Below are 56,233 nucleotides of genomic sequence, written 5' to 3'. Positions count from 1 at the left end.
TTCTGCGGTTGTCCTGATCGCGGATCAGATATTGTCGATATCCGCGCGGCACAGGCCGATGTCGTCCAGCTGTGCGTCGCTCAACTCGGCCAACAGCGCGCGTGTCTTGCGGGCTTCGTTCCATTCGGCTGCTTTTTCAAAAGCTGCGGTGAACGCGTCCACTACATGCAGGATGGTAGCTGCTCCGAGCGGCGCATGGATATTTGCGGTGGTTGCCATTTGCGCATTCCTTAAAACTGAAACAGCCGACCCTTCGTCGGTTGTGAGCTTCATTTAGGACCGCGGGCTGAGTCTCACAATTGCTAGTCCGGTAACCCCGATTTGCGTTCTGTGCATATCATTTAGGCAGTTTGTGAACTGTTGCGCTGCGGGCGGGTCCGGCCCATATAGGATGCCAGCGAAGAACGGAGGCCCTGATGGCAGACAGCGATTTTCCCGGTTGGCATGGCACAACGATCATTGGCGTCAAGAAGGGCGGCCATGTGGTGATCGCCGGCGACGGACAGGTCAGCCTGGGCCAGACCGTGATCAAGGGCACCGCCCGCAAGGTGCGCCGCCTGTCGCCGGGCGGGTTCGAGGTTGTGGCCGGGTTCGCCGGGTCGACAGCCGACGCGTTCACCCTGCTGGAACGGCTGGAGGCCAAGCTTGAGGCCACGCCCGGACAACTGGCCCGCGCCTCGGTCGAGCTGGCCAAGGACTGGCGCACCGACAAATACCTGCAAAAGCTTGAGGCGATGTTGATCGTCACCGATGGCAAGGATCTGCTGGTGATCACCGGAGCAGGCGACGTGCTTGAGCCGGAACACAACGTGGCAGCCATCGGATCGGGGGGCAACTTCGCGCTGGCCGCGGCCCGTGCGATGATGGATGGGGACAAACCGGCGGAACAGGTCGCGCGTGAGGCGATGGCGATTGCCGCCGATATCTGCGTCTATACCAACGGCAATCTGACGGTTGAGACCATTTCAAGCTAACAGCGCCTTGATCTCTTTGCCCTTCCAGCGCAGGTGCATCCCGATCAGGCCCATCAGGGCCGTCGCGATGACGATGTAGTAGGGCAGGCGGATATCAAAGCTCATCAATCCACCGCCGATCAGGGACATGACCCCGCCCGCAAGGCAGAAGACGGCCGTGGTCACCCCCATGACCCAGCCCTGATCGGTTTCGCTGACAGCCGAAGAGAACAGCCCCAGCAGGGTCGGGTATGAGACGCCAAAGAAGAAATAGAAGAAAAAGACCGGCACGTAGCTGAGCACGCCGCTGGGGCTGAACGCAAAGCCAAAGCCACAGATCACCATCACCACCAGCGAGGTATAGATGATCTGGTGCTTGCTGAACCTCTCCTGCGCCGGTTTCACCAGGAATGTGCTGGAAAAGGCCAGCGCAAAGCCGATCACCACCATCGCCATGCTGCCACCGATCACACCGTATCCCCAGGCGCTGGTCAGGAAATTGTCTACGAATACATAGAAGGTCACGTTGGCGATCATGAACAGCGCATAGACCGGCAGGATTTTCAGAACCATCGGATGTTCGCGCACGGCGATCAGGCTGTCGGTCACGTCGCGCGGGCGAAAGACAAAGGCCGTCCGCTCGGTCCGCATGTCCCTGAAGAAAAACAATACAAGGAAAATCGCGATCAGCACCAGAACAAAGGCACCGTAAAAGGGGGTTTTCAGCGTCGCGAAACTGCCCAGCAACGTTGCATCGGACAATACAGCGCCAATGATAGGCCCGCCGACAAGGCCAAAGCTGACGCCGGTGATGATATAGCCCATATTGCGGTCCCGGTCGGCGGCATCGGTGCTGCCGTCAATCATCGCCGCCTGTGCGATGGGTTGGTTCCCGGCGGTGAATCCGGTGATCGAACGCCCGACAATCAGCAGCAGCAGGCTGTTCAGATAAAGCGCCGCAATCGTCAGCGCATACCCGGCGAGCGCGCCGCTCAGACAGACCAGCAGCGCGTTCTTGCGGCCGATCGAATCCGACACTTTCGAGACGTAGACCACGCCCAGAAACCAGGACAGAAAGAAACATCCGATCACCAGGCCATAGTAAAGATGCCGCGTGCCCATGGCCGTGCTTTCGGGCAGGAAACCGGATTTTGTCTCCATGATCAGCGAGTTGATGATCGGGAAAACCAGCCCCTGTCCGATCAGGTCGACAAACACCACAAACAGCAAGGTGATCTTGGCAATTTTCGTCATGTCCGCGCTCCTGACCCTCAAAGCCTTGAAATCATTGTATCAGAGCGGGCACGTTTCACCTATGGAAAGCATTTGCAAACCGGGTGGGGCATTGCTAACCAACGCTGCCAATGAAAAAGGCTTGGTTGTTTTCGCCTCAACGGTGATTACCTAAGCCCAAGTTTTGCTATGCCGACCGAAAGGATTGCGCCTTGACCGACCTGACCCCGCGCGAGATTGTCTCGGAACTGGACCGTTTCATCATCGGCCAGAAGGATGCCAAGCGGGCCGTGGCCGTGGCGCTGCGCAACCGCTGGCGGCGCAAGCAACTGTCCGATGACATCCGCGATGAGGTTTATCCCAAGAACATCCTGATGATCGGCCCCACTGGTGTAGGTAAAACCGAGATCAGCCGCCGTCTGGCCAAACTGGCCCGCGCGCCCTTCATCAAGGTCGAGGCCACCAAGTTCACCGAGGTCGGTTACGTGGGACGGGACGTGGAACAGATCGTGCGCGATCTGGCAGATGCGGCGATCATCCAGACCCGCGAATACATGCGCGAGGATGTGAAGGCGCGCGCCTATCAGGCTGCCGAGGATCGCGTGATCGAAGCCATCGCCGGTGAGGACGCCCGCGAGGCCACGCGCGAGATGTTCCGCAAAAAGCTGAAAGCCGGGGAACTGGATGACACGGTGATCGAGCTGGAGCTTTCCGACAGCTCGAACCCGATGCCGATGTTCGACATTCCCGGCCAGCCCGGCAGCCAGATGGGGATGATGAACCTGGGCGATATCTTCGGCAAAGCCTTCGGCGGGCGCACCGTCAAGAAACGCATGACCGTCGCCGAAAGCTATGATGCGCTGATCGGGGAAGAGGCCGACAAGCTGCTGGATGATGAAACTGTCAACCGGGTGGCGTTGGAGTCGGTCGAACAGAACGGCATCGTGTTCCTGGACGAGATCGACAAGGTCTGCGCCCGCTCTGATGCACGCGGTGGCGATGTCAGCCGCGAAGGGGTGCAGCGCGACCTGCTGCCCTTGATCGAGGGCACCACCGTCAGCACCAAGCATGGCCCGGTGAAAACCGACCATATCCTGTTCATCGCGTCCGGAGCGTTCCACATCGCCAAACCCTCGGACCTGTTGCCGGAATTGCAGGGTCGCCTGCCGATCCGTGTCGAGCTGCGCGCGCTGACCGAGGAGGATTTCGTGCGCATCCTGACCGAAACCGACAACGCGCTGACCCTTCAGTACACCGCCCTAATGGGCACCGAAGAGGTCACCGTCAGCTTTACCGAAGACGGCATCGCAGCACTGGCCCGCATCGCCGCAGATGTGAACCAGACCATCGAAAACATCGGCGCGCGGCGGCTTTATACCGTGATGGAACGGGTGTTCGAAGAGTTGTCCTTTACTGCCCCCGATCAGGCCGGGGCCGAGATCACCGTGAACGCGCAGTTCGTGGACGACAATCTGGGCGAGCTGACCAAGTCCACCGACCTCAGCCGTTACGTTCTGTAACACCGCCAGCCGGTTTTCGCCGCCCCCTTGCCCCATGTCGCTGGACGTGGGGCGAGAAATCGATAGCTTGGCGCAAAAGGTTCCGAGGTCTGCCCCGTGCTGCGCTATTTTATCATTCTGATTGCTTCCCTGTCCCTGACTGCCTGCGTTGACCGGACGATCACGGAAACCGTGCCTTCGGCCGTGAACGTGGGAACGCCGTTGACCGTGTTTGCCAGCACCACCCGCGCCCGCGAGGCGGATGGATCATACGGTTTCCAGCGAGGCGAAACGCTGCAATTCCTGGAAACCAAGGTTTCGATCCCACCGAACCACACGCCGGGGACGTTGAAGTTTTCTTATGCCAACCCGAATCCGCAAAAGGAATTTGTTCTGGCAGGCATGACTGAACTGGACGGCCCGCAAGGCTTGCGGGAACATCTGCGCGGTCAGGATGACGTTACCATCTTTGTGCACGGCTACAACTCGACCCAGACGGAAACCATCTTCCGCGCCGCTCAGCTGTCCCATGACATCGGGCTGCCCGGACAGATTCTTGTCTATTCCTGGCCCAGCCGCGCGACTGGGTACGGGTATGCCTACGATCTGGACAGTATGCTTTTCGCCCGCGACGGGTTGGAACAGACCATTCGCGAACTGAAATCCATGGGCGTCAAGCGCGTCATTCTGGTGGCGCATTCGATGGGCAGCGCCCTGTCGATGGAGATGATGCGACAGGCCGAGTTGCAGGAACCCGGCTGGTCCAACAGGAACCTCGAAGGGATTATCCTGATTTCGCCCGATCTGGACGTGGACCTGTTCCGCTCGCAGATGGAGCGGATCGACACGCCGCCCGATCCGTTTGTGGTCATGGTTTCGCAGAAGGACAAGATCCTGAACATCTCGGCCCGTCTGCGGGGAACGGCCAGGGGCGAACGGCTGGGCAATATCAGCTCGATCGACGATCTGGCCGAGTTTCCGATCAACGTGATCGACACCACCGCGTTCAACAGCGATGCGCAGTCGTCGCATTTCGTGGCCGCCACCTCTCCGGCGCTGTTGGCAATCCTCAGCTCGGTGCGGCGGGTCAGCAGCACCTTCGGCCCCGATGAGCGGCCCGGTATCGACGTTCTGGTGCCGCGCAGCCAACGCAACCCCGATGGCGCGACCGAGATTGTGCTGACGGAAACCGGGCAGGCGCAGGTGACCACTCCGTGACGCCGTTCAGCCTGCGTCGGTACCTGACCGAAAACGCGAACTGGCTGAGCGCGGGTGTTCTTCTGACCTTCATGTCCAGCTTTGGGCAGACCTTCTTCATCTCGATCTTCTCGGGCCATATTCGCACCGAGTTCGGTCTGAGCCACGGGTCCTGGGGCGCGATCTACTCGCTGGGTACCACGGTATCGGCCATTGTGATGATCTGGGCCGGGGGGCTGACGGACATCATCCGCGTTCGGGTGCTGGGGCCGGTGGTTCTGTCCGGTCTGGCGCTTGCGGCTCTGGCGATGGCAACGAACAGCGCGCTATTCCTGCTGCCCCTCGTGATCTTTCTGCTGCGCCTGTTCGGGCAGGGGATGAGCATCCATCTGGCGCAGGTCGCGATGGCGCGCTGGTTCACCCTGACACGGGGCAAGGCGCTGTCCATCGCCTCGCTGGGCTATGCGATCGGGGAATCCCTGCTGCCGCTGATCTTCGTGGCTGCAATGGGTTTTCTGGACTGGCGCTGGTTATGGGTGGTGGCCGCAGGCGCGACAATTCTGGGCATCCCGGTCCTGATGCGTTTGCTGCGGCAGGAACGCACGCCGCAAAGCCTGGCGGGCGATCACACTGCCACTGGAATGCAGCACCGGCACTGGACCCGGCGCGCGGCGCTGCTCCATCCGCTGTTCTGGTTCATGGCACCCGCGATCCTTGGGCCATCGGCCTTCATCACCGCCTTCTTCTTTCATCAGGTCCATCTGGCCGAGGTCAAAGACTGGCCGCATATACAGCTGGTGGCCCTGTTCCCGGTGTTCACCGGGGTTTCGATCCTGTCGATGTTTGCAGCGGGTTGGGCGTTGGATAAATGGGGCACCGCGCGGATCATGCCGTTCTACCAACTGCCCATGGCGGTCGGCTTTGCCATCCTCTCGGTCACGGACACGATTGGCGGAGCATTGGTCGGCCTGATTTTTCTGGCCCTGACCGTCGGCGCCAACAACACCTTGCCCAGCGCCTTTTGGGCCGAATTCTACGGCACCCGGCATATCGGCGCGATCAAGGCGCTGGCCACAGCTGTTATGGTGTTGGGCTCAGCCATCGGCCCGGCGCTGACCGGCGTGTTGATCGACCGGGGCATCTCGCTGGGCACTCAGTTCCTGTGGATTGCCATCTTCTTTGTGCTGGTCTGCGTGTTGGCCTGGACCGGTATCCGCCGTGCCCAATCCCGGTCCTAGCGGGTGCGCCGCAGATACACGTAATAAGCCCCATCCCCGCCATGGCTGATATGCGCCGGGGTCACCTGAAGCACCGCCTGCGCCAGCGGCGGGATCGACAGCCAGTGCGGCACCTGATTGCGCAACACGCCGCGCGGGGTCGGGATCGGGCCGGGCTCATCCCGATCCTTGCCCTTGCCGGTCACCACCAGAACCAGCCGTTTGCCTTGCGCTTGTGATGTCAGGACAAAACGGATCAGCGCCGGGTGTGCCGTGTCGACCCGCATTCCGTGCAGGTCCAGCTTGCCTTCGGGTTTGAGCTTGCCGCGTTTCATCCGCCCAAAGGCCTTGGTGTCCATCTGCACCGGGCTGGCCCGCAGGCTGTCGGTCACCGACGGCTTTAGCGCATGACGTACCGGCTTGACCCGCGCGGTCTGTCCGACTTCAAACCCCTCCAGCCGCATCTTTGGCGATTTCGACGGTTTTGGCTTGGGCAGGGTGGTCGGATGCACCGATTGCGGCAACTCGGGGTGCAGGCGTTCGGCCTGTTTGGTGACCTTGCGCCACAGCTCGATCTCTTCAGAGGTCAATTTGCGGCGCGGCATCAGAATTCATCCGGGATCAGGGCATAGGCGCGCTGGATCGGCAGCAGCAGGATCATCCGGCCCGGGTCTTTCAGACGTCCGGCAGCCTGTCCGGCCTCATCCCCGGTGCCAAAGAAGATATCCGCCCGCTGTGCACCCTTGATGGCCGCACCCGTATCCTGCGCGATCATCAGCCGGCGCAGCGGCTCTTTCCCGTCCTTTTCCACCCAGACTGGGGCACCAAGCGGCGTAAAGGCCGGATCGGCGGCAATGCTGCGCAGGGTGGTGACGGATCGGTTCATCGCACCCAGCGGCCCGAATTCCGGCGCGACGCGGGTGACCTCGCGAAAGAACACGTATGAGGGGTTGTGAAACAGCAATTCCGCCCCGGCCTCGGGGTTCTTGCGCACCCAGGCCTTGATCATCTGGGCACTGACCTGATGCGCCCCCAACGCACCCTGGCGGATCAATTCCGAACCGATCGAGCGATAAGGATGCCCGTTGGCTCCGCCATAGCCGACCCGCAAAGCCCCGCCATCGGCCAGACGAATACGGCCCGAGCCCTGTATTTGCAGAAAGAACAACTCGACCGGGTCATCGACCCAGGCAATCTCAAGGCCCCGGTCGGTCATGACGTCCCCGGTCAGGATGTCCCGGCGGCTGAGCCACGGCCCTTCGGCCCGCGCCTCGGGGGGCATTTTGTAGATCGGGTATTTGAAGCGATCCGTCCGGGTGCGCGACCCGTCCAGTTCCGGTTCGAAATACCCAGTGAACAGCGCATCCTGGCCGTCTTCGACCAGAACCGGCCGGAAGAACAGCTCAAAGAACGAGCGCGCGGCATCGGCCTCATAGGTCTGTGCCACACCACACAGCGCACGCCAGTCCGGATCATCCAGATCACCGCAGGTATTCAGAAATACCGAAAGGGCCGCGCCGTGATCATCGGCGGCCCAGCCCTCAAGATCACCAAAAGACAGGATCGAGCGCGTCGCCTCGGCTCCGGCGGCGCTTGCGGTGGTCATTGCGCCCACCAGTAAGAGCGACCGGAATGCGGCAATCATGCGTCCGTGGCAACAAGCAGCCAGTTCGGATCGTCCGAGCCCATGACACGGGCAAAGGTCCAGCTGTCCTTTTGGCGTTTGACGGTGTTCGGGCTGCCTTCGATGATGTCGCCGCCGCGATCCCGCACGACCGAGGTCAGTTCACCCACGAATTTCATGGTGATCTCGGCCTGATTGGTATCCTTGTCGAATTTCGCATCGGCCAGCGAGGTTTCGCGGACACCGATGAACTCGGCTTCGATGGTCAGCCCCTGATCTTCGCGGGCGGCCACGACGGAAACGAAGGTGTCAAACACCTCTTCGGACAGGAAAGGCTGGATTTCGTCCAGATTTCCTTTTTCGAACCCCATGACGATCATTTCATAGGCGCCGCGCGCGCCCTGCACAAATTCACTGACCGAGAAGCTGGGCTCAACCCGCTTCATCGCGGCCAGGGTTTGTGCCTGCTCGCTGTCTTCGGCGACGTGGTCTGTGATGTCGTGATCCGGGCCGCCGTCGATCACCTCGAACCCGCGGCGGGCGTTCTGTGTATCGGGCTGCTGCTGCACGGGTGGTTTTTCAAAACCTTCACGCGTGCCCAGCACGCTTTTCAGGCGCAGGATCAGGAAAACGGCAATTCCGGCCAGGACCAGCAACTGGATCATCGGTTCGTTCATTTCATCCTCTTTTCAGACTGCGGCTTTGTATACGCAGCCTCATGCCACTATGTAGGTGACAGTTCGTGGCAAGTCCACCGCCCGGCCTTAGGTAAAGGATAACGCAAATGTACCTGTTCTTGGCATTTTTATTGGTTCCGATCATCGAGATCGCCCTGTTCATTCAGGTTGGCGGTCTGATCGGCCTGTGGCCAACGCTTGCGATCGTGGTTCTGACCGCAATTCTGGGTACCGCTTTGGTCAGGACACAAGGTCGCATGGCACTGGCCAACCTGCAGCGATCCTTCGCCGAACTGGACGACCCGACCGAACCTCTGGCCCATGGTGCAATGATCCTGCTGTCCGGTGTTCTGCTGCTGACGCCGGGATTTTTCACCGATGCGGTCGGCTTTGCGCTGCTTGTACCGGGCATTCGGGTGGCCGTTTTCCGTTATCTCAAGTCGAAAGTCACGATCACGCAATTCCAGATGGGCAGCGGTGCGCAGTTCCGGTCCGGGCCGGCGCCGACCGATGATGATGTGATCGACGGCGAATTTACCGAAGTCCGGCCCCGTCAGGACCCCTCAAAGCCGTCCAAATGGGTCGAAGGCCCGTGACCCGCATTGAGGTGCCGCGCCCAACTTGCTAAGCAGTAGCGAATTTCATTTTCGGAGTAGATCCATGGCTGACGAAAGCCCTGCAGAAAACACCGCGGCACAGGCCGCCCCGCAAATTCAGATGCGCGTTCTGGGACAGTTCATTCGCGATATGTCCTTTGAAAACGTGATGGCGCAAAAAGGCGTGTCCGGCGACGTTCAGCCCGAGATCGCGGTTCAGGTGAACCTGGATGCGAAAAAGCGTTCGGTCGAGCATCAGTACGAGGTGGCGATCAAGCTGAACCTCAAGTCGAAAGCCAAGGGCATGGAGGACGTTCTGTTCCTGTGCGAGATCGACTATTGCGGCCTGTTCCACATCGAAGGCGTGGCCGAGGATCAGCTGCATCCGTTCCTGATGATCGAATGCCCGCGGATGCTGTTCCCGTTCCTGCGCCGCATCGTCAGCGACATTACCCGCGACGGTGGCTATCCGCCGGTGAACCTGGACAATATCGATTTCGTCTCGCTGTATCGCAACGAATTGATGCGTCGCCAGGCCGAAGCCCAAAAAGCCGAAGCTTGATCGGTTTGACCCGCGCCGGGATTGGTCTCAGGCGCGGGTCCACAGGGCGTTTTCGCCCAGTTTCCCGACAAATTCCTCATGCGCCGCGCGTTCTGCGTCGGTGATCTTCGACGCCAGCGGGGTCGGGCGCGCCGTCGGGCGCCAATCGTCCTGTCCTCCGGCACCCGAAGCAGCTGAGGTGGACAGTCCGAAATCCGGCTGCCGCCCGCCAATCAGTTCCAGATAGACCTCGGCCAGAATTTCCGAGTCGAGCAACGCCCCGTGCAGCGTCCGGTTCGAGTTGTCGATATTGAACCGCCGGCACAAAGCATCCAACGAGGCGGGCGAGCCCGGAAAGCGTTTGCGCGCAATCGCCAGCGTATCCAGCGCCTGATCCATCGGGATCTGCGGCAGACCCAACCATCTGAGTTCTGCGTTCAGGAACTTCATGTCGAAGGATGCGTTATGGATCACCAGCTTGGAATCCTGGATGAAATCAAGAAAGCCCTGACCCACCTTGGCAAAGACCGGCTTGTCCTTCAGCGTCACCTCACCCTTTTCCGGCGGGCGCGGGTTCTCCAGCAGGTCGGGACCGATCCCGTGTACGCCAAACGCCTCTTCGGGCATCGAGCGTTCGGGGTTGATATAGACGTGATAGGTCTCACCGGTGGCCACGTGGTTCCACAGCTCGACCGCGCCGATTTCAACGATCCGGTCGCCGCTTTCGGGATCAAACCCGGTGGTTTCTGTATCGAGTACAATCTCACGCATCTGCCAGCCCCGCCCGTATCTGCCTGACCACATCCTGCACCTGCGCGCGGGCGTGGTCCAGCGTATCTGTCACGATAACATAATCCGACCGCGCGCATTTTTCGTCATTCGGCATCTGCTTGGCGCGAATCTGTTCGAACTGTGCCTCGGTCATGGTGCCGCGCTCCATCACGCGCCGCTTTTGTTCGTCGGCGGGGATCGACACACAGGCAACCGCATCCATCGCCGCATCGCCACCGGTTTCGAACAGCAGGGGGATATCGAATACCAGAATATCCGCCTTGGTCTGTTCCCGGAACGCAGCACGATCCGCAGCCACCAGCGGATGCACGATGGCCTCGATCTGTTTCAACGCAGACGGGTCCTGCGCGATGATCTGTTTCAGCGCCTCTCGGCTGACTGCATCCTCGACAATGGCACCGGGAAAGGCTGCGTGCATCGGCTCGACAACCGCTCCACCCCTTGAATAGAGTCTATGTACGGCCGCATCCGCATCCCAAAGCGCACAGCCTTCGTCCACGAACATCTGCGCCGTGGTGCTCTTGCCCATCCCGATCGAGCCCGTCAGGCCAAGCGCGAAGCTCATCCCAAAACCGCCGCGCGCAGATCATCTGTCACCTCGGGGCGGGTGCCGAACCAGCGTTCAAACCCGGGCACCGCCTGATGCAGCAACATGCCCAACCCGTCGACGGTGGTGCAGCCGACCTGTTCCGCCGATTGCAGCAGGTGGGTTTTCAGCGGGGCATAGACCAGATCGGTGACAACGGCACCCGGCTGCAGCCCATCCAGCGGAACGCGTAATTCCGGCTGCCCCTGCATCCCCAAAGAGGTCGTATTGACCACCAGTTCTGCGTTTTCGATGACATTTCCCGCCTGCAGCCAATCCACCACGGAAACACGGTCGCCGAATTCCTCCTGCAGTTGGTCTGCACGTTCGCGGGTGCGGTTGGTCAGCATGATCTGGGGCACACCGGCCTCCAGCAAGCTCTGCAGCACAGCCCGCGCCGCGCCGCCTGCGCCAAACACCACGGCCGAGCCGCCCGAGGGCGTCCAGTCCGGCGCGCCGCTGCGCAGGTTCTCAAGAAACCCATAGCCGTCGGTGTTGTCCGCGTGGATCGAACCATCCTCCTGAAACACAAGCGTATTCGCCGCGCCTATCAGCGATGCGCGTTCCGTCACATGGTCGGCCAAGCGCAACACTGCTTCTTTATGAGGAACCGTGACATTGGTCCCGACAAACCCGGCTTTGGGCAGAGTACGCAGCACCGTCTCCAGATCTTCGGGAGCCACATCCATCGGAACGTAATGCCCGGCCAGACCATATTTCTTCAGCCAATGTCCGTGCAGTTGCGGCGACCTGGAATGCGCAATCGGATGCCCGATCACCCCGGCCAATGGAATACGGTTATGCGTCATTGATCGATCACCCCTTTGACGGCCAGAAAATCAAGCAGTTCCAACAGGGGCATACCCAAGACATTAAAATAGTCGCCGTCAATGGTGGCGAATAAGCGGACGCCTTCCTCTTCCAGCTTATAGGCGCCCACCGCGTGGCGGATACTGTCCCAGTTGCGGTCGATATAGTCACGCAGATAAGCGTCCGAACTCATCCGCATCCGCAGACGCACCTGGCCGACATGGCGCCAGACCGGTTCGCCATCCCGATAGATCACCGCCGCCGACAACAGCATATGCCGCTTGCCCCGCATCATCTTGAGCTGCGCCAGCGCGTCCTCGGGGGTTTCGGGCTTGGACAGCAGCTGCCCGTCGAAATCCAGCACCTGATCACAGCCCAGAACCATCGCGCCGGGGGTTTTGTCGCTAACCTTACGGGCCTTCATCTCGGCCAGCGCATCAGCGATGTCGCGGGGCGGGGCACCCTCGGCCAGCAGCGCGCGTTTCATAGTATCCTCGTCAACACGCGCGATCTGAACGGAAAATGGCACGCCTGCGTTTTCCAGCAACTGCGCGCGAATGGATGAGCCTGAGGCCAGGATGATGGGGACAGACATGTGGACAACCCCGTGTGCAAATCGTTGAGCGTTCCTGAACGGTTTGTATGGTTTTCCGATTGACACGCAACCCCGGGAATTTCGTCAAAAACTTCCCTGAGTCGCTCGAACGCTGTCCATCCGGGACAAGGATAAGTCGGACGGGTGGGATAAGCGGGAACTCCACAGATACCCCGCATTTTATCCCCAGACAGATCATGGAGTGTAATTGTTAAATATATGAAATCAAATGATTATTTATATCATTCACAGAATCACTCTGCTGAACCGGATAACTTTCCACCTGGGGAAAACACATGTGTAAAAAAGTAATCCACGGATTTTGTTCACCCTACAAAACCATCATCCTTTTTCTTTTCTTATTTTTTTATTAGGGAGAGTTCCGAGCAATGCCCGGAGCCAGAATGACCGATCTTCTTTTCACGATTTACCCGTGGGTGAAGTCTTTACACATCATGGCCGTGATCTCATGGATGGCGGGGCTGTTCTATTTGCCCAGACTGTTCGTCTATCACGTGGAAAAGGCCCAGAGCGTCGACGGGGCAGAGACCATTTTCTTTGAAATGGAAGACAAACTGCTGCGCGTGATCATGCGGCCTGCGATGTACGTGGCATGGGTGTGCGGGCTGATCATGGTGTTCACGCCGGGCATTGTCGGCTGGGACTGGTCCTGGCCTTGGGTCAAGGGCGCAGCGGTGCTTGGGATGACATGGTTCCATCACTGGCTCATGGCGCGGCGCAAGGACTTCGTAGAGGGCCGAAACAAGCTCACTGGGCGGCAGTATCGCATGATGAACGAGGTTCCCACCATTCTGATGGTTGCCATCGTTCTGGCGGTCATTCTGAAGTTCTGAGAGCTTATTTGACTCTTCATCAGTAAGCGCATACTTATCACGTAACACGCCCGTCCGGGCGGCGTATCTTCCGTACTGAAATTCCACTTCGTGCCGCGCTGTCAGCGGTGAAGGTATATATCATGACAACTGATGCCCTGAATCTGGCCGACCTGAAGGCCAAAAGCCCCAAAGACCTTCTGGCGATGGCCGAAGAGCTGGAGATCGAAAACGCCTCGACCATGCGGAAAGGCGAGATGATGTTCCAGATCCTGCGCGAACGCGCGGATGAGGGCTGGACCGTCGGCGGCGATGGTGTGCTGGAAGTGCTGCAGGACGGTTTCGGCTTTCTGCGCTCGCCCGAGGCGAACTATCTGCCGGGTCCCGATGACATCTATGTTTCGCCCGACATGATCCGTCAGCATTCGCTGCGCACCGGCGACACGGTTGAAGGTGAGATCAAGGCACCAGACGAGAACGAGCGGTATTTTGCGCTGACCAAGGTCACCAAGATCAACTTTGAAAATCCTGAAAAGGCCAAGCACAAGATTCTGTTCGATAACCTGACGCCTCTGTACCCGGATGAGCGTCTGAAGATGGAGATCGAAGATCCTACCATCAAGGACAAGTCGGCCCGTGTGATCGACCTGGTCTCGCCCATCGGTAAAGGCCAGCGTTCGCTGATCGTGGCACCGCCACGGACCGGTAAGACCGTGATTCTGCAGAATATTGCGCATTCGATCGAGCAAAATCACCCCGAGTGCTATCTGATCGTCTTGCTGATCGACGAACGCCCGGAAGAGGTGACCGACATGCAGCGCTCGGTGAAGGGGGAGGTTGTGTCATCGACCTTCGACGAACCGGCGACGCGCCACGTGGCTGTGTCTGAGATGGTTATCGAAAAAGCCAAGCGTCTGGTCGAACATAAACGAGATGTTGTTATTCTTCTCGATTCTATCACAAGACTTGGTAGGGCGTTTAACACTGTGGTGCCATCCTCGGGTAAAGTTCTGACCGGTGGTGTGGACGCAAATGCTCTGCAACGGCCGAAGCGGTTCTTTGGCGCGGCGCGGAACATTGAAGAGGGCGGTTCGCTGACCATCATCGCCACCGCGCTGATCGATACCGGCAGCCGGATGGACGAGGTTATCTTTGAAGAATTCAAAGGTACAGGTAACTCGGAGATTGTTCTGGATCGCAAGATTGCAGACAAGCGCGTGTTCCCGGCCATCGACATCCTCAAGTCCGGCACAAGGAAAGAGGACCTGCTGGTCGATAAGGGCGATCTGGCCAAGACCTTCGTCCTGCGCCGCATTCTCAACCCGATGGGCACCACCGACGCGATCGAATTCCTGTTGTCGAAGTTGAAGCAAACCAAGACAAACGGCGAGTTCTTCGATTCAATGAACACCTGACACAGGTCTTAACTGACGCGAGGCCTTCGAATGGATACGATATTCGCCTTGGCCAGCGCACAGGGCAAAGCAGGGGTGGCGGTCATCCGCCTCTCTGGCCCTTTGGCGCATTCTGCTGCGGCCGGGCTGACCGGCAGCCCGTTGCCGCCCCGCGGTATGCGGGTACGCGCGTTGCATGCCGCTGATGGATCGCGTTTGGACGACGGATTGGTTCTGACCTTTCAGGCCCCGGCCAGTTTCACCGGTGAGGACGTGGCCGAGCTGCAAATTCACGGCAGTACTGCCTCGGTCAATGCAGTGATGCGCTGCCTGTCGGACACGGATGGGCTGCGGCTGGCGGAACCCGGAGAGTTCACCCGCCGTGCGTTGGAAAACGGCAAGATGGATTTGACCCAGGTCGAAGGGCTTGCCGACCTGATCGATGCCGAAACCGAAGCGCAGCGGAAACAGGCGCAGACCATTCTGGCCGGGGAACTGGGCGGATTGGCCGAGCGCTGGCGCCGTGATCTGATCCGGGCGGCCTCCTTGCTGGAAGCTGTCATTGATTTTGCCGACGAAGAGGTGCCCACCGACGTTACGCCGGAAGTGCGCGCATTGGTGACCGGCGTGATGCAGGACTTGCAGCGCGAAGCGGATGGCGTGAAGATCGCTGAACGCATCCGGACCGGGTTCGAGGTGGCTATCGTTGGCCTGCCAAATGCGGGCAAATCGACCTTGCTGAACGCCCTGGCTGGGCGCGAGGCGGCAATCACGTCGGAATATGCTGGGACGACTCGCGATGTTATCGAGGTTCGGATGGATCTTGGTGGATTGCCTGTGACGCTGCTGGATACGGCTGGATTGCGCGAAACCGAGGATCACGTCGAAAACCTTGGGATCGAACTGGCCCGCAAACGCGCCGATGCGGCCGATTTGCGGGTGTTTTTAACCGAAGATACCTCGGAGCTTGGCGTTCAGATGTTGGAGGGCGACATTCAGATGTTGCCGAAATCTGATCTCCGTGAGGATGGCAATGGCGGGATTTCCGGTAAAACGGGGCAGGGGATTGACCAGCTAATATCCCATATATCGTGTGTATTAGGTGAGCGATCTACTAGCCATGGTATTGCGACCCGTGAACGGCATCGCGTCGCGCTGATTGATGCCAGTGCAGCATTGGGTGAGGCGATGGCGGTTCTGGAATCGGGCCCGGACTTGTATGATATCGCTGCCGAAGAACTGCGCACGGCGATCCGTGCTTTGGAAACACTGGTTGGCAGGATTGGGGTCGAAGACCTGCTGGATGAGATATTTTCCAGTTTCTGCCTGGGTAAGTAGGGAGTGTTTCACGTGAAACATTCGAAGTTCGATGTTGTTGTAGTTGGCGCCGGTCATGCCGGTACCGAAGCCGCACATGCCGCCGCACGGATGGGGGCCGAGACGGCTTTGGTAACTCTGTCCGCATCAGATATCGGCGTGATGTCCTGTAACCCTGCCATCGGAGGTTTGGGGAAAGGGCATCTGGTACGCGAGATTGATGCGCTGGACGGTGTCATGGGCCGGGTTGCGGATCAGGCAGGTATTCAGTTCCGCCTGCTAAACCGTCGCAAGGGCCCAGCGGTGCAGGGTCCTAGAACCCAGGCGGACCGTGCATTGTATCGGGCTGCCATGCAAAAAGAGACGCAGGCGCAGGATCGGTTGACGGTCGTAGTGGGCGAGGTGGTCGACTTTCTGATGGACGGGCTCAGGGTGGCTGGAATCAGGCTGGCGGACGATTCCGAAATCCACGCCGGCGCCGTTGTCCTGACCTCGGGTACCTTCCTGCGCGGCATTATCCATATCGGCGATGTTTCCCGGCCGGGCGGGCGGATGGGGGATCGGCCCTCAGTCAAGCTGGCGGAACGCTTGGACAGTCTTGATTTGCGGATGGGGCGTTTGAAAACAGGGACGCCGCCAAGGCTGGACGGTCGGACAATTGATTGGTCCGATCTCGAACGTCAGGACGGTGACGACGATCCCACGCTGTTTTCATTTCTCTCCACCTCGGTTGTTGCGCCGCAGATTTCCTGCGGTATCACGCATACAAACGCACGCACCCATGAGATCATCGAAAAGAACCTGTCCCGTTCTGCCATGTATGGGGGGCATATAGAAGGGGTGGGGCCCAGATATTGTCCTTCGATCGAGGATAAGATCGTTCGATTTGCGGAAAAGGACTCGCACCAGATTTTTCTGGAACCTGAAGGGGTTGATGACCACACGATCTATCCGAACGGAATTTCAACCTCCTTGCCTCAGGATGTGCAGCAGGACTATGTGCGCTCTATCAAGGGATTGGAGAAGGCCGAAATCCTGCAACCGGGCTACGCGATTGAATATGACTATGTCGATCCCCGCGTTCTGACATCGTCGCTGTCCTTGCCAGATGCACCTGGTCTATATCTTGCGGGCCAGATCAACGGCACCACAGGATATGAGGAAGCCGCAGCGCAAGGTCTGGTTGCCGGACTGAACGCCGCCCTGTCCGTTTTGGGTCGTGATCCGGTTCATTTCACCCGGGCCGACAGCTATATCGGCGTGATGATCGACGATCTGACCACGCGTGGTGTGGCGGAACCGTACCGTATGTTCACGTCAAGGGCAGAATTCCGACTGTCTTTGCGCGCGGATAATGCGGATCAGCGGCTGACACCCTTGGGCACCGATCTCGGATGTGTCGGAGGGGAACGCCAAGTTCGGTTCGGCGAAAAGATGGAAAAACTCTCCGCCGCCAAAACCATGCTGACCGATCGCACATATACGCCGAAAGAGGTGCGTGCCGTTGGAATCAACGTCAATCAGGATGGAAACCGCCGGGATGGGATGGCGCTGTTGGCGTTTCCCGACGTTTCCTTTGATGATCTGGTTCCCCTTATGCCGGAATTGGAAGAGGTTGAAACGGATATCCGCCTTCAAGTTGAACGGGACGCGCTTTATGCGAACTACATTGCGCGTCAGCAAAAAGATGTCGAAGCGATGAAACGCGATGAATCCTATGAAATACCGCGGGACTTCGACTATTCTGCGCTGGACGGCCTGTCAGCCGAGATGAAGCAGAAACTGTCGCAGGCGCGCCCGATCAACATCGCTCAGGCCGGGCGGGTCGAAGGGGTGACACCAGCTGCACTTACATTGCTATTGGCCAAATTGAGGCGTGAACAAAAGGTACGCAAGGCATGAGCCATGAGATCTTTGATGGTTCGAGTGTTTCACGTGAAACAATTGAACGGCTCGAAACCTATGTAGATCTGGTGCATCGCTGGAATCCCAGGATTAATCTGGTATCCCGCAACAGCTTAAAGGATATCTGGACGCGGCATATTCTGGATTCCGTACAGGTTTACCAGTGTGCAGGTGCATTCAAAACCTGGGTGGATTTGGGCAGTGGTGGCGGGTTTCCCGGCATGGTCTGTGCGATCATGGCCATAGATACAGCGCCAGACGCCAAATTCACCCTGGTGGAAAGCGATCAGCGCAAATCGGCCTTCCTACGCAGTGTGGCACGGGAATGCCGTGCCAATTGTACCGTCATTTCAAAGCGAATCGAAAACGTGGAACCCCTGCAGGCAGATGTCTTGTCTGCGCGGGCGCTTGCCGATCTTAAGGTATTATTGTCATTTTGTGACAGACATTTAGGAAAAACCGGTATTGCTTTGTTGCCGAAAGGTGCAAGCTGGAAAAAAGAGCTGGAAGCCGCACGCGAGGAATGGAATTTCGAGTGCGAGCCGATTACAAGTTTAACTGAACCCCAAGCTGTTATCCTAAGGATCAAAGGAGTATCGCGTGGTTGATCTGTCTCGTCCCTCAGGGCCCCGGATAATTGCGGTTGCCAATCAAAAGGGTGGGGTGGGAAAGACGACGACGGCGATCAATCTGGCTGCAGGTCTGGTCGAAGCCGGGTGCAGGGTGTTGGTTGTCGACCTCGATCCGCAGGGCAATGCATCAACCGGTCTGGGTGTCGAGGACCGGGATTGGACGACCTATGATCTGATTCTTGACGATGCCCCGCTAGAGGCAGTGGTACAAGAGACTGAAATCGAAGGTCTTTTTGTCATCCCCGCGACCGTCGATCTGAGTTCAGCAGATATCGAGCTGATTTCCAACGAAAAGCGCAGCTATTTATTGCATGATGCGCTGCGGCAGACGCCAATCGACAAGTTCGAACTGGATTTTGTGCTCATCGACTGCCCACCATCGTTAAATCTGCTGACCGTAAACGCCATGGTCGCGGCTCATTCCGTTCTGGTACCGTTGCAAAGCGAGTTCTTTGCGCTGGAAGGCCTGTCCCAGTTGATGCTGACGATACGAGAGGTCCGCCAAACAGCGAATCCGGGCCTGAGAATCGAAGGTGTTGTGTTGACCATGTATGACAACCGCAACAACTTGTCCCGTCAGGTCGAAAAAGACGCGCGTGACAATCTGGGTGAGATGGTATTTAAAACCAAGATACCCAGAAATGTGCGGGTCAGCGAGGCGCCGTCTTACGCTTTGCCGGTTCTGCAGTATGACTCGGGGTCGTTGGGAGCCATGGCGTATCGGCATCTGGCGCGCGAAGTCATTCATAAGAATAAGAAAGCCGCCGCCTGAGCGGCAGTGAGGAGGGCTCAGTGGCCGTCAAGAAATCAAAACCCCGAGGTTTGGGCCGCGGATTGTCGGCCCTGATGGCAGATGTGACGCAGGAAGCTGAAGGTCTGGTTCCGGCAGAACCTCGTCGGCCGGACATGAAAGTCCCGATTGAAAAGCTGCGCGCCAATCCGAACCAGCCGCGCCGGACGTTTTCGCCGGATCAACTGGACGAGCTTGCTGCCTCGGTCAAAGAAAAGGGCATCATTCAACCGTTGATCGTGCGCGAAATCAACGGCAGCGAATATGAAATCGTCGCAGGTGAGCGCCGTTGGCGGGCTGCCCAAATGGCGCAGCTGCACGATATTCCGGTCATCGTCCGCGAATTTGACGATACCGAAGTGCTGGAAGTCGCGATTATCGAGAACATTCAGCGCGCAGACCTGAATGCCGTCGAAGAGGCGGCGGGTTACAAGCAACTGATGGACCGGTTCGGGCACACGCAGGAAAAACTCGCCGAAGCGCTGGGTAAAAGCCGCAGTCATATCGCAAACCTGCTGCGTTTGTTGTCTCTACCGCTGGACGTGCAAACGCTGGTGATTGAAGGAAAGCTGTCTGCGGGCCACGCGCGGGCGCTGATAACGGCGGAAAACCCGTCTGAACTGGCGAAAATCGTGGTGCGGGATGGGCTTTCGGTGCGCGCGACCGAGGCGCTGGTGAAAAAACAGCAGGGTGATCCGGCCAAGTCTGCGCCACGGTCCAGAAACCTGGATGCGGGCAAGGATGCGGACACGCGGGCGTTGGAAAAGGACCTTTCCGCGATCCTGGCGATGAAGGTTGTGATCAACCACAAGGCCGGAACCGAAACCGGCCAGGTGGTGCTGACTTATGAAAACCTGGATCAGCTGGACGATCTTTGCGCCAAACTCAGCCGTTAGGACGGGTCCAGATAAAGATCATCACCCCGCTCAGCACCACGGCCTGAATGATCAGGACATGGGAGGGCAGGGCCAGCAGGACAGACAGCCCGAACACGGCGGCGATCGAAAGGGTCGCCGCCTTTTTTGCGCCCGGACGAATGGCGCCAGAGCTTTGCCAATCCACAATCAACGGTCCGAACGAGCGGTGCGTGATCAACCAATTGTGCAGGCGCGAGGAGGAGCGGGCGAAGAAGAACGCTGCCAAAAGCAAAAACGGCACCGTCGGTAACAGGGGCAGAACGATGCCCACCATCGCAAGCCCGACGCAGATCAACCCCAGAATGGCCCAGATATATTGCATTATCTATCCCAACAATTCCCGGATCACTGCGTTCAGAACCGCTCGTCCGTCTTTGGTGGCAATCAGCCGTCCGTTTTTCTGTTCAATCATGCCAAGTTCGGCCAGATCAGAAAGCGTGCACCGTGGCAGAGCTTGGTCCGACAATGCGTTGAATCTATCAATATCTAGTCCTTCAGCAACCCTTAAACCCATCATAAGGTATTCATTCGCCTGATCTTGCGATGAAAGCGCGGTACGTTGTTTTTCTCCGGACCCGTTTTCAACCGCTTTCAACCACGCGTTTGGAGACAGATAGGTTTCGGTTGCCAGTTTACGACCGTTCAGTGTGATGCGCCCATGCGCCCCGGGTCCGATACCGACATAATCGCCATAGCGCCAATATATCAGGTTGTGCTGAGATTCCGCGCCGGGACGGGCGTGGTTGGAAACCTCATAGGCGGGTAGGCCGTGCGCCTCGCAGATCTCTTGCGTGGCCAGATACATGTCGGCGGCGCTGTCATCCTCGGGCAGGCCGCGCAGTTTTCCGATGGCATAGCGTTCGCCGAATGCGGTGCCGTCCTCGATGGTCAGCTGGTACAGCGACATGTGGTCGATGGCCATCGACAGCGCCTCGGTCAGCTCCGCGCGCCAGGTGTCCAGGGTTTGATGCTGACGGGCGTAGATCAGGTCAAAGCTGACGCGATCAAAACAATTGCGGGCGATGTCAAAGGCGTCGCGGGCCTCGGCCACGGTGTGAATGCGGCCCAGGCGGCGCAGGTCTTCGTCGTTCAGGGCCTGCACACCCATTGAGATACGGTTGACGCCAGCGTTTCGATAAGCAGCAAAGCGGCCAGCCTCGACCGAGCCGGGATTGGCTTCGAGCGTGATTTCCATGTTATTGGCCGGGCGCCAGAGGGCGCGGGCTTCATCAATTACCGCAGCAACGGTGTCAGGCTCCATCAAGGACGGGGTGCCGCCGCCAAAGAAGATCGTATTCAACACTCGGTCGGGTGTTTCGGCGGCCGAACGGCGAAGTTCACTTAGATAAGCGTTAAGCCATTGTTTTTGATCAATATTTCTTGAAACATGGCTGTTGAAATCGCAATAGGGGCATTTGGCCTCGCAAAAAGGCCAATGCACGTACAGGCCAAAGCCCCCGTTGCGCCAATCATCCGCCAAAGCAGCCTTTCACGAACATATCCACCGCGCGGCCGCGATGGCTGATCTTGTTCTTTTCCCAGCGATCCATTTCCGCGAAGGTAACGTCGTACCCGTCCGGGACAAACATCGGATCGTAGCCAAAACCGCCTTCGCCGCGGATCGGCCAGACCAGATGGCCGGGGGCGATGCCTTCGAACACCTCGTCATGCCCGTCGGGCCAGGCTAGAACCAGCGTGCTGCGAAACTGCGCGGTGCGAGGGTGCGGAGCGTCTTTTGCCTCCAGTTCCGTATGCGCGCGGGTCATTGCCATCAGGAAATCACGGCCATTGTCGGTTTCGGCCCAATCGGCGGTGTAAACGCCGGGTGCACCGTCCAGCGCGTCGATGGTGATGCCGGAATCGTCCGACAGGGCAGGCAGGCCGGTCGCCTTGGCCGCGGCATGAGCCTTGATCCGGGCGTTGCCGACAAAGGTATCCTCGGTCTCTTCCGGTTCGGGCAGGTTCATCTCTGCCGCGCCAACAACGGTCACGCCAAAGGGTTCGAGGAGATGCGCCATCTCCTCGAGCTTGCCTTTGTTATGCGTGGCCACTAGCAGCCTGTCGCCGTCGAACTTGCGGGTCATGCGGTGGCGGCTTTCTGTGCGGCGGCCAGTTCAGATACGCCTTTTTCCGCCAGGTCCATCAGCTGATCCATCTGCGAACGGCTGAAGACCGAGCCTTCGGCGCTCATCTGCACTTCGATCAGCTTGCCGGACCCGGTCATGATGAAGTTGCCGTCGACACCGGCCTCACTGTCCTCGGGGTAGTCCAGATCCAGCACCGGCTGACCTGCGTAGATGCCGCAAGACACAGCGGCGACCGGATCAACCAGCGGGTCGGAAATCACGTCACCTGCCTTCATCAGCTTGTTCACCGCCAGGCGCAGGGCCACCCAACCACCGGTGATCGAGGCGCAGCGGGTGCCGCCATCGGCCTGGATTACGTCGCAGTCGACGGTGATCTGACGCTCACCCAGTGCAACCCGATCCACGCCGGCACGCAGGGCGCGGCCGATCAGGCGCTGGATTTCCACGGTACGGCCGCCTTGCTTGCCGCTTGCGGCCTCACGCCGCATCCGCGTGTTGGTGGCGCGGGGCAGCATGCCGTATTCGGCGGTGACCCAGCCCAGGCCCGAGCCCTTGATGAACGGCGGCACGCGATCCTCGATCGTGGCGGTGCACAGCACATGGGTGTCGCCCATCTTGATCAGGCAAGACCCTTCGGCATGTTTTGTAAAGTCCGTTTCGATTGAAACGGTGCGCATTTCGTTTAGATCACGTCCTGAGGGTCGCATGGGAATTCCTTTATCTGTTGGGTTTGGGATACCGCCCCGCGGCGTTACGATGCAACCCCGATTGACCTTTCATCTGCCTGCGATTTAATGACGACCCAGCAGGGGACCGCCGATGAGCGAAGCGAGCAAAATTCTGAACGAGATGAATGACCGGTCGCGTGAAGTGTTCCGGCTGATCGTCGAAAGCTATCTGGACAGCGGTGAGCCTGTTGGCAGCCGCACCCTGACCCGTACTTTGTCGGAAAAGGTCAGCGCCGCAACCGTGCGCAACGTGATGCAGGATCTGGAGTTTCTGGGCCTTTTGGACAGCCCTCATGTCAGCGCGGGGCGAATTCCGACGCAGCAAGGGTTGCGCATGTTCGTCGACGGGCTGCTTGAGGTTGGTGATCTGGGCGCGGATGATCGGCAGAAACTGGACGAAACATTAGGCTCTAACGCAGGCGATGTGGGCGGAATGCTGGACCGGGTGGGGTCAGCCTTGTCACACGTGACACATGGGGCCTCACTGGTTTTGACGCCCAAGCACGAATCCGAGATCAAACATATCGAGTTTGTCTCGCTGGCGCATGACCGCGCGCTGGTGGTTCTGGTGTTTGCGGACGGTCATGTGGAAAATCGCCTGTTTGCGCCCCCACCCGGGCAGACGCCCAGTTCAATGCGTGAAGCGGCGAATTTTTTGAATGCCCTGATCGAAGGGCGCACGCTGGGTGAAGTGCGCCGTCAGATGCAGACACAGATTGATGCCCGCAAGCAAGAGATCGACGTGCTGGCGCGTGAAATGGTCGAAAGTGGCATGGCCGCCTGGGACGGGGATGGCGGCGACTCGGCCCGTCTGATCGTGCGCGGACGGGCGAATCTGTTGAATGAACCGGGCCAGACCGAGGAACTGGACCGTATCCGAACCCTGTTTGACGATCTGGAACGCAAGCGCGACATCGCGGAATTCCTTGAATTGACCGAAGAAGGCGAGGGTGTGCGCATTTTTATCGGCTCTGAGAACAAACTTTTCTCACTTTCGGGTTCCTCTTTGGTGGTGTCTCCATATATGAACGCTGATCGAAAGATAATTGGTGCGGTCGGGGTCATCGGACCCACGCGTCTGAATTATGGACGGATCGTGCCGATCGTGGATTATACGGCGCAACTGGTCGGTAAGCTGATATCCGACCGGAGCTAGAGGGTAAGAGATGGCAGAGCCCAAGAACGAAGAATTTCTGGACGATATCGCAACCGCCGAGGCGGAACAGCTGGCCGAAGAAATCGCGGAATTCAGCGATGAAGCGTTGGAGCTGGATGAGCTGCGCGCCGAGCGCGACGATTACAAAGACAAGTTCATGCGCGCGCTGGCCGATGCCGAGAATGCGCGCAAACGCGGCGACAAGGCGCGCCGCGATGCGGAACAATATGGCGGGTCGAAACTGGCGCGTGACATGCTGCCGGTCTATGACAACATGAAACGCGCGCTTGAGGCCGCAACCGATGAGCAGAAAGAAGTTGCCGCCGGTCTGTTGGAAGGGGTCGAGCTGACCATGCGCGCGTTGAAGGACGTGTTCCAGAAGCACGGGATCGAGGTGATCACGCCCGAAGTTGGCGACCGCTTTGATCCGAATGTGCATGAGGCGATGTTCGAAGCCCCTGTCCCGGGCACCCGTGCTGGTGACATCATTCAGGTTTCAGCCGAAGGCTTCATGCTGCATGACCGCTTGCTGCGCCCGGCGCAGGTGGGTGTGTCTTCGACGCCGGCTAGCTGATTGGCTTCAAAGAAGCCAAGCCTTCGGCGAGAGTATTTTTGAAAAAGTGAAGAGGCGGTCAGGATCTGGCCGCCTCTTTCAGTTTGTAGATCAGGTCCAGCGCCTCGCGCGGGGTCAGTTCATCCGGCAGAATCTCGTCCAGCATATCGGTGACCGGTGAGGCCTTGGGTGCGGGGGGCGGAGGTGGCGGGGCCGCCGAGAACAGGGGCAGGTCGTCGATCAGGGCCTTTTGCTTGCCCCCCTCACGCTCGGTTTTTTCCAGCTGGTCCAGAACCACGCGGGCGCGGTCGACGACCGAAGCGGGCAGGCCCGCCAGCTGTGCGACCTGCACCCCATAAGACCGGTCGGCGGCGCCTTTGTGAACCTCGTGCAGGAAGATCACCTCGCCTTCCCATTCCTTGACGGCGACTGTGGCGTTGTCGACGCCCTCAAGATTACCGGCCAACGCGGTCAGTTCGTGGTAATGCGTGGCGAACAGCGCGCGGCATTTGTTGGCGGCGTGCAGATGTTCCAGCGTGGCCCAGGCGATCGACAGACCGTCATAGGTGGCTGTGCCCCGACCGATTTCGTCCAGAATGACCAGCGCGCGGTCGTCGGCCTGATTGAGGATCGCGGCGGTTTCGACCATTTCGACCATGAAGGTCGAGCGGCCACGGGCCAGATCGTCCGAGGCTCCGACCCGGCTGAACAGCTGGCTGACCACGCCGATATGGGCCTGTTCGGCAGGCACATAGCTGCCCATTTGGGCCAGCAGGGCGATCAGGGCGTTCTGGCGCAGGAAGGTCGATTTACCGGCCATGTTGGGACCGGTCAGAAGCCAGATTGCCGCGCCCTGATTGGCGCTGAGGTCGCAATCATTGGCAATGAATGCATCCCCGCTTTGCTGGCGCAACGCGTGTTCGACGACCGGGTGGCGGCCACCCTGAACATTGAAGGCGCGGGATGCGTCCACTTGCGGGCGGCACCAGTTTTCTCCGCGTGCCAAATCCGCCAGTGCGGTGGTCAGATCCAGTTCGGCCAGCCCCCTGGCGGCTTGGTTGAGGCGGGCAGCGAGGGTCAGAATTTCGTCAGAAAGCCTTTGATAGAGCCGCTTTTCGAGCTCGAGCGCCAGATTCCCGGCGTTCAGGATGCGGGTTTCGATTTCCGAAAGCTCTACGGTGGTGAACCGCACCTGATTGGCCGTGGTCTGGCGGTGGATATAGGTTTCGGAAAACGGCGGGTTCAGCATCTTCTCGGCATGGGTGGCCGTGGTCTCGATGAAATAGCCCAGCACGTTGTTGTGCTTGATCTTCAACGAGGTGATGCCGGTATGTTCCGCGTATTTCTGCTGAAACCCGGCGATGACCGAGCGGCCTTCGTCGCGCAGAGTGCGGGCTTCATCCAGTTCGGCGTCGAAACCGGGGGCGATAAAGCCGCCGTCACGGGCCAAAAGGGGCGGTTCGGCAACCAGGGCCTCGTCCAGCAAGTTCAGCAGATCGTCGAAACCGACGAGGTTTTGCAGGGCGGTTGCCAGCAGAACCGGCAGGTCCTGACCTTCGCAAATTCCGGCGATCGCGGCGGCCTGGGTCAACGCGTTGCGGATGGCGGCTAGATCGCGGGGGCCGCCGCGGTCCAGCGACAGGCGCGACAGGGCGCGGTCCAGATCGGGGGTTTTGCGCAGCGCTTCGCGCAGGTCCGAGGCGGTCAGGCTGTCTTCGACGGCAAAGCTCACCGCGTCGAGCCGGGCATGGATCACATCCAGATTGCGCGAGGGGCTGGACAGGCGTTGTTCCAGCAGGCGCGCGCCGCCCGGCGTCACGGTGCGGTCGACCACGGACAGCAATGATCCGGCGCGGCCTCCGGACAGGGACCGGGTCAGTTCCAGGTTGCGGCGCGTGGCGGCGTCGATCTGCACCACACGGTCTTCGGATTCCTTCAGCGGCGTCTGCAACAGGGGCAGTTTGCCTTTTTGGGTGATCTCCAGATAGTCGATCAGCGCGCCCATCGCTGACACCTCGGCGCGACCAAACGACCCAAACGCATCCAGCGCACCCACGTGAAACAAGCCGCAGATGCGTTTTTCTGCCGCCGTGCTGTCGAAACTGGCGCGTCCGATGGGGGTCAGCGAGATGCCCAGATCGCGGGTGGGTTCGTGCAGCGCGGCCTCAGACCCGTCGGCCACGATCAACTCGGACGGGGCCAGCCGCGCCAGTTCGGGGCTGAGGCGGACAGAGGTCAGAGGCATCACGTGAAACGCGCCGGTCGAGATATCGGCCCAGGCCAACGCGGCCTCATCCCGAACCTCGGCATAGGTGGCCAGAAAGTTGTGTCGGCGGGCTTCCAACAGTGCGTCTTCGGTCAGCGTGCCGGGTGTCACCAGACGCACGACATCCCGCCGAACCACCGATTTAGAGCCTCTTTTCTTCGCCTCGGCCGGGCTTTCCATCTGTTCGCAGACGGCCACGCGAAAGCCTTTACGGATGAGGGTCAGCAGATAACCCTCGGCGGAATGGACTGGCACTCCGCACATCGGGATATCGTCCCCATTGTGCTTGCCGCGTTTGGTCAGGGCGATATCCAGCGCCTCGGCGGCGTTGACGGCGTCCTCGAAGAACATCTCGTAGAAATCGCCCATGCGGTAGAACAGCAGGGCGTCCGCGTGGGCCTCTTTGATCTCGAGATACTGCGCCATCATCGGCGTGACTGTGGACAAAAGCGGCCCCCTTCTGGCGTATTCCGGGCGCGACCTTACAAACCCGGCCCCTGCTGTGAAAGCTGAAAACGCATTGTCGTTGAGGCGCGCCCCGGCCTGCGCTATGACGCATCAGCCCCGAAGTCATGGAAACGACCGAAAAGATGCCCAAAACGAAGATCACCAAAGAAGAGGCGCTGGCCTTTCACCTGGACCCGACCCCCGGCAAGTGGGAGGTGCAGGCCACCGTTCCCATGACCACCCAGCGCGATCTGTCGCTGGCCTACAGCCCCGGCGTCGCCGTTCCCTGCGAAGCCATCGCCGAGGCGCCTGAGACAGCGTATGACTATACCAACAAGGGTAATCTGGTGGCCGTGATCTCGAACGGGACGGCGGTCCTGGGCCTTGGTAACCTTGGCGCGCTGGGCTCGAAACCGGTGATGGAGGGGAAATCCGTCCTGTTCAAACGGTTCGCCGACGTGAACTCGATCGATATCGAGCTGGACACCGAAGACCCGGATGAATTCTGCCGCGCGGTGCGCCTGATGGGTCCGACCTTTGGCGGCATCAATCTGGAAGACATCAAGGCGCCCGAATGTTTCATCATCGAACAGCGCCTGAAGGAAGAGATGGATATCCCCGTCTTCCACGATGACCAGCATGGCACGGCGGTGATCTGCGCGGCAGGTCTGCTGAACGCGCTGCATATCTCGGGCAAAAAGATCGAGGATGTGAAAATCGTTCTGAACGGCGCGGGTGCGGCAGGGATTGCCTGTATCGAACTGCTCAAGTCGATGGGCGCGCGGCATGAGAACTGCATCGTCTGTGACACCAAGGGCGTGATCTATCAGGGCCGGACCGAGGGGATGAACCAGTGGAAATCGGCCCACGCGATCACCACCGACCTGCGGACGCTGGAAGAGGCCATGAAAGGCGCGGATGTGTTTCTGGGTGTGTCGGTCAAAGGTGCCGTGACGCAGGATATGGTTGCCAGCATGGCCGACAATCCGGTTATTTTCGCCATGGCGAATCCGGACCCGGAAATCACGCCGGAAGAGGCGCATGAGGTTCGCGTAGATGCCATCGTGGCCACCGGGCGCAGCGACTATCCGAACCAGGTGAACAACGTTCTGGGCTTCCCTTACCTGTTCCGTGGCGCGCTGGACATTCACGCCCGCGCCATCAATGACGAGATGAAAATCGCCTGTGCCCACGCACTTGCCAATCTGGCGCGCGAGGATGTGCCGGACGAGGTTGCGATGGCCTATGGCAAGTCGCTGACCTTTGGCCGCGACTACATCATTCCCACTCCGTTCGATCCGCGCCTGATCCACCGCATTCCGCCCGCCGTTGCCAAGGCCGGGATGCAAACCGGCGCGGCGCGCCGTCCGATCATCGACATGGACGCCTATGAACTGAGCCTCAAATCCCGCATGGACCCGACCGCCAGCATTCTGCGCGGTCTGAACGCGCGGGCGCGTCAGGCGCAAAGCCGGATGATCTTTGCTGAGGGCGACGATCCCCGCGTGCTGCGCGCGGCGGTGACTTATCAGCGGTCCGGTTTCGGCAAGGCGCTGGTTGTGGGTCGTCCCGAGGACGTGAGACAAAAGCTGGAAGAGGCCGGTCTGGGTGACGCGGTGCGCGAACTGGAGGTGGTGAATGCTGCCAATACCGCGCATCTCGATACCTATAACGACTTTCTCTACAAGCGGCTGCAGCGTAAGGGGTTTGATCGCAAGGACATTCACCGGCTGGCGGCGCGCGACCGGCATGTGTTCTCTTCGCTGATGCTGGCGCATGGGCATGGTGACGGTCTGGTGACCGGGGCCACCCGCAAATCGGCGCATGTGCTGGACCGGATCAATCACGTTTTCGACGCCGACGCGACGCATGGTGCCGCTGGGGTGACCGCGCTGCTGCACAAGGGGCGGATTGTCCTGATCGGCGATACGCTGGTGCATGAATGGCCCGATCAAAACGATCTGGCCAATATCGCCGAGCGTTCCGCCGCCGTGGCCCGCCACATGGGGCTTGAGCCGCGGGTGGCCTTCGTCAGCTTCTCGACCTTCGGTTATCCGGTGTCGGAACGGGCCGAGAAAATGCACCGCGCGCCCGCCGTACTGGACCAACGCGGCGTCGATTTCGAATACGAAGGCGAGATGACCGTGGATGTGGCCCTGAACGTGGATCAGCAGGCAAGCTATCCGTTCCAGCGTCTGACCGGACCGGCGAATATCCTGATCGTTCCGGCGCGGCACTCGGCGTCGATTTCGACCAAGCTGATGCAGGAAATGGGCGGCGCGACTGTCATTGGCCCGATCCTGTCGGGTGTCGACAAGCCGATCCAGATCTGTTCGACCGTGTCGACGGCGAATGACATCCTGAACATGGCCATCCTGGCCTCGTGCGATATCTCGGGCAAACCATGACGATCTGGAATCTCGGCTCGATCAACGCGGACATGATCTATGACGTGCCGCACCTGCCCGGGCCGGGCGAAACCCTTTCGGCCAATCGACTGGATCGGTTTCTGGGCGGCAAGGGCGCGAATATGTCCGTGGCCGCCGCCCGGGCCGGGGCGCAGGTGGCGCATATCGGAGCCGTGGGGCCAGATGGAGGCTGGGCACGGGATCGGCTGACCGAATATGGCGTGGACACGCGCCATATCGCCGGGGTCGAAGTGCCCACCGGTCACGCCATCATCGCGGTGGATGCGCAGGGTGAAAACAACATCATCCTGTTTCCCGGCTCGAACCACGCAATCACGCCGGACCAGCTGGGGCAGGCGCTGTCCTCCGCATCGCAGGGCGACCTGCTGGTGACGCAGAACGAAACCACCCTGCAGGTCGAGGCCGCAAAGATGGCCCGCGCGCTGGGCCTGACAGTCTGTTACGCCGCAGCCCCCTTTCAGGCTAAGGCAGTACAGGCCGTGCTGCCCTATCTGGATTCCCTGATCCTGAATGAGGTCGAGGCCGAGCAGTTGCGCGATGCCACCGGACAATCGGTGACCGACCTGAAGATCGAACACGTGATCGTCACGCTGGGCTCAAAAGGCGCGCGGTATTACCATCGCGGCGAGGCCTCGGATTTTCCCGCCCATAAGGTACGGGCGGTGGATACCACGGGTGCCGGCGATACGTTCACCGGCTATGTTCTGGCCGGAATGGATCGGGGCATGCCGATGGCGCAGGCGATCGCTCAGGCAAATCGTGCCGCGGCCCTGATGGTCACGCGGCACGGAACGGCGGATGTGATCCCCGACCTCAAAGAGGTGCACGAGGCCCGGTTCGATTAAGACCCGGCAAACGGTGCCGCGCTGCCCCAGAGTTGCTTGACCCGGGCATCGCGGCCACAGGCTTTGCGATAGGCTTTGTAGGCGCTGTGCTGGCGCTTGGGGCCAAAGCGGGTCAGGACCAGCTTGGTGCCCTTGTAGTAATCCTGATGATAGGCTTCGGCCGGATAGAACGCGCCCTGCTGCAGGATCGGCGTCACCACCGTTTGCCCCAAAGCGCGCTGTGCGTCCGCCTTGGCCCGCTGCGCCAGCGTCTTTTCCCCCGCGTTAGAGACGAAAATTGCCGTGCGATAGCTGTTGCCCCGGTCGCAGAACTGACCGCCTGCATCGGTGGGATCGACCGAGCGGAAGAACATGTTCAGCAGCGTTTCACGGGACACCCGGGCCGGGTCAAAGGTGATCTGGACCGCCTCGTAATGGCCGGTGCCGCCTTTGGTGACCTGATCATAGGTCGGGTTTGCGGTTTTTCCGCCGGTAAAGCCCGACACCGCACCAATCACGCCCGGGACGGATTCGAAATCGGATTCGACACACCAGAAACAGCCCCCCGCAACCGTCAGGGTCTCGGTTCCGGCGGCGGGTGCGGGCGCGGCGCGCAGCAGGGCGGCCAGTGCGATCAGCACAAACAGCAGCGTCGGTTTGACAAAGTCGAAATAGGCGATGCGGGTCATGGCAGGGCTCCTTTCGGGATCAGGCTGCCCTGACTTATGCACCGGCGCAATCCGCTGACATGGTTTGTCACGCGGTGGTGAGACGAGTTTATCGCCTTAACCCAGCAACTGCCCCAGCTTCATCGCCACACCCATGTTGCCCGAGATCTTGAGCTTGCCCAGTGCCACACCGGTCATTGGGTTCAGCTTGCCGGTCAGCAGCTTGGTCAGATTGTCCTGCGAGATGCGGATGGTGCAGTCGGTGTCGCGATCCTGCGTGCTGGCCTGATTGTCGGCCAGCACGATAACCCCGTCATCGCCACAGTCGAATTTCAACGAGCCTTCAAAGCTGCGCCCGACCAGGTTTTTCTGAATACCATCGGCAATAGCGGCAAGTGTCATCGGGTCCCTCCTGTTTCAGCCCAAAGGGTTAGGGGGCAGTCGGGGCGCAGGCAATAGTCTGCGCCTAGTGACCTTGGGTCATGGATTTCAGGTTTTGCTGACGATCCTCGAACCGGGGATGGGTGCTGAGCCAGTCCACTTCCTGATCGCCGATTTCCTGTTCCAGCAGCTCGAAGAAATCGGACAGGCCGTTGGGATCGAACCCGGCCTTTCGGGCCAGATCAACGCCAAACCGGTCGGCGGCCAGCTCGTGCTGGCGGGAATAGGAGAGGGACAGGATCAGGTTACCTTCCAGCAGCACCTGTTCCAGCACCGGACCGGTGTCACCCGCCATCATCCCGATCAGCACAAACACCCCGAGTGAGCGGTAGATCTGCGTCAGCCCGTGTTGTTCGGCTACATGCCCGATCTCGTGCCCGATCACCCCGGCCAGTGCATCGGATGAGACCCGCCGCACCAGGTCGTCGGTTACCACAATCGTTCCACCCGGCAGTGCAAAGGCGTTCGGGCCCATGCCCGGAAGGTCGCGGAATTCCAGAGTGTAGTCGTGGTCTTCGGCCGCGGGACCCAACGCTGCCAGAACCCGGTCGAAATTGTCCTGAACCCTGGTCTTGTCACTGTCGCTCAGGGCGCTGGGCTCGGTCATGATCTGATCCAGCGCCTGCATCACCCCCGCATCAATCGCGGCGACCAGCGGCGGGGGCGTCATCCACACCGCAAGCGCCACGAGCACCGCCAGCCCGTATTTCCACACACCCCAGACCGCGACCAGACAGGCCAGTGTGACAACGATCAGACGGGGGTGAAACTTTTCCGCGTGATGCAGCCGCGATCCGCTGGTGTCGGCGATCAGATGTTCAAGGGCGGCGTGTTGGCCGGTCAGAAACAGAGTGCCATCGGGGAATTTGACCCGCCGTTCGGTCGCGCCGACGCGGGGTTCCACCGCCAGTTCCTCGGGTGTGCAACGGGTCTGGATTTGACCCTGATCGTCAATCAGCCAGACGGTATTGGCGCCCACCGCCAGCCGCACCGGGATCTCGCGCGAACTGAGAGGCGGATAGGCGCGCCCGCAGACAGGCGCGCCGATATCATCGGGACGCGTACCCAAAGGTCAGACCGCAATGCCGATATCGAAGCCCTCGATATCTCCGTAAGCGTCGCCAATGGCGCTGACTTGCGCACTGACGTCGCCAACGAAATCATCCAGCGGGCCGGCAGGGATGAAGGTGGTGTGATTGGCCAGATAGCGCACCCTGCGTACATGCGCCCAGGGCAGCATCAGGCCCAGCGTCATCGCCACAACCACGGCGTTCGACACGGAAATCCACAGCATGCGCAGGGCGCTCACATCCGAATAGAACCGGTGCCCGTCACCCAGAATGGTGTAGTTGTAGACCGTGTTGCGCACCATGGCGTGATAGATGATCAGCGCTGGCACCATCACCACGATCAGGAAACCGTAAAGCGACAGGATAATCATCAGCGCGGCAATATCCGCGTCGCCACTTTCCAGTGATTTGAAGGCTTCCAGGGTTCCGACATTCACGCCAACAATCGCCAAAAGCGCCGAAAGCCCAACGATCACCCAAAGGGCGGCGCACAGAAATGCCTTGTAAAACGGCCCGATCGGACTGTCGAAGGACATTTTGGTCTGGCCGAATGTATGCCCGTTCACGTGGAACCGTTGAACAGACCGGGTGACAAAAGGCCAGGTGGTATAGACCGTCAGCGCGGCCAGAAGCGGATACAGGAAGTAATTGGCCGCTGCCGATCCCCATGAGCCCTGAAAATCAAACCGGACGTTCGACCAGCTGGACATCCGCGCCTGAAACCGCAGCGAGCGCACCAGCAGGTAGGGGATCAGGAAAATCAGCCCTAAAATCATCACAAGGTTCACCAGCGGGATTGCACCCAGAATGGTGTAGGCGACGATCCCGGCGATCACGATGATCCGCCCGATCAGAATCTGCAGCCCGGTTGCGTGGTAATCAAAGCTGCGCCCGGCGACATAGGTGTTCTGATAGAAGTATTTCTTGGTGCGCACCTTGGCCCAGGCGCTGTAGATGCCAAAGGTCAAAAGCGACAGCAGCAGGTTGACGATCCAGATGCCGAAATATTCCGAGGCCGACCCCCGAAACTCAAACTCTGCCGGGGGTTCCTGTAGCTGTTCTGCCTGCATGAATGCCTCAATTGGATTGAATGAAAAACGGGCCGAACCTTTGCAGGGCCGACCCGTTCTGTGTGTTCAACCAACTGGGCAATTCTGCGGCAAAGTTGCGACCCGACCGGTCAATTCAACTTTTTCGTGCGGCAGAGCCTTTATTTCAGGCGCTTGTCCCGTGCGGCCAGCAGCTTCAGGCGCAGCGCGTTCAGCTGGATGAAGCCCGCTGCGTCTGTTTGGTCATAGGCACCGGCGTCTTCTTCAAAGGTCACGTGCGCCTCGGAGTACAGCGAGTGATCCGACCAGCGGCCCACGGTTGAGGCCAGACCCTTGTAGAGTTTCACCTTGACGGTGCCGGTGACATGTTCTTGCGACTTGTCGATCGCGGCCTGCAGCATCTCACGCTCGGGGCTGTACCAGAAACCGTTATAGATCAGTTCCGCATATTGCGGCATCAGCTGGTCTTTCAGGTGCATCGCGCCGCGGTCCATGGTGATCGACTCGATACCGCGGTGGGCTTCCAGCAGGATGGTGCCGCCCGGAGTTTCATAGATGCCGCGCGATTTCATACCGACGAAACGGCCTTCGACCAGGTCCAGACGGCCAATGCCGTGCTTGCCGCCATATTCGTTCAGCTTGGTCAGGATGGTTGCGGGGCTCATCGCCTCGCCATTGATGCTGACCGGGTCGCCTTTTTCAAAGCCGATTTCGATGAATTCGGGCTCGTTCGGGGCGTCCTCGGGGTGGACGGTGCGCTGATAGACATAATCGGGTGCCATATCGGCGGGGTCTTCCAGAACCTTGCCCTCGGACGAGGTGTGCAGCAGGTTGGCATCGACCGAGAACGGAGCCTCACCGCGTTTGTCCTTGGCAATCGGAATCTGGTTCTGTTCGGCAAATTCAAGCAGCTTGGTGCGGCTGGTCAGGTCCCATTCACGCCAGGGCGCAATCACTTTGATGTCGGGGTTCAGTGCGTAGGCCGCCAGTTCGAACCGCACCTGGTCATTGCCCTTGCCGGTCGCGCCGTGGGCGACGGCATCGGCACCGGTTTCTTCGGCAATCTCGACCAGACGTTTCGAAATCAGCGGACGCGCGATCGAGGTGCCAAGCAGGTACAGGCCTTCGTACTGCGCGTTTGCACGGAACATGGGGAAGACGAAATCGCGGACGAACTCTTCGCGGATATCCTCGATATAGATGTTCTCGGGCTTGATCCCCAGCAGCTCGGCCTTCTTGCGGGCGGGCTCCAGTTCCTCACCTTGACCCAGATCGGCGGTAAAGGTCACGACCTCACAGCCATACTCGGTCTGCAACCATTTCAGGATGATCGAGGTATCAAGGCCACCGGAATAGGCCAGAACAACTTTCTTGGGCGCGGACATCTGACTTCCCCTTATGCGTAGAACGCTTGGCCCCTAACGGGTTTTGAAAGCGGGGGCAAGTTATCTGCGTTGACGAGGCGTGGGAATTGCGGTGAAACGGGTGCAAAGAGAACAAGGAACGGTTGAGAGGGCGGTTTTCGGATGTTGGGTTGGCAGATTTTTGTGCATTCGGTGCGGATGGTTTTTCGCAACTGGCGTCAAGCAATTCGCATCGGTTTGATACCCTCGACAGTAGTCGCGATTGCCACCTTTTTGTTTTTTGAATCTCGCGGAACTCAGGTTGAGAACCAATCCTGGGTAGATTGGATCGCCGCGATGAGCGTTGTCTCACAAATTGGATTTCTATTGATAGTCGTCGCCAACCTTTTTGTTATCATATGGATATTTGTGGCCTGGCACAGATTTGTGTTGCTGGAGGAGTATCCGCGCGGATGGATACCGCCCCTGAAAACCAACTATATTCTTCAATACTTTACGCAGGGTATGAAGGTTATAGCGATTGCTTTCTTAGTGTCTTTCTCGGTCAGTTTGGCACTGCTGGTAGTATTGGTATTCCTGACGAACGCGTCATTGGCGCCGCGTGCAGTCCTGAACCTGCCACCACTTGTTTCGGCCTTTATCTCGTTCTTTGTTGTCTTCCGTTTGGGCCTAGCGTTTCCAGCAACCGCGATAGGTCAAGTATTGAAAATAAAAGACGTAATCAAACTGACTAGTGGCAAAATCGGAACCTTGCTGTTTTTGGCAATCATTCAAATTTTTGGGATGTTGCTCACCTCAGCTGTTATCGGTGGTGTCGCCATCACACTTCCTGCGTTTTCGATAGCCACAGAAGTTCTGGTGCAATTGTTCTTCTCATTAATATATGTCAGTATTTGGACCACTATGTACGGCGTCTTCATCGAAAAACGTGAACTCGCCTGACCCGCGTACACATATGTATTCCTTGCTCTTTTAGTCAGGATCGGCCAGTGAACGGGCCATGACTGATTTCATGACCCGCGCCCGCGCTGCCGAACAGGCGATGCGCTCTGTGTTTCCGGCTACGCCTCTGCAGCGCAACGCCCATCTGTCTGATCGTTACGGGGCCGATATCTGGCTCAAGCGGGAAGACCTCAGCCCGGTGCGGTCGTATAAAATCCGTGGCGCGTTCAACGCCATGCGCAAGCAGCAGGGGCAGGACTTGTTCGTCTGCGCCAGCGCGGGCAACCACGCACAGGGCGTAGCCTATATGTGCAAGCATCTGGGCGTTAAGGGTGTGATCTTCATGCCGGTGACGACGCCGCAGCAGAAAATCCAGAAAACCCGCATCTTTGGTGGCGACAATATCGAGATCCACCTGATCGGCGACTATTTCGACGACACTCTGGCCGCGGCCCAAGCGTGGTGCGCACAGCAGGGCGGGCATTTCCTGTCACCCTTCGACGATGAGGATGTGATCGAAGGGCAGGCGTCCTTGGCGGTTGAGATCGAGGCGCAACTGGGCGGTCTGCCCGATCACGTGATCCTGCCAGTGGGCGGGGGCGGCATGTCCTCGGGCGTGGCGACATGGTTCGGGGACCGGACCCATTGCCTGTTTGTCGAACCCAAGGGCGGGGCCTGCCTGCACGCGGCGATGGCGACGGGGCATCCGGTGGCGCTGGATCAGGTGGACAACTTTGTCGATGGCGCGGCAGTGGGGAAAATCGGAGCGAAACCGTTCGCGCTGTTGAAGGATCGGCATCTGTCCGACGTGTATGTTCTGTCCGAAGATCGCATCTGCACCACCATGATCGAGATGCTGAATGTCGAAGGCATCGTGTTGGAGCCCGCCGGTGCGCTGGCGATCGAGGCGCTGGGCGATATTCAGAGCTTTATCCGTGGTAAGACCGTGGTTTGTGTCACCTCGGGCGGCAATTTCGATTTCGAACGTCTGCCCGAGGTCAAGGAGCGGGCACAACGTTATTCCGGCGTCAAAAAGTACTTCATCCTACGCCTGCCGCAGCGTCCCGGCGCGTTGAAAGAGTTTCTGGGCATTCTCGGCCCCGAGGACGACATTGCCCGGTTCGAATACATGAAGAAATCGGCGCGCAATTTCGGCTCGGTCCTGATCGGTATCGAAACCCGCAAGCCTGAGAACTTCGCTCGCTTGTTTGCGCATCTGGATGAGGCCGGCTTCACCTACACCGACATTACCGAAGACGAGACACTGGCGCAGTTCGTGATCTAGGTCAGGTTGGCGGCCTTGTCAGTCAGGAACACGGCGCGAGAGTCGTCATAGGTTTTCAGGATCGCGGGCAGATCGACATCGGCCGCTTTTCCTGCGGCGGCGTTGCGCTCGGCATCCTGACACAGGCTTGAGAAGCGGTTGAACCCAAGGCTCAGCGCGCTGCCCTTGAGGAAATGCATGTTCTGCTCGAACTCGGTCCGGGTTGCGTCCCGGTGCACCCGTTCGATGGTTTCCTGCACCTCGTCCAGAAAGATTTGCACCACCTCGTCAAACTCATCTGCGCCCACCTCATCCCGCAGCTGTCTGACCCTGGACCAGTCGATCATGTTCGGCGCCTCCACACATATCGCGACATGACCTGCGTAGCCCAAGGCCGGTAAAGAGGGGGTTAAGCAACGCCAACAGAACGCCTTCACGGGATGTTAAACCGCCGCGCGCTAGGGTCGGTGCGTTCAGTATGGTCGCAGTGCAGAGGGTACAAGTGGCAGAAGGCAGTCAGGCAGAGGCCAGGACAGAGCTGGATTTTGGCGCGATCCAAAAGGTGCTTGTCGTCGATGACAGCCGCCTGCAACGGCGGATTCTGGTGGCCTCGCTGAAAAAATGGGGCTTTGACGTGCTTGAGGCCGACAGCGGTGACGTCGCGATCGAGATCTGCCAGACCACCCCCCCGGATCTGGTGGTCAGTGACTGGGTCATGCCGGGGATGAGCGGGCTGGAGTTTTGCCGCGCGTTCCGGGCGCTGGACAGTGAGCAGTACAGCTATTTCATCCTGCTGACCTCGAAAAGTGAAAAGCAGGAGGTGGCAAAGGGTCTGGATGCCGGCGCCGACGATTTTCTGATCAAACCGCTTGAGGCGGATGAACTGCGCGCGCGCATTTCGGCCGGGGCGCGTATCCTGGACATGCAGCGCGAGCTGTCCGAGAAGAACCGGATGATCGAAACCGCGCTGGAAGAGCTGCGCGTGGCGCATGACGCCATCGACAAGGACCTGATGCAGGCCCGGAAAATTCAGGATTCGCTGGTGCCGGAACTGACGCGTGAATTCGGCAAGTCGCGGGTCAGCATGTTGCTGAAACCCTGCGGTCATATCGGCGGCGATCTGGTGGGGATGTTCTCACCCGGGGTTAACCGGCTGGGGTTCTACAGCATCGATGTGTCGGGTCATGGCATCACCTCGGCGATGATGACGGCGCGGCTGGGCGGCTATCTGTCCAGCAAGCATTTCGAACAGAACGTGGCGATGGAAAAGCGGTTCGACAAATTCTACGCGCTGCTGCCGCCCGAACAGGTGGCCGAGATGCTCAATTGCCGCCTGATGGCGGATGCGGGGGTCGAGGAGTATTTCACCATGGTTTACGCCATCGTCGACCTGCGCAACGGGCATCTGAAGATGGTGCAGGCCGGGCATCCGCATCCGCTGGTGCTGCGCCACGACGGCCGTACCGAATTTCTGGGCGAAGGCGGGCTGCCCATCGGGTTACTGTCGGATGTTTCGTTTCAGCAGATCGAAACCTATCTGCAGCCCGGCGACAAGCTGCTGTTGTATTCGGACGGCTTTACCGAATGCGGCCTGGAGGGGGGCGGATTGCTGGAGGAAGACGGCCTGCGCCAGATGGCTGTCGAGTGTGCGCCCGGCCGCAGCGGAACCGAGTTTCTGGACGACATGTTCTGGCGCCTGACACAGGTCATGGCCCCCGGCAGCGGCATGGATGACGACGTGTCTGCCGTGTTCTTTGAATATGACGGACCTTAAAGGGCGTTCAGATGTTGGCTGGCAAAGTGGCGGTCACCGGCATTGCCCAGCATTTGACAGGCATCTGCGGTATCCATCCACAACGCCTCGTGAAACGGCTCGGTCGGCGGGCCGATGCGGCGCACGGGGCGGGCGCGGTAGATCAGGCAGACCTTTTCAGCCCACAGATCGTATTCGGGCATGAAGGTGAACCGCCGGAACGCGCCGATACGGCGGGGATTGGCAACCAGCCAGCCGGTTTCCTCGAACACCTCCCGGTGCAGGGCGGTCACGGGTGATTCGCCCGGGTCGATCCCGCCGCCGGGCAGTTGCAGATCGGGGCCGGGCTCCATCTGGCAGGTCAGCAAAAGGTGCCGGCCACGTGGCAATAATGCATAAACACCCACGCGTCTGATGTATTTCTGCCCCGCTTGCGGGGTTTCACCGAACCGTCTGATCATGTATGGCCCCTTACAACCCGAATTGTTCGACCTATATGCTGGCGGTATGCCAACCTGTGGCGTGTAAGGAAACCCCATGTCTCTTGGAACGAAAATCGCGTGGGACGATACCGTCCTGCCCTTTCAACTTGATGTATCGGATATGCGCGGCCGCGTGGCCCGTCTGGATGGGGTGCTCGACGGCATCCTGAAACAGCATGATTATCCGGAAAAGGTCGAGGCGCTGGTGGCCGAGATGGCCCTGCTGACCGCGCTGATCGGCCAGACCATTTCGCTGCGCTGGAAACTGTCGCTACAGGTTCAGTCCAAGGGCCCGGTGCGCATGATCGCGACCGACTATTATGCGCCCAAGCAAGAGGGCGAACCGGCCCGCATCCGCGCCTATGCCAGCTTCGACCGCGAGCGCCTGACCGATGGCGCACCGTTCGATCAGGTGGGTGAGGGCTATTTCGCCATCATGATCGACCAGGGCAAGGGCTCGCAGCCTTATCAGGGGATCACCCCGCTGGCCGGTGGGTCGATCTCGGCCTGCGCCGAGGCGTATTTTGCGCAGTCCGAACAGCTGCCCACCCGCTTCTCGCTGAGCTTCGGTAAATCGACCGAGCCGGGCGTTGGCGAACACTGGCGCGCCGGTGGGGTCATGCTGCAGCACATGCCCAAAGCATCGCCCTTTGTGGCGAACAGCGAGGGTGAGGGCCAAATCCTCACCGCCGAAGACCTGGTGGACGGCGAAGAGGGTGAAAACTGGGGCCGCGTCAATATCCTGCTGGATACGGTCGAGGAACTGGAACTGATCGGGCCATCGGTGGCTCCCACCGATCTGCTGGTCCGCCTGTTTCACGAGGAACAGCCGCGGGTTTATGACGCGCAGCCGGTGCAGTTCGGCTGCACCTGTTCCGAGGACCGCGTGCGGCAAAGCCTGTCGATCTATTCGGCCAAGGACATCGAAAAGATGACCACGCCCGAGGGCAAGGTGACCGCCGACTGCCAGTTCTGTGGTGCCCATTACGTGCTGGAACCGGGCTCGGTCGGCTTTGATGCGGACGACGCCTGATCCAACCGAACAGCTGCGGGCGGTGCTTAGCCGCCCCGGTCCCGGCTCGAGCGATTTCGACCTGAACCCGGAAACCGTTCTGCCTGCTGGCCGCAAACTGCGCCCGGCGGGCGTGCTGGTGCCGATCTCGGTTGCGACCGGCACGCCGCGGCTGATCCTGACCAAACGCTCCTCGGCGCTGAAACACCATCCCGGCCAGATCGCGTTTCCCGGCGGCAAACAGGATGAGGGCGACGCGGATGTCACCGCCACCGCCCTGCGTGAGGCGCAGGAGGAGATCGGCCTGCCGCCCGACCTGCCCGAGATATTGGGGCACCTGCCGACCCATGAGACCGTCACCTCATTCACCGTGACACCGGTGGTGGCGATCCTGCGGGCGCCGTTCCAGCTGATCCCGGAACCGGGTGAGGTTGACGAGGTGTTCTCGGTTCCGCTTGCACATGTGCTCAACCCTGCGAATTATATCGTTGAATCGCGCCGCTGGCGGGGTCACAAAAGGTACTATTACACCGTGCCGTTCGGTCCTTATTACATCTGGGGCGCGACGGCCCGGATGTTGCGGGGGTTGGCAGCGCGGGTGAGTGAATGACGCAGATTTCGGAAAGCTGGGTGTCTGATCCGGCTACTCAAAAGGTTTGCGCGGCCCTGACCGGGGCCGGGGCGCAGGCGCTGTTTGTGGGCGGCTGCGTTCGAAACGCGCTGCTGGGCGCGCCGGTCTCGGATATCGACATTGCCACCGATGCCCACCCCGAGCGGGTGATGGAACTGGCGCAGGCGGCGGGCCTCAAGGCCATTCCCACCGGGATCGAGCATGGCACTATCACCGTGGTCAGCGGCGGTGCCCCGCATGAGATCACCACCTTTCGCCGCGATGTGAAAACCGACGGGCGCCGGGCCGTGGTGGCCTTTTCAGAAAAGGTCGAAGAAGACGCTGCGCGCCGCGATTTCACCATGAACGCAATCTATGCCCGGCCTGACGGCACCGTGCTGGACCTGCTGAACGGTTTGCCGGACCTGCAGGCGCGGCGGGTGCGGTTCATCGGCACCGCCGAAAACCGCATTCGCGAGGATTACCTGCGCTCGCTGCGCTATTTCCGGTTCCATGCCTGGTATGGAGATGCCGAGGCCGGGTTTGATCCGGATGCGTTGGCGGCGATTGCCGCCAATCTGGACGGTCTGGCCGGTTTGTCCCGCGAACGGGTCGGAGCCGAGCTGCTGAAACTGCTGAGCGCGCCAGACCCCGCGCCCTCGGTCGCAGCCATGCGTCAGGCTGGCGTGCTGGCGCGGTTGGTTCCGGGAGCCGAGGATCGATCACTGGCGCCTCTGGTCGCATTGGAACACCAAGCCGGGGCCGCGCCCGAGCCAATCCGCCGTCTGGCCGCCATCGTCACGCCCGAGATCGCCAAAACCCTGCGCCTGAGCAAGGCCCAGTTGCAGCGGCTGACCCGGATGCGGGATGAGGCCTCAGGCACCGCCAGCATTGCCGAACTGGGCTTTCGCTATGGCGAAAAGGGCGGGATGCATGAAACCCTGCTACGCTGCGCCTTTCTGGAACAGCCCTGGTCCGAGGACATGCGGCAGGATTTGCGCAAAGGGGCCGCTGCCGATTTTCCGGTTCAGGCCGCTGACCTCATCCCCGGTTTCGCCGGCCCCGCGCTGGGCAAGAAACTGGCCGAGCTTGAAGCCCGATGGATCGCCTCGGGCTTTTCCCTGACCCGCGAAGACCTGCTGGGCGGCTGAGACGAAGTCTCAAAAAGGGATGACAAATAAAGAATAGTGTGGTTACGTTCGCGTGTTACCTGATTTGGAGGGAGGCATGCGAATGTACTACGGGATCTGGTTCGGCTAAGGCCGGAACACTTTGACCCGTAAGGGTGGTGTTCTGGCGCCATCTGTTTTCGCACGTCCTGAATTTTCCTGCTCAATCGGAGCACCCTCCATGTTTCGCTATTTCGAAAACCTCGTTGACCCTTTTGTTGCCTATGAAGAAACCGACACGCCGCCGACGCGGCTGTGGCCGTTCATGCTGGATTATTCCCGGCCGTTCATGCGGGTGTTCTTCTGGGCGGCGCTGATCTCGGTCATCGTTGCGGCGGTCGAGGTCGGGCTGATCTATTACATGGGTCGCGTCGTTGACCTGCTGTCCGGGCCGCCTGCCGAGGTCTGGCAGGCGCATGGCACCGAGCTGATCCTGGTGGCGGTCTTTGTATTGCTGCTGCGCCCGATGCTGCATGTGGTCGATGTGCTGCTGCTGAACAACACGATCCTGCCGAACTTTGGCACCCTGATCCGCTGGCGCGCGCATAAGCACGTTCTGCGGCAATCGGTGGGCTGGTTTGAAAACGATTTTGCCGGTCGCATCGCCAACCGGATCATGCAAACGCCGCCCGCTGCGGGTGAGGCGGTGTTTCAGGTGTTTGACGCCATTTCCTTTTCGATCGCCTATCTGATCGGGGCGGCGATCCTGCTGATGGCGGCTGATCCGCGCCTGTTGTTGCCACTGCTGATCTGGTTGGTGCTTTACGGTTTGCTGGTGCGCTGGACGGTGGCGCGCGTTGGTCCGGCGTCGCAGGCGGCCTCAGACGCGCGTTCAGCGGTGACGGGGCGTGTGGTGGACAGCTATACCAACATTCACTCGGTCAAGATGTTCGCCCATGACGCTCAAGAACTGGACTATGCCCGCGAAGCGATCGAAGAAACCCGCCGCACCTTCCAGATCGAGATGCGGATTTTCACCATCATGGATATCGTTCTGGTCACGCTGAACGGGTTGCTGATTGTGGGCGTTGTCGGTTGGGCGATTGTGCTGTGGATGCAGGGAAGCGCCTCGGTCGGGGTGGTCGCGGCGGCGACGGCGTTGACCTTGCGGCTGAATGCGATGACCGGTTGGATCATGTGGGCGCTGACCAGTTTCTTTCGCGAACTTGGCGTCGTGGCTGAGGGGATGCAGACCATTGCCCAGCCCATCGACCTGCTGGATGCGCCGGGTGCCCAGCCCCTGCAGCTGAGCAGTGGCCAGATCGACATCCGTGATCTGTCGCATCACTACGGGCGCAAAACGGGCGGTCTGGATCACATCAACCTGACGATCCAGCCGGGCGAAAAGATCGGCCTGATCGGGCGGTCCGGGGCCGGTAAATCGACCCTGGTAAAGCTGCTTTTGCGGTTTTACGACGTCGAACAAGGCGCCATCCTGATTGACGGTCAGAACATCGCGCAGGTCACGCAGGACAGTTTGCGCGGCCATATCGGCATGGTGCAACAGGACAGCGCGCTGCTGCATCGTTCGGTGCGGGACAACATCCTTTATGGCCGTCCCGACGCGACCGAAGCGCAGATGATCGCTGCCGCCAAACAGGCCGAAGCGCATGAGTTCATCCTTGATCTGCAAGACCCGCAGGGGCGCACCGGCTATGATGCGCATGTGGGCGAACGCGGTGTGAAATTGTCGGGCGGGCAGCGGCAGCGGGTGACGCTGGCGCGGGTCATTCTGAAAAACGCGCCGATCTTGTTGTTGGATGAGGCGACATCCGCCCTAGACTCCGAGGTCGAAGCCTCGATTCAGGAGACCCTCTACGGCATGATGCAAGGTAAAACCGTAATCGCCATTGCCCACCGGCTGAGCACCATTGCCCAGATGGATCGCATTCTGGTCATGGATGGAGGCCGCATCGTGGAACAGGGCGGCCATTCGCAGCTATTGGCGCATGGCGGGCTTTACGCCCAGTTCTGGGCGCGGCAATCTGGGGGCTTCCTGAACCCGGAGGCCGCGGAATGAAGGTTGCCGACCTGATCGATCCGTTCAAGAACACTGAAACGCCCCCGCCGCAAACGCTGGGGGCGTTTATTCGCTGGTGCCTGTCGGGGGCCTGGCCGATGATCTTCGTCGCGGCCTTTTTCTCGGCCACGGCAGGCGCGATGGAGGCTGGCACCGCCTGGATGCTTGGCCTTGTGATCGATCTGGCAACCGAGAGCGGACCCGAAGGCATCCTGACCGGCAGCAGCCTGTGGACGATCCTCGGCGTGGCGGCGTTCTTCATGCTGCTGCGCCCGGTGTTTTTCGGGTTTTCGGCGTTTTCGAACAACTATGTCGTCATGCCCAACATCCCGCCGCTGGTTCTGGCCAGGCTGAACCGCTGGACGCTGGGCCAGTCGGTCACTTATTTCGATGACGATTTCGCAGGCCGGATCGCGCAAAAACAGATGCAGACCTCGAACGCGATGGCCTCGGTAGTGTCGGAAACGATCAGCGCGATTGTGTTTGCTCTGGCCTCGCTTGCGGGATCTTTGCTTTTGTTAGGGTCTATTCATCCGCTGGTGATCCTGCCTTTTGCCGGTTGGCTGGCGGTCTATTTCCTGCTGATCCGCTGGTATCTGCCGCGCATTCGCGTGCGGTCTTCGGCACGGGCCGGGGCGCGGGCGATGGTATCGGGGCAGGTGGTCGATACCATCACCAACATTAAAACCGTCAAGCTGTTCGCGCATTCCGCGTTCGAGGATCAGGCCGCGCGGAACTCGATGGTCGATCTGCGGGAAAAGATGCTGGCCTTCGGCAAACTCTCTGCCAGCTTCCGCTTTATCCTGATGGTGCTGGCCGGCGTTCTGCCGGTTCTTTTGATTGGCGCGACGTTGCTGCTGTGGCGCAACGGCATCGCCACGGCGGGGGATATCGTGGCGGCGGGCGCAATCTCGATCCGGGTTTCGCAGATGACCGGCTGGGTCAGTTTCACGCTGATGGGGCTTTATGCCAATGTGGGTGAGATCGAAAACGGGATGAAAACACTTGCCAAGCGCGATCGGGTTGAAGATGCCGGGGATGCCACGGCGCTGAAGGTGACGACAGGACAGATTGATTTCGACCATGTCAGCTTTGCTTATGGGCGTGATGTGGGGGGTGTGTCCGATGTCACCATGACCGTACATCCAGGTGAAAAGCTGGGCATTGTTGGCGCCTCGGGGGCGGGGAAATCCACCTTGGTGTCGCTGCTGCTCAGGCTCTATGACGGGGAAAAAGGCGCAATTCGCATTGATGGGCAGGATGTCAGCCAAGTGACGCAGGACAGTTTGCGCGGGCAGATCGGCATGGTCACGCAGGAAACCGCGATGTTCAACCGCTCAGCGCGTGAGAACATCCTTTATGGCCGCCCCGATGCGTCCGAGGACGAGATGATTGCCGCCGCCCAAAAGGCAGAAGCGCATGAGTTTATCCTCAGCCTGCAGGACGCCCATGGCCGCACGGGTTATGACGCGCATCTGGGCGAGCGCGGCGTGAAACTCAGCGGCGGACAGCGGCAACGAATTGCCCTGGCGCGTGCCATTCTGAAGGATGCGCCGATTCTGGTGCTGGATGAGGCGACCTCGGCGCTGGATTCCGAGGTCGAGGCCTCGATCCAGGCGGCATTGCATCGGGTGATGCAGGGCAAAACCGTGCTGGCGATTGCGCACCGCCTGTCGACGCTCAGCGAAATGGACCGGATCATCGTTTTGGATCAGGGGCGCATCGTTGAAACCGGCACCCATGATGCGCTGTTGGAGCAAGGTGGGCTCTATGCCCGGTTCTGGCATCGCCAGTCCGGCGGGTTCATTCAGGCAGAAGCGGCGGAATAACGCTCTCGGGGGTTTTGTTGTGCGCAAAGCCCCGGTATCAGGCCCCCCATGACGCAGCAGTTCACCATAACCCGTCTGGGCCATCAGGGCGACGGCATCGCCGACGGTCCCGTTTACGCACCCCGCACCCTGCCGGGAGAGGTGGTCAGCGGCACGTTGGTTGGCCAGTTGTTGACCGATATCCGAGTCGAAACACCCTCGGACCAGCGGATCAATGCGCTGTGCCGCCATTATAAGGCCTGCGGCGGATGTCAGCTGCAGCACGCTGCAGATGATTTCGTGGCTGATTGGAAGGTTTCGGTGGTGCGCAACGCGCTGGCCGCGCAGGGGCTCGATGCCCCGATGCGGCCCATTCACACCTCACCGGACCGGTCCCGTCGCCGGGCAACGATTGCGGTGCGGCGGACAAAAAAGGGCGCACTGGCCGGATTTCATGGCCGCGCCTCGGACACGATCACAGAAATTCCCGACTGCCACCTGCTGGACCCCGTGCTGATCGCCGCCATCCCGGTGGCCGAGGCGCTCGCGCTGCTGGGTGGCAGCCGCAAGGGCGTGCTGGCCGTGACGCTGACCCTTTCCGAAGGCGGGCTGGATGTGGCCGTCAAAGGAGGCAAGCCGCTGGACGGCCCGCTGGAACTGGCGCTGGCGCAGGCGACCGAGAAACACGGGCTGGCCCGGCTCAGCTGGGATGGAGAGGTGATCGCCATGCGGCAGCCTCCGGTGCAGCAATTCGGAGCGGCCGGAGTTGTTCCGCCACCGGGCGCGTTCCTGCAGGCGACGAAAGACGGAGAACAGGCTCTGTTACAGGCAGTTTTGCAAGCCACGCAGGGCGCAAAGCGGGTTGTTGACCTGTTCGCGGGCAGCGGAACGTTCTCGCTACCCCTTGCCGAAACCGCCGAGGTTCACGCGGTGGAAGGTGAGGCCGCGATGACCGACGCTCTGGATCAGGGCTGGCGCCGTGCACAAGGCCTCAAGCGCGTCACGACCGAGGCGCGCGACCTCTTCCGCCGACCCTTGATGCCCGATGAGTTGAAAAACTTCGATGCCGTGGTCATCGACCCGCCCCGCGCCGGGGCCGAGGCGCAAATTGTAGAACTGGCGCAGGCGCAGCGTCCGGTGATTGCCTATGTTTCGTGCAACCCGGTCACCTTCGCGCGGGACGCAAAAACGCTGGTTAACGCGGGCTACACCCTTGAATGGGTACAGGTGGTGGACCAATTTCGATGGTCATCACACACGGAATTGGCCGCACGGTTTGTCTTGGGGTCCGCAGCATGAGCACACAGGAGAAAATCACTATGGGATTCAATCAACGCCTGCTGGGCATCATTGAACATCCCATCTTTGGCCGGTTCATCACCGGGGTTATCATCTTCAACGCCATTTTGCTGGGGATGGAGACATCCCCCACCCTGATGGAGGCCGCCGGCCCTCTGATCGTGACGCTGGACAGCATCTGCTTGACCATCTTCGTGGCCGAGATCGCGATGAAACTGCTGGCAACAGGGCGGCGGTTCTTCCTGAACGGCTGGAACGTCTTTGATTTCATCGTTGTCGGCATCGCCCTGATCCCCAGCGCGGGCGGATTGTCGGTGCTGCGGGCGCTGCGGATTCTGCGGGTGCTGCGCGTCATATCGGTGGCGCCCCGCCTGCGCCGCGTGGTCGAGGGCTTCATCTCGGCCCTGCCGGGCATGGCCAGCGTGTTCCTGCTGATGGCGATTCTGTTCTATATCGGTGCGGTGATCTCGACCAAGCTGTTCTCGGGCTCGTTCCCGGAATGGTTCGGCGATTTGGGCCAATCGGCCTATACGCTGTTCCAGATCATGACGCTGGAAAGCTGGTCGATGGGCATCGTGCGTCCTGTTATGGAGGTGTATCCCTACGCTTGGGTGTTTTTCGTGCCGTTCATCATGGTCACCACCTTTGCGGTGGTAAACCTGCTGGTGGGCCTGATCGTGAACTCGATGCAGGACGCACATCACGCCGAGGATGAGGTGAAAACCGACGCCTATCGTGACGAGGTGCTGGAACGGCTGGAAAGCATCGAGCGCCGCCTGACCGAGCAATCACACAGCAAAAAGTGATTTCAGTTTTCCCGATTTCTGGCATAATGCAGAAAAAAAAGAGCAGGCAGTGAAACATGGATCGTCGAGCATTTGGATTGGGCGCGATGGCAACGCTGGGTCTTTCGGCCTGTGCCTCGGCCAGCCCACGATTTCTGACTTATGATGGCCCCGAGGTGACCTCTCTGGTCATCAACAAGGGCGCGCGGAAGCTGTATCTTCTGCACAATCAAACCATCCTCAAGGAATACAAGGTTGATCTGGGCTTTGCGCCGAATGGCACGAAGACCAAGCGCGGCGATGGCCGCACGCCCGAGGGCAGCTACCTGATCGACCGCCGCAACCCCAACAGCCGCTATCACCTGTCGCTGGGGATTTCCTATCCGAACTCGAATGACATCGCGCAGGCCAAGGCGGCTGGCGTTGATCCGGGTGGCGACATATTCATTCACGGCCAGCCGAAAAAACGGTCGGAACTGAAACGCGCCAAAAAGACGCCGGATTGGACCGCCGGCTGCATCGCCGTCAAAAATGAAGAGATCGAAGAGATCTATGCGATGGTGAACCGGGGCACGCTGATCACGCTGCGCCCGTAAGCGGTTTCCACGGCCCAAACCCAAATTGCATATAGTCGCGCTGGTAGGCATCGACCGCCAGCGCTTCGAGCGTGTCGTCATAAATCTCGGCCAGCGTGAACGGGACATCCGGTGCGCTTGGACCGGGGGTCGGCGGCTGGTCATGCCCCATCCGGCGCGCCAAATCCGGCAGCGCGGCGGTGATTTCATCCTCGCGCAGGATCAGGTCGGGAAACGCAAAGGATGCCATCCCCGCAAGCACCTGAGATTGACTGCACCATACCCCATCCACCCGCACCGGCGTCTGTCCGGCCAGGTTTTGCCGCAGAAAGGTAAGAAAGGCCGAAAACGCCTGATGATGCTGATCGCGCGAATAATTGTCCTGGCGCAGCTGGCCGGGGATCGGAATCTTGAACCGATTGCGCAGCATGTTGCGGATTTTCAGATAGGCGCCGGGTTCGGTGCTGAGAATATAGGAACAAAAAGCCGAATGCGCCCGCGCCAGAGGGTGCCGCAGCACGGTGAACTTGCGATGCCCCGGATGGGTCTGCAGCCAGCGCCGCGTCTGTTTACGGTTCTGATTGGTGATCAGCTGGTCGGTACCGACCGCATCCAGATCGGCCAGCCACTGTGTCACCGGTCCCTCGATCCCGCTGCGGATCGGCAGGTACATCAGCGCCGTGTCAGGTGCCGTGACATAGGCGGCAACCGCAGGCCCGCGCCGGGGCTCGAAATTCGGGGTGCGGTGCAGGTTGAAACTGTCGATCCGGGCCAGCGCCTGCTCGGCCTCTGCGGGATTTGTCACCTTTGACAGGGCCGGTTCGGGATTCTGCGGCTTGATCGTGTCGTCGATTGAGGTCAGCCGGGACGAAACCCCCAGCCAGGCGGCCAGCCCGTTCAGAACCTCCGGATTGGTCAGATCGTCATAGGCGATGTAAAACGCGGTCTGCCCGGTGGTTTGAAGCGCGTTGAGCAACAGCAGTTGAAACTCCTGCTGCTGGTCCAGGTATTTTTCGAATTCCTGCGCTTCGAATTCAACCTGCGCCTCGCGGCGGCGCTTGATGTTCTTCAGCTGCCACTGCTTGGTCTCGCGCGCGATTTTCAGCGAAACATAGCTGTCCAGCGAATTGCGCGTCAGGATGATCTTGCCACAGCGAGGGTCGGACAAAGCAGGCTCTAATATACGGGGATCGTGTCCCTGAAAGAACCGAAACCCGTTGATCTCACCCGGCGCGGACCGGATCGCCTGAACCAGTTTCATCGGGTCGTCATCCCGTTCCTCAAGCGTCACGTCCAGCAGGCTGTCGGATTTGAGGCGGCCGATGAAATGCGGGTTGAACGCCTCACCATGACAGGTGACGCCGTCCAGTGCGTTCAGGTTGAACTCCAGCAGGTTGGACCCGGTACGCATCGCGGCAAGGATGATGAAATAGTCAAAACGGGTAGTCATCACGGGCTATTGCACCAGATAGGGTTTCTTGAACGGCCGGCTGCGCGCGCCAAACACGTCATCGGAGGGAAAATCGCCCATCAGATAAGGGTGCATACCCTGGTTCTTGAGGTTTTGCAGGAACTTGCCGAAGCCCGAAAGATCCACCATCATCGGCGCCTCGGTCAGATGGCTGGTGCGCGGGGTGCCGATTTCCTCGATCACCGTCTGCAGGGGCTCCATCGGAGATTCGACAAACTCTGCCAGCGACCAGGTGCGCACCTGCGCCTTGGTCCAGACCGAGTTCAGAACCTCAAGCTGTTTGGTTTCGATCTGCTGCAGGCGGGCGGCCTCATTTCGGATGTCGGCGAAGTTTTTGTTTGACCGAAACAGCGGGATCGCCCAGGCGCCGGTGATGACCGAGATCTGCGCGTTCCTGTCGCGGGCCAGAAACCAGTTGATCTGCTGGGTGTCCGCCGGGCCGAACTGAAAGCACTGCCGCTCGCCTCGGGTGTTCCAGATCAGGTTCGAGACAAAGGCCGTCGGATTGTAATCCCGCAGAACGGCGCAATCGCTTAGGGCCCCGTTGGTGATCGTTTCGCCGTCGGCAAATTCGGCTCGCTCGGGGCCGAACAGATGTCCATGCACCCGCGCGCCGGTGGTTTCCGCCAGCCACGGCTCGAACCCTTCGAACAGTTCGGCAAAGCCCTGAAACACCGAATAGGGGAATGAGGTCAGCCCGTTTTCGCTGCCGTGGCGGGGAAAGCGGCTTTGCATATACAGTCCGTCGCGCCCGCGGGTCCGGCGCTCGACCGCTTTCGAGAATACGCGGTCGATCTTGCCCGGATTGGGCTCGGCCGGCCGCATGGCGCTGTTCTGATCGGTCAGAAAGGATTGATACAGCCGGTCCGCGTGCGGCCAGATTTTCCGCGCCACAAAACAGTCGGACCGCCGCAGCAGCTGCAGATGGTCGTCATAGAAGATATGCGGCCGCCCCTGATAGTCGAATTTGGACAGGGTCAGGGACCGGCTTTCGATATGGGTGGAATACAGCCGCGCCAGCGTCTGGAAATAGCTTTCATCCGGAATCCAGACACGCCGGAAATAGCGGTCATAGGTCTGTCGCCTGGGGTCCTGCAGAATGGCCGAGAGGGTCTGGCGGCTCAGGCACCACCACTGGCTGCCCATATGGGGCACCAGCCCATCAGGGATTTTGCGGCGCATGCCGGTGGCGCGCTGCAGCTTCACATAGGCATCGAACAATTTGCGGTTCTTGCGCCAGGAAAACGGAAACCGCAGGGTGAACCGTTCATGATCCAGCCCGCCAATGGTCCAGCTGACATCGGCGGTGGTGGCGCTTTCGATGAAATCGACGCGGGGCCGGTCCGCAAGATATCCGGTCAGTTCTTCCACCGGACGCAACGGCAGGCAGGCACCCGAAGACAGATAGACATGATGCACGTCCGGAAAGGTGTTCAGCATCATTTCCGCTGCGGATTGCGAGGCGGCAACGATGCCCCACCCACCCCATTCGCAGACATGGCGGTCGGAAAACCGGATCAGAGGATCGTCGGCGCAAGAGGTGACGAATTCGGAATAGACCCGAGCGGGCACTTTGCGGTCCACATGGATCACCACCGGGCATCCCGCAGCGGTCCAGTGCCGCGCCACCTGTCCGGCCCGGTGCAGCGCCGTGTGGACCAGCATGATGACGCCCAGGCGGCTCATGCCCAGTTTCCTTTCGACATAAGGCCCAGAATCTCAAGCTGCCGCCAGTTGATGAATTTCTCGGACCGGTCGCACCAGAATACCGGTTGATCCTCCAATCCCTCGGCATAGGCCCGGTATTCGCCCGAGCGGCGGAAATGTTGGCGGCGCAGCATCTCTTCCCGGGCTTTTTCGCCCAGCGTGCTGATCAGCTTGGCGTGCAGCAACGCGCCGCTGGTCTTTTCGCCGCCCCATTCGTCATAGACCTGGTTCAACCCGCGCGGCAGCAGCGAATGGGTCGAGCTGACATAGACATAGCGCCGGTCCCATTTGACCAGCGGGATCTTGTTCAGCGCCGGCGCCTTCGAGGGGGTGTCGCGGAAAAACACACGGGCGCGCGGACCGCCCTGAATCCACAGGTTTCCGTAATCCGGGTTCTTCGTGATCATGTAGTTGCCGGAATCGAACCAGCGGGCGATCTGAAACGGGTCCTGCCCAGCGCGATAGGGTTCCGCGTCCACCGGTCCCTGCGGATACATGTCGATCAGCATGGTGCCGAAACTGCGCACCGCACAGCCGTCCAGCCAGTCGGTCAGGGCGCGGATCGGGCGGGTGTCGCAGAACGGGTAGATGAAGAACTCATCCGGATCGACGGTCAGAACCCAATGTCCATGCGCGTATTTGCGCAGCAGGTAGTTCGACCAGTCCAGCCCGAACGAGGCCCGTTTGTAGCTGGCCCGTGCGTGCCAGACCGAGGCGTCGGGCTGACTGGCCAGATACTCGCGCGAACCGTCATCGCTGTCATTGTCGACGAACAGAAAATGGGTGATGCCCAGCTTGCGGTAATAGTCCATGAAATAGGGCAGGCGGATTTTTTCGTTCCGCAGCACACTCATCAACAACACGTCGCCGCGTCGGATATTGGCGGTCTTGTCGGTCACCGGCGTCAGCTGCCGCCGTTTCAGCAGGCAACGCGCAAGGCGACGCTTGCGCCGCAATCTCATCCGGTATGAATCCAACAGGCTCACGCGGTTGCTCTGCCCTTTTTGTTACGCGAGCATACCCGGGGGCTGGATGATCCAGAGTGGTGCCGGGCAATTGCCGATTTATGCCACCTTTGCATCTTTCGTGGCAACGCCTTTAAAAGTCGTTAGTCACATATGCGGCTTTTCAGCAAACTTTCCCCATCAGCCCCAACTGCTGCAGCTGTTCCCACCCCTCATAGCGGACCGATCGGGGGGTCCACATGTCGGGGCCGTTGGCGATGGAATCATAATAGGTCGCAAACTGGTCGGGATCGTGGAAATGCTGGCGCCGCGCTTTCTCGATCTTCGATTTGCCGACTACTTCAGGCAGGAATTTGGTGTGTAGTAGCACGCCCGCCGGGATCGCACCGTCCGGCCCGTCATAGGTCGCGTTCAGGTGCCGGGGCAGGGCGGAATGGCACGAGTTCACAAAGGCATAGCGCCGCGACCACCGGACCAGAGGGATTTTGTTTAGCGTCGGTGAGTGACGCGGTCGATCGGCAAAGAACATACGCTCGCGCGCGCCGCCCTGTACCCACAGATTGCCCAGCGGGCTTTGCCGCTGTGCCCGATAGGGGCCGGGATCGAACCAGTTCAGAACCTCGGTCGGGTCGGTCTCGGGGTCATAGCTTTGCATGCCCAGCGGGCCTTTGGGATAGAGGTCCAGCATCAGCGCGCCAAAACCGGTGCGGCCTTGCTGGTCCAGCTCGGCGGTCAGGTCGTGCAGCGATTTTCTATCGTACTCGGGATAGATCAGCAGTTCATCGGCATCCACCATCAGGGTCCAGTGACCGGACCCATAGCGCATTTGCAGCCAGGTCAGCCAATCCAGCCCGTAGCGAGCGGCGCGATAGCTGGCAGGGGTCTGCCACAGCGACACATCCGGCTGGCTGCGCAGAAATTCGGCTGAACCGTCATCGCTGCCGTTATCCACGATCAGAAAGTGATCTACCCCCAGCGCGCGGTAATGGTGAAAGAACCACGGCAGCCGGGTGATTTCATTGCGCAGGGTGGTGAAGGCCAGAACCGCGCCGGGTCTGATCTGCGCGGTCTGATCGTTCAGGCAAGCCAGCTGGTGGCGGCTGCGAAAGGATCGCCACAGCAGCCGCCGACGTTTCAGCCGCAACCGGTATTGCTGCACCCATCCGATGGGGGGAAGCATATCGGTTGCGGGATGGGTCACTTTCGGCTCACTTCTCGTAATTGCCGTTCTGATGCCAGCGCCAGGCATCGCCGATCATCGTCTCCAGCGTAGACCTTTTCGGCGTCCAGCCCAACTCTTCCCCGGCGCGGACCGAGCCCGAGACCAGCTTGGTGCAATCCCCGGCGCGGCGGGGGCCGATGGAATAGGGCACCTCGCGGTTGGTGACGGCTTTGGAATGGCCGATCACCTCCATCACCGAAAAGCCCGAACCGGTGCCTAGGTTGAACACCCGGCTGCCCTTGCCCTGTTCCAGCCAGTTCAGGCCCAGCACATGGGCGTCAACAAGATCGCAGACATGCACATAGTCACGGATACAGGTGCCGTCCGGAGTGTCGTAGTCGGTGCCGAACACGGTCAGCCCGTCGCGCTTGCCGTCGATGGCGTCCAGCATCAGCGGCACCAGATGGGTCTCGGGACGGTGGAATTCGCCCACCTCGCCCTCGGGGTCGGCCCCGGCGACGTTGAAATAGCGGAAGATCACGTGGTTCAGCCCATGCGCGGCCTGGAAATCGCGCAGGATATCCTCGATGGCTCGTTTCGAGGCACCATAGGCGTTCAGCGGTTCCTGCGGCGTGTCTTCGTCCAGCACCACATTGTCGTGCTCGCCATAGGTGGCACAGGTCGATGAGAACACGAAGTTCAGGCAGCCTGCGGCGACGGCGGCCTCGATCAGGGACAGCGATCCGGTGACGTTGTTGGACCAGTATTTGCCGGGTTCGGACATCGCCTCACCCACCTGGCTGAGGGCGGCGAAATGCATCACGGCGGCGGGTTGGTACTTGGCAAAGACCTCGTCCAGCCGGGCGCGATCCAGCAGGTCGCCCTGTTCGAACGGGCCGAATTTCACTGCGTCCTGCCAGCCGGTGACCAGATTGTCATAGGTTACCGGCGTATAACCAGCTTGCGCCAGCGCCTTGCAGGCGTGCGATCCGATATATCCAGCGCCGCCGGTTACAAGAATGTTGGTCATCTATTATTCCTGACTAAAAATGTGCACGGACCTGCCGTCAGGCTTGCGTTGGTTGGGGCGAAGACCTCACTCCAACCCCATCGCGGCCATCATTTCCTCGAGCTTGGGGACGTCCTGCGGGTTGTTCAACTCCCAGAACTGGCGGCCTTTGGCCTCGACCTCGACGCACAGAACGGTGCGGCCGTTTTCCATGAAGCGCAGCTGTTCCAGCCCTTCCAGCTTTTCCAGCGGGCCAGCGGGCCATGCGGGATAGGCGGCCAGCGCATCGGGGCGATAGGCATAGACGCCGACATGGTGAAAGACCGGGGTCGCGTCGTCTCCGCCATAGGTTTCGGCGGTATAGGGGACGACCTCTTTCGAGAAATACAGGGCGCTGTTGTCAGCGGCGAAAACGGCCGTGGTGCCACCGACGCGGCCATTCTTGCGGTCGTTCAGCAGGCTGTTCAGGGCGTCGCCGTCGCAGCGCAGAACCGGCGTGGCCACACCGGCATCGGGGGCCGCGCGCAGACCGGCAACCAGATCTTCGACAAACCAGTGCGGGGTCAGCGGCGCGTCGCCCTGCAGGTTGACCACGATGTCATACCCTGCGCCCAGTACCTCATGGGCCTCGGCGCAGCGTTCGGTGCCGTTGCCGCAGGTTTCCGAGGTCATCACCACTTCGGCGCCGAATCCTTCGGCCACCTCGCGGATGCGGTCGTCATCGGTGGCGACAACCACCTTGTCGACGCCCGAGACCGAACAGGCCGCGCGCCAGGACCTTTCAATCAGGGTCATGGCGTTGCCAGTGGCCCCGGTCAGCGGCACCAGCGGTTTGCCCGGATAGCGGGTCGAGGCGTAGCGGGCGGGAATGGCGATCAGAACAGACATCAGGCCTCCTTCAGCTCAACGCCCGGAGCGTAGGCGATAAAGAACGGGTTTGCATAGCCGTCCTTGCCATAGGTCAGCGGTTCGTGGTTGTCGAACCGGATCACCTTGCCGCCGGCACCGGC

Annotated in this window: 55 protein-coding genes and 1 pseudogene; 28 read left to right on the top strand and 28 right to left on the bottom strand. The window is 60.1% G+C overall.

The window, feature by feature from the left end; all coding sequences use genetic code 11:
* Positions 1-24: 24 nt before the first annotated feature.
* Positions 25-219, bottom strand: a complete 195-nt coding sequence (locus tag ACR0NT_RS15780) for a DUF1127 domain-containing protein (RefSeq protein ID WP_170444800.1) — start codon at positions 217-219, stop codon at positions 25-27.
* A gap of 197 nt (positions 220-416) precedes the next feature.
* Here ACR0NT_RS15780 and hslV point away from each other — a divergent pair, with 197 nt between their 5' ends.
* A complete protein-coding gene (gene hslV, locus ACR0NT_RS15775) occupies positions 417-974 on the top strand; it encodes an ATP-dependent protease subunit HslV (protein ID WP_170444797.1) in 558 nt (185 codons plus the stop codon).
* On the opposite strand, the gene ACR0NT_RS15770 is transcribed toward hslV, so the two are convergent.
* Positions 966-2,207, bottom strand: coding sequence for an MFS transporter (locus ACR0NT_RS15770; RefSeq protein WP_170672576.1), 1,242 nt, complete (start codon positions 2,205-2,207; stop codon positions 966-968). The two genes, hslV and ACR0NT_RS15770, sit on opposite strands and share 9 nt — an antisense overlap.
* Before the next feature lie 191 nt (positions 2,208-2,398).
* Between ACR0NT_RS15770 and hslU the strand changes: the two genes are divergently transcribed.
* The 3 genes from hslU to ACR0NT_RS15755 all read left to right on the top strand — a co-directional run bounded on the left by hslU (position 2,399) and on the right by ACR0NT_RS15755 (position 6,120).
* Positions 2,399-3,706 carry an ATP-dependent protease ATPase subunit HslU gene (gene hslU, locus ACR0NT_RS15765; RefSeq protein WP_170672578.1) on the top strand — a complete coding sequence of 436 codons (1,308 nt, stop codon included), beginning with the start codon at positions 2,399-2,401 and terminating at the stop codon, positions 3,704-3,706.
* A 96-nt stretch (positions 3,707-3,802) separates the two neighbouring features.
* Positions 3,803-4,903, top strand: a complete 1,101-nt coding sequence (locus tag ACR0NT_RS15760) for an alpha/beta fold hydrolase (protein WP_170444788.1) — start codon at positions 3,803-3,805, stop codon at positions 4,901-4,903.
* The gene (locus tag ACR0NT_RS15755; RefSeq protein WP_480443344.1) at positions 4,900-6,120 is read left to right on the top strand and encodes an MFS transporter; all 1,221 of its coding nucleotides are present in this window, start codon (positions 4,900-4,902) and stop codon (positions 6,118-6,120) included. The genes ACR0NT_RS15760 and ACR0NT_RS15755 overlap by 4 nt, the downstream gene beginning before the upstream one ends.
* Here the strand turns inward: ACR0NT_RS15755 and ACR0NT_RS15750 are convergent.
* The 3 genes from ACR0NT_RS15750 to ACR0NT_RS15740 are packed head-to-tail and all read right to left on the bottom strand — an operon-like array spanning position 6,117 to position 8,400.
* A complete protein-coding gene (locus ACR0NT_RS15750) occupies positions 6,117-6,704 on the bottom strand; it encodes a Smr/MutS family protein (RefSeq protein ID WP_170672579.1) in 588 nt (195 codons plus the stop codon). The two genes, ACR0NT_RS15755 and ACR0NT_RS15750, sit on opposite strands and share 4 nt — an antisense overlap.
* Complete coding sequence (gene mltA, locus ACR0NT_RS15745; RefSeq protein ID WP_170672581.1) at positions 6,704-7,744, bottom strand: murein transglycosylase A; 1,041 nt, start codon at positions 7,742-7,744, stop codon at positions 6,704-6,706. The genes ACR0NT_RS15750 and mltA overlap by 1 nt, the downstream gene beginning before the upstream one ends.
* Positions 7,741-8,400 carry a Tim44/TimA family putative adaptor protein gene (locus tag ACR0NT_RS15740; RefSeq protein ID WP_170672583.1) on the bottom strand — a complete coding sequence of 220 codons (660 nt, stop codon included), beginning with the start codon at positions 8,398-8,400 and terminating at the stop codon, positions 7,741-7,743. The genes mltA and ACR0NT_RS15740 overlap by 4 nt, the downstream gene beginning before the upstream one ends.
* 107 nt (positions 8,401-8,507) lie before the next feature.
* Between ACR0NT_RS15740 and ACR0NT_RS15735 the strand changes: the two genes are divergently transcribed.
* Together ACR0NT_RS15735 and secB are read left to right on the top strand one after the other, a co-directional pair.
* Positions 8,508-8,996, top strand: coding sequence for an FxsA family protein (locus ACR0NT_RS15735; protein ID WP_170444777.1), 489 nt, complete (start codon positions 8,508-8,510; stop codon positions 8,994-8,996).
* Positions 8,997-9,060: 64 nt separating this feature from the next.
* Entirely contained in the window at positions 9,061-9,558 is a 498-nt protein-coding gene (gene secB / locus ACR0NT_RS15730; protein ID WP_170444774.1) for a protein-export chaperone SecB, read from the top strand.
* 27 nt (positions 9,559-9,585) lie between these two features.
* Here the strand turns inward: secB and dnaQ are convergent, their stop codons facing one another.
* From dnaQ to ACR0NT_RS15710, 4 genes are read right to left on the bottom strand one after another with little or no spacing between them, the layout of a single operon-like run.
* Positions 9,586-10,308: a DNA polymerase III subunit epsilon gene (dnaQ, locus tag ACR0NT_RS15725; RefSeq protein WP_170672585.1), complete on the bottom strand. Its 723-nt coding sequence runs from the start codon at positions 10,306-10,308 to the stop codon at positions 9,586-9,588.
* Entirely contained in the window at positions 10,301-10,894 is a 594-nt protein-coding gene (coaE, locus tag ACR0NT_RS15720; RefSeq protein ID WP_170444770.1) for a dephospho-CoA kinase, read from the bottom strand. The genes dnaQ and coaE overlap by 8 nt, the downstream gene beginning before the upstream one ends.
* Positions 10,891-11,724: a shikimate dehydrogenase gene (locus ACR0NT_RS15715; RefSeq protein WP_170444767.1), complete on the bottom strand. Its 834-nt coding sequence runs from the start codon at positions 11,722-11,724 to the stop codon at positions 10,891-10,893. Before ACR0NT_RS15715 ends, coaE begins: the two co-directional genes overlap by 4 nt.
* Positions 11,721-12,320 carry a nucleoside triphosphate pyrophosphatase gene (locus ACR0NT_RS15710; RefSeq protein ID WP_170444764.1) on the bottom strand — a complete coding sequence of 200 codons (600 nt, stop codon included), beginning with the start codon at positions 12,318-12,320 and terminating at the stop codon, positions 11,721-11,723. The genes ACR0NT_RS15715 and ACR0NT_RS15710 overlap by 4 nt, the downstream gene beginning before the upstream one ends.
* A 404-nt stretch (positions 12,321-12,724) precedes the next feature.
* Between ACR0NT_RS15710 and ACR0NT_RS15705 the strand changes: the two genes are divergently transcribed.
* The 7 genes from ACR0NT_RS15705 (at position 12,725) to ACR0NT_RS15675 (ending at position 20,087) form a co-directional block, all read left to right on the top strand.
* Positions 12,725-13,174: a CopD family protein gene (locus ACR0NT_RS15705; RefSeq protein WP_170444760.1), complete on the top strand. Its 450-nt coding sequence runs from the start codon at positions 12,725-12,727 to the stop codon at positions 13,172-13,174.
* Positions 13,175-13,296: 122 nt separating this feature from the next.
* Positions 13,297-14,568, top strand: a complete 1,272-nt coding sequence (gene rho, locus ACR0NT_RS15700; protein ID WP_170444757.1) for a transcription termination factor Rho — start codon at positions 13,297-13,299, stop codon at positions 14,566-14,568.
* A 30-nt stretch (positions 14,569-14,598) separates the two neighbouring features.
* Entirely contained in the window at positions 14,599-15,885 is a 1,287-nt protein-coding gene (gene mnmE, locus ACR0NT_RS15695) for a tRNA uridine-5-carboxymethylaminomethyl(34) synthesis GTPase MnmE (RefSeq protein WP_170672587.1), read from the top strand.
* 12 nt (positions 15,886-15,897) lie between these two features.
* The gene (mnmG, locus tag ACR0NT_RS15690) at positions 15,898-17,766 is read left to right on the top strand and encodes a tRNA uridine-5-carboxymethylaminomethyl(34) synthesis enzyme MnmG (protein ID WP_170672589.1); all 1,869 of its coding nucleotides are present in this window, start codon (positions 15,898-15,900) and stop codon (positions 17,764-17,766) included.
* Complete coding sequence (rsmG, locus tag ACR0NT_RS15685; RefSeq protein ID WP_170444748.1) at positions 17,763-18,377, top strand: 16S rRNA (guanine(527)-N(7))-methyltransferase RsmG; 615 nt, start codon at positions 17,763-17,765, stop codon at positions 18,375-18,377. Before mnmG ends, rsmG begins: the two co-directional genes overlap by 4 nt.
* Positions 18,370-19,173 carry an AAA family ATPase gene (locus ACR0NT_RS15680; RefSeq protein ID WP_170444745.1) on the top strand — a complete coding sequence of 268 codons (804 nt, stop codon included), beginning with the start codon at positions 18,370-18,372 and terminating at the stop codon, positions 19,171-19,173. The genes rsmG and ACR0NT_RS15680 overlap by 8 nt, the downstream gene beginning before the upstream one ends.
* Before the next feature lie 20 nt (positions 19,174-19,193).
* The gene (locus ACR0NT_RS15675) at positions 19,194-20,087 is read left to right on the top strand and encodes a ParB/RepB/Spo0J family partition protein (protein ID WP_170672590.1); all 894 of its coding nucleotides are present in this window, start codon (positions 19,194-19,196) and stop codon (positions 20,085-20,087) included.
* Here ACR0NT_RS15675 and ACR0NT_RS15670 read toward each other — a convergent pair.
* Genes ACR0NT_RS15670 through rph form a run of 4 tightly spaced genes read right to left on the bottom strand, consistent with a single transcriptional unit; the run spans position 20,077 to position 22,902 of the window.
* A complete protein-coding gene (locus tag ACR0NT_RS15670; protein ID WP_170672592.1) occupies positions 20,077-20,430 on the bottom strand; it encodes a YbaN family protein in 354 nt (117 codons plus the stop codon). The two genes, ACR0NT_RS15675 and ACR0NT_RS15670, sit on opposite strands and share 11 nt — an antisense overlap.
* Before the next feature lie 3 nt (positions 20,431-20,433).
* A complete protein-coding gene (gene hemW, locus ACR0NT_RS15665) occupies positions 20,434-21,588 on the bottom strand; it encodes a radical SAM family heme chaperone HemW (protein WP_170672594.1) in 1,155 nt (384 codons plus the stop codon).
* The gene (gene rdgB / locus ACR0NT_RS15660; RefSeq protein WP_170672596.1) at positions 21,578-22,192 is read right to left on the bottom strand and encodes an RdgB/HAM1 family non-canonical purine NTP pyrophosphatase; all 615 of its coding nucleotides are present in this window, start codon (positions 22,190-22,192) and stop codon (positions 21,578-21,580) included. Before rdgB ends, hemW begins: the two co-directional genes overlap by 11 nt.
* Positions 22,189-22,902: a ribonuclease PH gene (rph, locus tag ACR0NT_RS15655; RefSeq protein ID WP_170444729.1), complete on the bottom strand. Its 714-nt coding sequence runs from the start codon at positions 22,900-22,902 to the stop codon at positions 22,189-22,191. Before rph ends, rdgB begins: the two co-directional genes overlap by 4 nt.
* A 112-nt stretch (positions 22,903-23,014) precedes the next feature.
* Here rph and hrcA point away from each other — a divergent pair, with 112 nt between their 5' ends.
* Positions 23,015-24,079, top strand: coding sequence for a heat-inducible transcriptional repressor HrcA (gene hrcA, locus ACR0NT_RS15650; RefSeq protein WP_170444726.1), 1,065 nt, complete (start codon positions 23,015-23,017; stop codon positions 24,077-24,079).
* A gap of 10 nt (positions 24,080-24,089) precedes the next feature.
* A complete protein-coding gene (locus ACR0NT_RS15645; RefSeq protein WP_170444723.1) occupies positions 24,090-24,653 on the top strand; it encodes a nucleotide exchange factor GrpE in 564 nt (187 codons plus the stop codon).
* 58 nt (positions 24,654-24,711) lie between these two features.
* On the opposite strand, the gene mutS is transcribed toward ACR0NT_RS15645, so the two are convergent.
* Positions 24,712-27,327 (bottom strand): DNA mismatch repair protein MutS, encoded by a 2,616-nt coding sequence (gene mutS / locus ACR0NT_RS15640; RefSeq protein ID WP_170673287.1) that lies wholly within the window; start codon positions 27,325-27,327, stop codon positions 24,712-24,714.
* 161 nt (positions 27,328-27,488) lie between these two features.
* Between mutS and ACR0NT_RS15635 the strand changes: the two genes are divergently transcribed.
* Together ACR0NT_RS15635 and ACR0NT_RS15630 are read left to right on the top strand one after the other, a co-directional pair.
* Positions 27,489-29,753 (top strand): NADP-dependent malic enzyme, encoded by a 2,265-nt coding sequence (locus tag ACR0NT_RS15635; RefSeq protein ID WP_170672598.1) that lies wholly within the window; start codon positions 27,489-27,491, stop codon positions 29,751-29,753.
* Positions 29,750-30,619 (top strand): ribokinase, encoded by an 870-nt coding sequence (locus ACR0NT_RS15630; RefSeq protein ID WP_170672600.1) that lies wholly within the window; start codon positions 29,750-29,752, stop codon positions 30,617-30,619. Before ACR0NT_RS15635 ends, ACR0NT_RS15630 begins: the two co-directional genes overlap by 4 nt.
* On the opposite strand, the gene msrA is transcribed toward ACR0NT_RS15630, so the two are convergent.
* The 5 genes from msrA to ACR0NT_RS15605 form a co-directional block, all read right to left on the bottom strand.
* Positions 30,616-31,287, bottom strand: coding sequence for a peptide-methionine (S)-S-oxide reductase MsrA (msrA, locus tag ACR0NT_RS15625; RefSeq protein ID WP_170672602.1), 672 nt, complete (start codon positions 31,285-31,287; stop codon positions 30,616-30,618). The genes ACR0NT_RS15630 and msrA overlap by 4 nt on opposite strands.
* Positions 31,288-31,383: 96 nt before the next feature.
* Positions 31,384-31,668, bottom strand: a complete 285-nt coding sequence (locus ACR0NT_RS15620; RefSeq protein ID WP_170326135.1) for an SCP2 sterol-binding domain-containing protein — start codon at positions 31,666-31,668, stop codon at positions 31,384-31,386.
* Between the two features lie 64 nt (positions 31,669-31,732).
* Complete coding sequence (locus tag ACR0NT_RS15615) at positions 31,733-32,776, bottom strand: M48 family metallopeptidase (RefSeq protein WP_170672603.1); 1,044 nt, start codon at positions 32,774-32,776, stop codon at positions 31,733-31,735.
* Positions 32,777-32,779: 3 nt separating this feature from the next.
* Positions 32,780-33,847, bottom strand: a complete 1,068-nt coding sequence (locus ACR0NT_RS15610) for a YjgN family protein (RefSeq protein WP_170672605.1) — start codon at positions 33,845-33,847, stop codon at positions 32,780-32,782.
* A 140-nt stretch (positions 33,848-33,987) separates the two neighbouring features.
* The gene (locus ACR0NT_RS15605; RefSeq protein WP_170444704.1) at positions 33,988-35,211 is read right to left on the bottom strand and encodes an argininosuccinate synthase; all 1,224 of its coding nucleotides are present in this window, start codon (positions 35,209-35,211) and stop codon (positions 33,988-33,990) included.
* A 141-nt stretch (positions 35,212-35,352) separates the two neighbouring features.
* On the opposite strand from ACR0NT_RS15605, the gene ACR0NT_RS15600 reads away from it, so the two are divergent.
* Positions 35,353-36,132: a hypothetical protein gene (locus ACR0NT_RS15600; protein WP_170672607.1), complete on the top strand. Its 780-nt coding sequence runs from the start codon at positions 35,353-35,355 to the stop codon at positions 36,130-36,132.
* Between the two features lie 58 nt (positions 36,133-36,190).
* Positions 36,191-37,417 (top strand): threonine ammonia-lyase IlvA, encoded by a 1,227-nt coding sequence (gene ilvA, locus ACR0NT_RS15595; protein ID WP_170672609.1) that lies wholly within the window; start codon positions 36,191-36,193, stop codon positions 37,415-37,417.
* Here the strand turns inward: ilvA and ACR0NT_RS15590 are convergent.
* On the bottom strand, positions 37,414-37,743 hold the full coding sequence (locus ACR0NT_RS15590) for an Hpt domain-containing protein (protein ID WP_170672611.1): 330 nt from the start codon (positions 37,741-37,743) through the stop codon (positions 37,414-37,416). The two genes, ilvA and ACR0NT_RS15590, sit on opposite strands and share 4 nt — an antisense overlap.
* 131 nt (positions 37,744-37,874) lie before the next feature.
* On the opposite strand from ACR0NT_RS15590, the gene ACR0NT_RS15585 reads away from it, so the two are divergent.
* Entirely contained in the window at positions 37,875-39,170 is a 1,296-nt protein-coding gene (locus ACR0NT_RS15585) for a SpoIIE family protein phosphatase (protein ID WP_170672613.1), read from the top strand.
* Here the strand turns inward: ACR0NT_RS15585 and ACR0NT_RS15580 are convergent.
* On the bottom strand, positions 39,167-39,610 hold the full coding sequence (locus ACR0NT_RS15580; RefSeq protein ID WP_170444689.1) for an NUDIX hydrolase: 444 nt from the start codon (positions 39,608-39,610) through the stop codon (positions 39,167-39,169). The genes ACR0NT_RS15585 and ACR0NT_RS15580 overlap by 4 nt on opposite strands.
* 76 nt (positions 39,611-39,686) lie before the next feature.
* On the opposite strand from ACR0NT_RS15580, the gene hslO reads away from it, so the two are divergent.
* From hslO to ACR0NT_RS15540, 8 genes are all read left to right on the top strand, one after another.
* Positions 39,687-40,664: an Hsp33 family molecular chaperone HslO gene (gene hslO / locus ACR0NT_RS15575; protein ID WP_170444686.1), complete on the top strand. Its 978-nt coding sequence runs from the start codon at positions 39,687-39,689 to the stop codon at positions 40,662-40,664.
* Positions 40,648-41,253 carry a CoA pyrophosphatase gene (locus ACR0NT_RS15570; RefSeq protein WP_170444683.1) on the top strand — a complete coding sequence of 202 codons (606 nt, stop codon included), beginning with the start codon at positions 40,648-40,650 and terminating at the stop codon, positions 41,251-41,253. The genes hslO and ACR0NT_RS15570 overlap by 17 nt, the downstream gene beginning before the upstream one ends.
* Entirely contained in the window at positions 41,250-42,404 is a 1,155-nt protein-coding gene (locus tag ACR0NT_RS15565) for a CCA tRNA nucleotidyltransferase (protein WP_170672615.1), read from the top strand. The genes ACR0NT_RS15570 and ACR0NT_RS15565 overlap by 4 nt, the downstream gene beginning before the upstream one ends.
* Before the next feature lie 199 nt (positions 42,405-42,603).
* Positions 42,604-44,442 carry an ABC transporter ATP-binding protein gene (locus ACR0NT_RS15560; RefSeq protein ID WP_170672617.1) on the top strand — a complete coding sequence of 613 codons (1,839 nt, stop codon included), beginning with the start codon at positions 42,604-42,606 and terminating at the stop codon, positions 44,440-44,442.
* Positions 44,439-46,271, top strand: coding sequence for an ABC transporter ATP-binding protein (locus ACR0NT_RS15555; protein ID WP_170672619.1), 1,833 nt, complete (start codon positions 44,439-44,441; stop codon positions 46,269-46,271). The genes ACR0NT_RS15560 and ACR0NT_RS15555 overlap by 4 nt, the downstream gene beginning before the upstream one ends.
* Before the next feature lie 48 nt (positions 46,272-46,319).
* Entirely contained in the window at positions 46,320-47,549 is a 1,230-nt protein-coding gene (locus ACR0NT_RS15550; protein WP_170672621.1) for a class I SAM-dependent methyltransferase, read from the top strand.
* 20 nt (positions 47,550-47,569) lie between these two features.
* Positions 47,570-48,355 carry an ion transporter gene (locus tag ACR0NT_RS15545; protein WP_170444668.1) on the top strand — a complete coding sequence of 262 codons (786 nt, stop codon included), beginning with the start codon at positions 47,570-47,572 and terminating at the stop codon, positions 48,353-48,355.
* A 56-nt stretch (positions 48,356-48,411) separates the two neighbouring features.
* Positions 48,412-48,930, top strand: a complete 519-nt coding sequence (locus ACR0NT_RS15540; RefSeq protein ID WP_170444665.1) for a L,D-transpeptidase family protein — start codon at positions 48,412-48,414, stop codon at positions 48,928-48,930.
* On the opposite strand, the gene ACR0NT_RS15535 is transcribed toward ACR0NT_RS15540, so the two are convergent.
* The 7 genes and pseudogenes from ACR0NT_RS15535 to ACR0NT_RS15505 form a co-directional block, all read right to left on the bottom strand.
* Positions 48,914-50,359: a nodulation protein NodH gene (locus ACR0NT_RS15535; protein ID WP_170444661.1), complete on the bottom strand. Its 1,446-nt coding sequence runs from the start codon at positions 50,357-50,359 to the stop codon at positions 48,914-48,916. The genes ACR0NT_RS15540 and ACR0NT_RS15535 overlap by 17 nt on opposite strands.
* A gap of 6 nt (positions 50,360-50,365) precedes the next feature.
* Entirely contained in the window at positions 50,366-52,066 is a 1,701-nt protein-coding gene (locus tag ACR0NT_RS15530) for a DUF5927 domain-containing protein (protein ID WP_170672623.1), read from the bottom strand.
* On the bottom strand, positions 52,063-53,049 hold the full coding sequence (locus tag ACR0NT_RS15525; protein WP_170673290.1) for a glycosyltransferase family 2 protein: 987 nt from the start codon (positions 53,047-53,049) through the stop codon (positions 52,063-52,065). Before ACR0NT_RS15525 ends, ACR0NT_RS15530 begins: the two co-directional genes overlap by 4 nt.
* Before the next feature lie 166 nt (positions 53,050-53,215).
* Positions 53,216-54,253 carry a glycosyltransferase family 2 protein gene (locus ACR0NT_RS15520; protein WP_480443333.1) on the bottom strand — a complete coding sequence of 346 codons (1,038 nt, stop codon included), beginning with the start codon at positions 54,251-54,253 and terminating at the stop codon, positions 53,216-53,218.
* Positions 54,254-54,260: 7 nt separating this feature from the next.
* Complete coding sequence (galE, locus tag ACR0NT_RS15515) at positions 54,261-55,244, bottom strand: UDP-glucose 4-epimerase GalE (protein WP_170672626.1); 984 nt, start codon at positions 55,242-55,244, stop codon at positions 54,261-54,263.
* Between the two features lie 66 nt (positions 55,245-55,310).
* A complete protein-coding gene (locus tag ACR0NT_RS15510) occupies positions 55,311-56,111 on the bottom strand; it encodes a 3-deoxy-manno-octulosonate cytidylyltransferase family protein (protein ID WP_170444649.1) in 801 nt (266 codons plus the stop codon).
* Positions 56,111-56,233, bottom strand: a pseudogene (locus ACR0NT_RS15505) (3'(2'),5'-bisphosphate nucleotidase CysQ); the annotation flags it as partial. The pseudogene ACR0NT_RS15505 and the gene ACR0NT_RS15510, both read right to left, overlap by 1 nt.

It is taken from the genome of Ruegeria sp. AB10 (assembly GCF_056542745.1).
This window is presented reverse-complemented; position numbering and strand designations above follow the sequence as displayed.

Bases quoted from the DNA above. Each gene is read 5' to 3' on its own strand.
- dnaQ (WP_170672585.1), bottom strand. From the start codon at position 10,308: ATGCGTGAGATTGTACTCGATACAGAAACCACCGGGTTTGATCCCGAA.
- secB (WP_170444774.1), top strand. From the start codon at position 9,061: ATGGCTGACGAAAGCCCTGCAGAAAACACCGCGGCACAGGCCGCCCCG.
- coaE (WP_170444770.1), bottom strand. From the start codon at position 10,894: ATGAGCTTCGCGCTTGGCCTGACGGGCTCGATCGGGATGGGCAAGAGC.
- ACR0NT_RS15555 (WP_170672619.1), top strand. From the start codon at position 44,439: ATGAAGGTTGCCGACCTGATCGATCCGTTCAAGAACACTGAAACGCCC.
- ACR0NT_RS15770 (WP_170672576.1), bottom strand. From the start codon at position 2,207: ATGACGAAAATTGCCAAGATCACCTTGCTGTTTGTGGTGTTTGTCGAC.
- ACR0NT_RS15670 (WP_170672592.1), bottom strand. From the start codon at position 20,430: ATGCAATATATCTGGGCCATTCTGGGGTTGATCTGCGTCGGGCTTGCG.
- ACR0NT_RS15580 (WP_170444689.1), bottom strand. From the start codon at position 39,610: ATGATCAGACGGTTCGGTGAAACCCCGCAAGCGGGGCAGAAATACATC.
- ACR0NT_RS15735 (WP_170444777.1), top strand. From the start codon at position 8,508: ATGTACCTGTTCTTGGCATTTTTATTGGTTCCGATCATCGAGATCGCC.
- ACR0NT_RS15605 (WP_170444704.1), bottom strand. From the start codon at position 35,211: ATGTCCGCGCCCAAGAAAGTTGTTCTGGCCTATTCCGGTGGCCTTGAT.
- ACR0NT_RS15535 (WP_170444661.1), bottom strand. From the start codon at position 50,359: ATGACTACCCGTTTTGACTATTTCATCATCCTTGCCGCGATGCGTACC.
- ACR0NT_RS15780 (WP_170444800.1), bottom strand. From the start codon at position 219: ATGGCAACCACCGCAAATATCCATGCGCCGCTCGGAGCAGCTACCATC.
- ACR0NT_RS15540 (WP_170444665.1), top strand. From the start codon at position 48,412: ATGGATCGTCGAGCATTTGGATTGGGCGCGATGGCAACGCTGGGTCTT.
- ACR0NT_RS15610 (WP_170672605.1), bottom strand. From the start codon at position 33,847: ATGCAGGCAGAACAGCTACAGGAACCCCCGGCAGAGTTTGAGTTTCGG.
- rph (WP_170444729.1), bottom strand. From the start codon at position 22,902: ATGCGACCCTCAGGACGTGATCTAAACGAAATGCGCACCGTTTCAATC.
- mnmE (WP_170672587.1), top strand. From the start codon at position 14,599: ATGGATACGATATTCGCCTTGGCCAGCGCACAGGGCAAAGCAGGGGTG.
- ACR0NT_RS15525 (WP_170673290.1), bottom strand. From the start codon at position 53,049: ATGAGATTGCGGCGCAAGCGTCGCCTTGCGCGTTGCCTGCTGAAACGG.
- ACR0NT_RS15530 (WP_170672623.1), bottom strand. From the start codon at position 52,066: ATGAGCCGCCTGGGCGTCATCATGCTGGTCCACACGGCGCTGCACCGG.
- ACR0NT_RS15635 (WP_170672598.1), top strand. From the start codon at position 27,489: ATGCCCAAAACGAAGATCACCAAAGAAGAGGCGCTGGCCTTTCACCTG.
- mutS (WP_170673287.1), bottom strand. From the start codon at position 27,327: ATGATGGCGCAGTATCTCGAGATCAAAGAGGCCCACGCGGACGCCCTG.
- ACR0NT_RS15565 (WP_170672615.1), top strand. From the start codon at position 41,250: ATGACGCAGATTTCGGAAAGCTGGGTGTCTGATCCGGCTACTCAAAAG.
- rsmG (WP_170444748.1), top strand. From the start codon at position 17,763: ATGAGCCATGAGATCTTTGATGGTTCGAGTGTTTCACGTGAAACAATT.
- ACR0NT_RS15550 (WP_170672621.1), top strand. From the start codon at position 46,320: ATGACGCAGCAGTTCACCATAACCCGTCTGGGCCATCAGGGCGACGGC.
- ACR0NT_RS15630 (WP_170672600.1), top strand. From the start codon at position 29,750: ATGACGATCTGGAATCTCGGCTCGATCAACGCGGACATGATCTATGAC.
- ACR0NT_RS15600 (WP_170672607.1), top strand. From the start codon at position 35,353: ATGTTGGGTTGGCAGATTTTTGTGCATTCGGTGCGGATGGTTTTTCGC.
- ACR0NT_RS15570 (WP_170444683.1), top strand. From the start codon at position 40,648: ATGCGGACGACGCCTGATCCAACCGAACAGCTGCGGGCGGTGCTTAGC.
- msrA (WP_170672602.1), bottom strand. From the start codon at position 31,287: ATGACCCGCATCGCCTATTTCGACTTTGTCAAACCGACGCTGCTGTTT.
- ACR0NT_RS15620 (WP_170326135.1), bottom strand. From the start codon at position 31,668: ATGACACTTGCCGCTATTGCCGATGGTATTCAGAAAAACCTGGTCGGG.
- ACR0NT_RS15545 (WP_170444668.1), top strand. From the start codon at position 47,570: ATGGGATTCAATCAACGCCTGCTGGGCATCATTGAACATCCCATCTTT.
- galE (WP_170672626.1), bottom strand. From the start codon at position 55,244: ATGACCAACATTCTTGTAACCGGCGGCGCTGGATATATCGGATCGCAC.
- ACR0NT_RS15710 (WP_170444764.1), bottom strand. From the start codon at position 12,320: ATGTCTGTCCCCATCATCCTGGCCTCAGGCTCATCCATTCGCGCGCAG.
- hrcA (WP_170444726.1), top strand. From the start codon at position 23,015: ATGAGCGAAGCGAGCAAAATTCTGAACGAGATGAATGACCGGTCGCGT.
- ACR0NT_RS15705 (WP_170444760.1), top strand. From the start codon at position 12,725: ATGACCGATCTTCTTTTCACGATTTACCCGTGGGTGAAGTCTTTACAC.
- ACR0NT_RS15645 (WP_170444723.1), top strand. From the start codon at position 24,090: ATGGCAGAGCCCAAGAACGAAGAATTTCTGGACGATATCGCAACCGCC.
- ACR0NT_RS15510 (WP_170444649.1), bottom strand. From the start codon at position 56,111: ATGTCTGTTCTGATCGCCATTCCCGCCCGCTACGCCTCGACCCGCTAT.
- ilvA (WP_170672609.1), top strand. From the start codon at position 36,191: ATGACTGATTTCATGACCCGCGCCCGCGCTGCCGAACAGGCGATGCGC.
- ACR0NT_RS15560 (WP_170672617.1), top strand. From the start codon at position 42,604: ATGTTTCGCTATTTCGAAAACCTCGTTGACCCTTTTGTTGCCTATGAA.
- hslV (WP_170444797.1), top strand. From the start codon at position 417: ATGGCAGACAGCGATTTTCCCGGTTGGCATGGCACAACGATCATTGGC.
- rho (WP_170444757.1), top strand. From the start codon at position 13,297: ATGACAACTGATGCCCTGAATCTGGCCGACCTGAAGGCCAAAAGCCCC.
- ACR0NT_RS15750 (WP_170672579.1), bottom strand. From the start codon at position 6,704: ATGCCGCGCCGCAAATTGACCTCTGAAGAGATCGAGCTGTGGCGCAAG.
- hslO (WP_170444686.1), top strand. From the start codon at position 39,687: ATGTCTCTTGGAACGAAAATCGCGTGGGACGATACCGTCCTGCCCTTT.
- ACR0NT_RS15585 (WP_170672613.1), top strand. From the start codon at position 37,875: ATGGTCGCAGTGCAGAGGGTACAAGTGGCAGAAGGCAGTCAGGCAGAG.
- mltA (WP_170672581.1), bottom strand. From the start codon at position 7,744: ATGATTGCCGCATTCCGGTCGCTCTTACTGGTGGGCGCAATGACCACC.
- ACR0NT_RS15590 (WP_170672611.1), bottom strand. From the start codon at position 37,743: ATGATCGACTGGTCCAGGGTCAGACAGCTGCGGGATGAGGTGGGCGCA.
- ACR0NT_RS15715 (WP_170444767.1), bottom strand. From the start codon at position 11,724: ATGACGCATAACCGTATTCCATTGGCCGGGGTGATCGGGCATCCGATT.
- ACR0NT_RS15740 (WP_170672583.1), bottom strand. From the start codon at position 8,400: ATGAACGAACCGATGATCCAGTTGCTGGTCCTGGCCGGAATTGCCGTT.
- rdgB (WP_170672596.1), bottom strand. From the start codon at position 22,192: ATGACCCGCAAGTTCGACGGCGACAGGCTGCTAGTGGCCACGCATAAC.